Source organism: Streptomyces sp. NPDC052052, assembly GCF_040680455.1.
In the GTDB taxonomy this organism is placed as follows: Bacteria; Actinomycetota; Actinomycetes; order Streptomycetales; family Streptomycetaceae; genus Streptomyces.
In genome coordinates this window covers 70,805-128,020 of record NZ_JBFAWU010000012.1, presented here as the reverse complement: position 1 = coordinate 128,020, position 57,216 = coordinate 70,805, and the positions used below count along the sequence as shown (strand labels likewise).

The window sequence follows — 57,216 nt, the reverse complement described above, 5'->3', positions numbered from 1 at the left end:
CGTAGCGCACCCGTCGCACCCGACCGGTGGTGAGGCCGGGCCCGTCATCCAGGAACGGGCCCGGTCACCGGCGTGCCGGGGCGTCAGGGTGTCACGGCATCAGGGACGAAGTGGCATCAGGGCGAAGTGGCGTCAGGGCGTCACGGCGAAGTTCTGCAGGATCGCCTCCGCCAGGTCCTCGTCGCCCTCGGTCTTGATCAGGTCCGCGACCGCACCCGGCCGGACCCGCCCGCAGGCGAGACGGAAGTACGTCTCCCAGTCCATCGCCAGCGTCACCAAGGGCCCGAGCGACGGCGAACCGTCCACCGAACCGCGGCCGTCCGCGTCGACCCTGACCGTGCGCAGGAACTCCAACGGCCCGTGCACATCGAGCACGACCGCCGAATTGGCCGGCGCCCCCGCGTCCTTGGCGACCACCTTCGGCAGCCCGGCGAGCAGGATGTCCCGGGTCACGGTGGCGCCGGGGGAGTCCAGGTTCCCGGGCTTGCCCAGCGTGGTCCGCAGATCCTGCTCGTGCACCCAGACGTCGAAGGCCCGCATCCGCAAGGCCAGTTCGAGGGTCTGCTCGGCACCGAGCGGCGCACGGACCATGGTCTCCGGGTCACGCGTCTCGTTGCGCAGCTGACGCGAGCGGCGAATGATCGTGTACTCCAGCTCGGCGGTCATCTCCGGAGCGGTGTGATGACGCCGCACATCGACCTGCATCTCCATGTACCGGTCGAAGTCGTTCCGCACATGGTAGAGATCGCGTGGCAGTGTGTGGATCGGACGCGGATCGCCGAGCTGCTCGCACTCCATGCCGATGATGTGCGAGACGACGTCACGCACGGACCAGGCGGGACACGGCGTACGGCGGTTCCACTCCCCCTCGGCGAGCGGTGTCACCAGCTCGGAAATCGACTCGATGGAGTGGGTCCAGGCATCGGCGTAGGTCTGGAGGCTGGGATGGACGGTCACGGGACCCCTCGTGCGGTTCTGCGGTGCATGGGCGGAGTGCTGGGCGCGGGCGGCGGACTGGGCGGGAGGTGCCGGTCGCTAAGTTACGCTGCGATCAGGCACCCCGGCAGTGCTTTCGTGTGACGATCGTAGGCCCGTGGTGGCGGCTCGAATGCAAGGACGGTGGTACCGTGCACGCCTCCCTCATCCAGATCGCAGTAGACCCGCATGAATCCGTCAATTCCCGCAGGGAGCGTGCGGCTTCGCTCGTCGCCGCCCAGCGCGGTGCGGATCTGGTGGTTCTTCCCGAGCTCTGGCCGGTGGGCGCGTTCGCCTACACCGCCTTCGAGAGCGAGGCCGAACCGCTCGAAGGGCCCACCCACGCCATCATGGCGAAGGCCGCCGCCGACGCCGGGGTCTGGCTGCATGCCGGCTCCTTCATCGAACGTGCGGACGACGGCACCCTCTACAACACCACGCTGGTCTTCACGCCCGAGGGTGAGCGGGCCGCCGCCTACCGCAAGATCCACCGCTTCGGCTTCGACCAGGGCGAAGCGGTCATGATGGGCGCCGGTGAGGACCTGGTGACGGTCGCCCTGCCGCAGACCACCCTCGGGCTCGCCACCTGTTACGACCTGCGCTTCCCGGAGATGTTCCGCGGCCTGGTCGACGCGGGCGCCGAGACCCTGGTCGTCGCGGCCGGCTGGCCCGAACGCCGCCGCGCCCACTGGACGCTGCTGGCCCAGGCCCGCGCGGTCGAGAACCAGTCGTACGTCCTGGCCGTCGGCACCGCCGGCACCCACGCCGGAACCCAGCAGGCCGGGCACAGCATCGTCGTCGACCCATGGGGCGAGGTGCTCGCACAGGCGGGCGGGGACGAGGAGGTGCTCACCGTGGAGTTCGACCCGACGAGGGTCGCCACCACGCGCGAGCAGTTCCCGGCACTCAAGGACCGGCGGCTGGGGCTGGCCCCGCCCCGCTGACCCGCAGGTCGCGGCCCGGGTGGGGCAGCCCTCGCGTTTCACGTGAAACAGGGCGGATGGCAAGCTTGAACCATGACCGATGCCGCCCCGGCGCCCAGTGCTGCGCCCGCGCCCCGACGTACCCGTGTCCGTGCTCCTGAGCTGATCGGGAAGGGTGGCTGGCTCAACACCGGCGGCAAGGACCTGAAGCTTGCCGACTTCCGAGGACGCGTATTGATCCTCGATTTCTGGACCTTCTGCTGTGTGAACTGCCTGCATGTCCTCGACGAGCTGCGGGAGCTGGAGGAGAAGCACCGCGACACCGTCGTGATCGTCGGTGTGCACTCGCCGAAGTTCGTCCATGAGGCCGACCACCAGGCCGTCGTCGACGCCGTCGAGCGGTACGAGGTCCACCACCCGGTCCTGGACGACCCGGAACTGGCGACCTGGAAGCAGTACGCCGTACGGGCCTGGCCCACGCTCGTCGTGATCGACCCCGAGGGCTATGTCGTCGCCCAGCACGCGGGTGAGGGCCATGCGCACGCCATCGAGAAGCTGGTCGAGGAGCTGGAGGCCGAGCACGGCGCGAAGGGCACGCTGCGCCGCGGCGACGGCCCGTACGTCGCGCCGGAGCCGGTCGCCACGCATCTGCGCTTCCCCGGGAAGATCCTGCTCCTGCCCGACGGCGGCTTCCTCGTCTCGGACACCACCCGCCACCGCCTGGTCGAGACCGAGGCCGACGGAGAGACCGTTCGCCGGCACATCGGTACCGGCGAGCGAGGGTTCACCGATGGCGGCCCCGACGAAGCCCGGTTCTCCGAGCCGCAGGGATTCGCCGTGCTGCCCGACGGCCGGATCGCCGTCGCCGACACGGTCAACCACGCCATTCGTGCCCTCGACCCCGCCACCGGTGCGACGACGACCCTCGCCGGTACCGGCCGGCAGTGGTGGCAGGGCTCGCCGACGAGCGGCCCCGCCCGCGAGGTCGACCTCTCCTCGCCCTGGGACGTCGCCTGGTTCGCGGACCGGCTGTGGATCGCGATGGCGGGCGTGCACCAGCTGTGGACGTATGACCCCGCGACGCAGACCGTGCAGGTCGCGGCGGGCACGACCAACGAGGGCCTGGTCGACGGGCCGGCCGACGAGGCCTGGTTCGCCCAGCCGTCGGGGCTCGCCGTATCGGCCGACGGGGAGCGGCTGTGGGTCGCCGATTCTGAGACGTCCGCGCTGCGGTACGTCGAGCGCGACGGCACCGGTTTCGTCGTCCGCACGGCTGTCGGATCCGGCCTCTTCGACTTCGGGCATCGCGACGGCGGAGCGGACCAGGCGCTGTTCCAGCACCCGCTGGGTGTGACGGCGCTGCCCGACGGGTCCGTCGCGGTCTGCGACACGTACAACCACGCACTGCGGCGCTACGACCCGGCGAGCGGTGAGGTCACCACCCTGGCCACGGATCTGCGCGAGCCCAGCGACGCCGTGCTGGTCGACGGCGATCTGGTCGTCGTCGAGTCCGCCCGGCACCGGCTGACCCGGCTGCACCTCCCGGAGGAGGCGGTACGCGTCGCCGGCCAGGCGCATCACACCCAGCGCGCGGCCACCGAGATCGCCCCGGGAACGCTCCGGCTCGATGTGGTCTTCCAGGCCCCCGCCGGGCAGAAGCTGGACACCCGGTACGGTCCCTCGACCCGGCTGCTGGTCTCGGCGACCCCGCCCGAGCTGCTGGCGGAGGGATCCGGTCCGGGCACCGACCTGTTTCGCGACCTGGTTCTGGCCGACGGCGTCACCGAGGGCGTCCTGCACGTCTCCGCGATGGCGGCGTCCTGCGACGACGACCCGGCGAACGAGTACCCGGCCTGCCATGTCCACCAGCAGGACTGGGGCGTCCCCGTCCGCGTGACCGCGGGGGGAACGCCCCGGTTGCCGCTGGTGCTGGCGGGGATGGACGAGCAGGCCTGACGGCGCGCGGAGCCCCGGACACGGAAAGGCTTCTGTACCGGGTGCGGGGAGGGGCCGTGCCCCGCGGGGCACGGCGTACCGCCTGGCTCAGCAGGTCAGGAGGTGGCCGCCTGCTTCATGGAGTCCACCGCGGCGGCAACCGTGCTCTCGTACAGGCCCAGCTTCGGGTCGAGCACCTTCACCGCGGGGCCGAGTTCGAAGTTCTGCGTGTCCGCGTTGGCCATGTGGTCGCCGTCGGCGAGAACGTTCATCTCGTTGATCCAGGTCACGCCCTCGCCGCCCTTCGGGTTGAGGTCGATCACCGCGATGGCTGCCGTCTTCGGCTTGACCGGGTAGGCCGGTGCGCCGCCCAGGCCGCCGGGAACCGCAGGCCGGACGTCCCCGCTGTGGTCCGAGGCCTTCGCGGCGCCCAGGCTGACCTGCGGGAAGTAGCTCAGGCCGCAGGAGTTCGCGCCGACGTTGTTGACCTCGATCACGTGCTGGGTGGCCGAACCCTCGCGGGGGTACACGCGCACCGACAGGTCCCCGCTCTTGCACGGGTGCTTGTAGGCGTAGCTGTCACTGGTGTCCCCGCCCGTCCTGGTGCTGCCGTCGGACGTGCCGGTCTTCGAGGTGCCCGTCTTCGTGGCTCCGGTGTTCTGCGCGGAGCCGTCGGCCTTCGCGTCGGTGGCGGGCTGGGAGGCTTCCGCCGAGGCGGCAGCCGTTGCGGCGTCGCTCGCCGGGCCGGCGGACTTCGTGCCGGTGCTGTCGCCGTCGCAGGCGGTGAGGGCCAGGGCGAGCACGGCGGTGGTCGCGGCGGCGAGGACGACGGAGCGGTTGCGGAAGGTGCTCATGGATTTTCCCCCGAGTGTGGCGAGTGAGATGTGGGAGCGGACGCCCCGGTCAGGTGGCGAGCGCCTCTGACGTGCTGACATCCATGAGTCTGGGGTCCGCCGCTCATGTCCCGATGACGTCCCGCTGATGTCCTGCTGACGTTCCCGGCCGTGCTTCGCGGGCCCGGCTCTCCACAGGGCTCGCACGGGCGTCTCCACAGGTGTCTGTGTGGGTCCTTGTGGGTCCTTTCGCCGCCACGCCCGTCCACCCGACCAGTGGGAACGCGCGCGGGGACGCGGGCTCAGCTGTTGCCGTCGGTGAGTCGCCGGACCGCCTCTTCGTGCCGTGTGCGGTACTCCGTCCGTACGGTGACCCGCAACAGTGCTTCGAAGGCCCGGACCGCGCCCTCGTCGTACCCGGCCGCCTCCGCCTCCTCGGCCGCCAGGTCCAGCAGCCGGATGCCCTCGTCCTCCTCGCCGAGCGCCAGACGGGCCTCGCCGCTGACAGTCAGCAGCAGCACCCGGCGTGCGGCCGCCTCGTGCTCGGGCCCGAGGTCGAGCGCGGTCCGGGCGGAGCGGAGGGCCTCCCGCGGGCGGCCGGCGGTGAGCTGCACCCGGGCGAGGTGCTGGAGGGCCAGCACCTCCGTGTGTGCGTCGCCTTCCTCGCGCGCCAGGACGACGGCGCGTTCGCAGCCTTCCTGCGCGGTGTCGAGCCCGCCCTCCTGGGCCTGGACGACGGCCAGGCTGATCAGTGCGGTCGCCTCACCGAGCCGGTCACCGGCCTGCCGGGCCAGGCCGGGCGAGCGCTCCAGCAGGGGGACGGCCTCGGCGGCCCTGCCCTCCTCGGCCAGCACCCGTCCCAGCAGATTGATCACCCGGGACTCGGCGTACGGATCGTTCTCGGCGCGGGCGGAGTCCAGTGCCAGTTCCAGCAGCGGGGCCCAGCCGTCCCGGACCCGCCACACCACCTGCGGCCACTGGAGCAGGATGATCCGCCAGGCCCGGTCGTCGAGCCCGGCGGCCCGGGCCGCGGCGGCGGCCAGGGCCAAGTCGTCGCGCTCGGCGGCGAGCCAGCCCATCGCCGCCGTCCGGTCGGTGAAGTCCCGCGTGGCGGCGGGACGGCGGAAGCCGTCGGGCAGCACGAAGCAGGGCTCACCGCCGGGCTCGGCCGTGTCGGCGGCGGCGAGCGCGGTGGCGATGTAGTGGTCGAGAACGCCGACGAGTGCCTCGGTCCCGGACGCGGGGTCCAGCCCCCGGGCATAGAGGCGCACGAGATCGTGCAGCCCCCAGCATCCGGGCGCCGTCTGGGTGACGAGGTGGGCGGTGGCGAGTCGCTCCAGGGCGGCCGAGGCGACGACCGGGTCCGTGCCGGCCAGTGCGGCGGCCGTGTACGGGTCGAAGCGGCTGCCGGGGTGGTGTCCGAGCCGGGCGAGCTGGTGCACGGCGTCCGGCGGCAGCTGCTGCACGGTCAGCCGCAGTGCGGCCGAGACTCCGGTGTCGTCCACGTCGAGATACGTCAGCCGACTGCGTTCGTCGGCCAGTTCGTCGGCCAGCCCGGCCAATGTCCGCTGCGGACGTCCCGCCAGCCGGGCCGCCGTGACGCGCAGCGCGAGCGGCAGGCCGCCGCAGAGCGTGGCCAGCCGCCGGGCCGCCACGGGTTCGGCGAGGAGCCGCTCCTCACCGAGGACACCGGCCAGCAGGGCCGTGCCGTCCTGGGGGTCGAGTACGTCGAGCGGGACGGGACGGGCCGCGTCCGAGGCGATGAGGCCTTCCAGCCGGTGTCGGCTGGTGACCAGCGTGACGCAGTCGGTGCCCCCGGGCAGCAGCGGCCTGACCGCGGAGGAGTCGCGTGCGTTGTCGAGGACGACGAGCAGCCGGCGCCGGTCGGTGAGGGACCGGAAGAGCGCCGCTGCGCCGGCGACGGACTCCGGGACGCGGCGCGGTGCGACGCCGAGTGCCAGCAGGAACTCACGCAGCACCTCGATGGGTGTGGGCTCACCCGTGTCGCTGAATCCGCGCAGATCGGCGAAGAGCCGACCGTCCGGAAAAGCGGCGGAATTGCGGTGTGCCCACCGGAGGGCCAATGCGGTCTTTCCGACCCCGGCAGGTCCGGTGACCAGGCAGATGGGCGCCTCACCGGCCGCGGCCCGGCTGAGCGCGGCCAGTTCGGCGACCCGTCCGTGGAAGCCGCGGGGCGCGCGGGGCAGCAGATCGGCGGGGTGCGGATCACCGACGGCGAGCGGCGGGGCGACGCGGCGGGAGGGTGCCGGGCCGGGGGCGGTTTCCGTACGGTCTCCACCTTCGGCCACGCCGTCCGCTTGGTCGGCCGGTTCGGTCCGGACCTCCGGCCCGGGGCCGCCGCGCAGGATCAGCGCGTACGCATCGGCGAGTTCGTGTCCCGGGTCGATTCCCAGCTCGTCGGCGAGAAGCTGTCTCGTACGGTGGAACCAGTTCAGCGCCTCCGACTGACGGCCTGCCCGGTACAGCGCCGTCATCAGGGCCGCCACCAGTGACTCCCGCATCGGATGCGCGACCGCTTCCGCCCGGAGTGCCGCCGCTGACCGGCTGTGCTCCCCCAAGGCCCCATAGGCGAGGGCCAGTTGTTCGACCGCCGCCAGCCGCGACTCCTCCAGCGAGTGCGCGGCGTCCTGGAGGGGCCGGCCGGTGAACGCGCCGTTGAGCGCCGGTCCCTGCCACAGGGACAGCGCCTCCTCGAGCATCAATGCGGTGTCGGCGTGGCTGCGTTGCTCCCGCGCGAGTACCAGCAGTTCTTCGAACCGTTGTGAGTCCAGCAGGGTTTCCGGTGCCCGCAGCACGTAGGCGTTGCCGAGCGTGACCAGCTCCACCCCGTACGTCTCCGCGTCCGCACCCACCAGGAGGGCACGCAGCCGGGACACATGCCCCTGGATGACGCTGCGGGCGTGCAGCGGTGGCGTGTCGTCCCACAGGCAATGGGTCAACCGAGCGATGGAGACAGGGGTGTTGGCGGCCAGCAGCAGCGCGGCGAGCAGGCTGCGGCGTTTGGCGGGACCGAGTGGCAGCGGACCGGTGCGGGTATCGACGGAGACGGTGCCGAGCAGCCGGAACTCCACGTACGGCTCCCCTTCCGGGCGGGGTGCACCGGAGGTCCGGGGCACCGGCAAAGTCCCAGGATATCGGGGGTGTTGGGGTGGAGGCGAAGGGTCCCGGGCCGGCCGGGGCGGGCCCAGAAACGGGCCTGCGCCGGCCGGGGCCGGGACGCGCGGGCTCAGCCCATCAGGAACGCCGTCATCGCGTTGGCCAGCAGGTACGGGTCGTCGGCGCCGCACAGTTCACGGGCGCTGTGCATGGAGAGGATCGCGGCGCCGATGTCCACGGTCCGGATGCCGTGCCGGGCGGCGGTGATCGGGCCGATCGTGGTGCCGCAGGGCATCGAGTTGTTGGAGACGAACGTCTGCCACGGCACGTCCGCCTTCCGGCACGCCTCGGCGAACACGGCCCGGCCGCTGCCGTCGGTCGCGTACCGCATATTGACGTTGACCTTGAGGATCGGGCCGCCGTTGACCACGGGGTGATGGGTCGGGTCGTGGCGCTCGGCGTAGTTGGGGTGGACCGCGTGACCGGTGTCGGAGGAGAGGCAGACGGACCCGGCGAGGGCGCGGGCGCGGTCCTCGTACGTACCGCCGCGGGAGAACACCGAGCGTTCCAGGACCGTGCCGAGCAGCGGGCCGTCGGCTCCGGTGTCGGACTGCGAGCCGTTCTCCTCGTGGTCGAAGGCGGCCATCACCGGGATGTACGGCAGCTCGTCGTCCGGCTGCCCGGCGACGGCGGCGAGCGCGGCGGCCGCCGCGTGCACGGAGAGCAGGTTGTCCATCCGGGGCCCGGCCAGCAGCTCGCGGTCGCGGCCCAGGTAGGCGGGCGGCTCGACGGGGTGCGGCATCAGGTCCCAGCCGGTCACGTCCTCGGCGTCGACGCCCGCCTCCTCGGCGACGAAGCGGATCAGGTCGCCCTCCTCGACGTCCCCGAGCCCCCAGATCGGCTGCATGTGCTTCTGCCGGTCCAGCTTCAGGCCGTCGGGGTTGGCCGACCGGTCGAGGTGCACCGCCAGTTGCGGGACGCGCAGCAGCGGCCGGTCGATGTTGACCAGCCGGTGCGTGCCGTCACGCAGTGAGATCCGGCCGGCGAGACCGAGGTCCCGGTCGAGCCAGGTGTTGAGGAGCGTCCCGCCGTAGATCTCCACGGCGACCTGGCGCCAGCCGTACGCCCCGGTGTCGGGCAGCGGCTTGACCCGGAGGTTCGGCGAGTCGGTGTGCGCCCCGACGATCCGGAACGGAGTGTGTGCCGCAGCGCCCTGGGGGACGTACCAGGCCACGATCGCACCGCCGCGCAGGACGTACTTCCCACCGCTGCTGCCATCCCAGGCCGCGGTCTCCTCGACCTGCCGGAACCCCGCCTTCTCCAGTCGTTCGGCGGCGGTGGCCACGGCGTGGTACGGGGAGGGGGAGGCCATCAGGAAGGTCATCAGGTCGTCGGTGTGACCGCGGTCGAAGCGGGGGGAGGAACTCATGTTCTTCACTGTAACGAGACCGGGCCGGGCACCTTCACCGACGGCCCGTGCCTGGTGGGGCCGGAGGCCGGGGACGAACGGGGCCGGCCTACAGGTGGTCGATCGCGGTCAGGTCGATGTCGATGTCGTACGGGGCGGAGAGCTTCAGCCGGTCGTGGTGGACGCCGGTGGAGACGTAGGTCCTGTTGATCGGGTCGAGTGTGTATGTCCAGACCACGGGCCGGTCGTTCTCGCCGGCCATTTCCACGAGCCAGAAGTGCTCGATGCCTGCGCCCGCGTACTTGTGCGGCTTGGTGTCGCGGTCCCGAGCCTCGGAGTCGGGGGACACCACTTCGACGGCGAGCAGGACGTCGGCGGCGTCGTAGCGCGTCTGCCGCTGGTTCACCGCGCCTTCTTCCCGCACCACAACCAGGTCGGGCTCCGGGGCGTTCCGCTTGCCGAGCACCACGGCCATTTCACGGCGGACGCGCAGATCTTCCGGAACGTGGCTGCGCAGCCCCTGCTCCAGCAGATACATCGCCAGCGTGTGGAACTTGCGCTGCGGACTCGCGAAAACCAGGCTCCCGTCGATCAGCTCTGTGTGCGGCGGGAGGTCGTCAAGCGTGAAGAAGTCGTCCACGGTGTAGCCGTCCGGCGGCGGGACCGGCCACGTGGATGTCTCGCGCCGTGGCTGCGACGCCCCGGGCAGTGGCTCGGCGTCCATGGTTCCTCCCATGACCGGGATCCTGGGCCCCGCAGCCGGCGTACCCGGCTGATACGACAGCACCGCCACCCGAAAGCGTGTCCGGGTGGCGGTGCTGGTTGACGCTCGTGAGCGGGGCCCGACGCTAGAACGCGGCCTCGTCCAGCTCCATCAGCGCGTTGTCGACGGACTCCGCGAGCGCGCGCTCGGTGGAGACGCCGGGCAGGACGTTCGCGGCGAAGAACTTCGCGGCGGCGATCTTGCCCTGGTAGAAGGCGACGTCCTTCGCGGCGGCGGTCGGCAGCTTCTCGGCCGCCACCAGCGCGCCCTTGAGCAGCAGGTAACCGACGACGACATCGCCGGAGGCCAGCAGCAGGCGAGTGGTGTTGAGGCCGACCTTGTACATGTTCTTGATGTCCTCGCCGGTCGCGGTGAGGTCGTTGATCATCGTGCCGACGATCGCCTCCAGGTCCACGGCCGCCTTGGCGAGCGAGTCCAGCGCACCGGACAGCTCCTCGTTGCCCTGGGCGCCCGCGAGGAACTTCTTGATCTCCTCGGAGAGGGCGTTCAGCGAGGCGCCCTGGTCGCGGACGATCTTCCGGAAGAAGAAGTCCTGGCCCTGGATCGCCGTCGTGCCCTCGTACAGGGTGTCGATCTTGGCGTCACGGATGTACTGCTCGATCGGGTACTCCTGGAGGTACCCGGAGCCGCCGAACGTCTGGAGCGACTGCGCCAGCTGCTCGTAGGACTTCTCGGAGCCGTAGCCCTTCACGATCGGGAGCAGCAGGTCGTTGAGGCCGTGCAGCGCCTTGGCGTCCTCGCCCGCGGCCTCCTTCTCCTGGATCGCGTCCTGGACGGAGGCGGTGTACAGCACGAGGGAGCGCATGCCCTCGGCGTACGCCTTCTGCGTCATGAGCGAGCGGCGCACGTCGGGGTGGTGCGTGATGGTGACCTTGGGGGCGGTCTTGTCCATGAACTGCGACAGGTCGGTGCCCTGGACGCGCTCCTTGGCGTACTCCAGCGCGTTCAGGTAGCCGGTCGACAGGGTCGCGATGGCCTTCGTGCCGACCATCATGCGGGCGAACTCGATGATGCGGAACATCTGGCGGATGCCGTCGTGCTTGTCGCCGATCAGCCAGCCCTTGGCGGGGTGCTGGTCGCCGAACGTCATCTCGCAGGTGTTGGAGGCCTTGAGGCCCATCTTGTGCTCGACGTTCGTCGCGTAGACGCCGTTGCGCTCGCCCAGCTCGCCGGTGGTCCAGTCGAAGTGGAACTTCGGGACCATGAAGAGCGAGAGGCCCTTGGTGCCGGGTCCTGCGCCCTCGGGGCGGGCCAGCACGTAGTGGATGATGTTCTCGGACATGTCGTGCTCGCCCGAGGTGATGAAGCGCTTCACACCCTCGATGTGCCAGGAGCCGTCCTCCTGCTCGACGGCCTTCGTGCGGCCGGCGCCGACGTCCGAGCCCGCGTCCGGCTCGGTCAGCACCATCGTCGAGCCCCACTGCTTCTCGACGGCGATCTCGGCGATCTTCTTCTGCGCCTCGTTGCCCTCTTCGAAGAGGATGCCGGCGAACGCCGGGCCGGAGGAGTACATCCAGATGGCCGGGTTCGAGCCGAGCAGCAGCTCCGCGTAGGACCAGATCAGGGAGCGCGGGGAGGTGGTGCCGCCGATCTCCTCGGGCAGGCCCAGACGCCAGTACTCGGACTCCATGAAGGCCCGGTACGACTTCTTGAAGGACTCCGGGACCGGCGCGGTGTTGGTCTCCGGGTCGAAGACCGGCGGGTTGCGGTCGGCGTCGGAGTAGGAATCGGCCAGCTCGTTCTCCGCGAGGCGGGCGACCTCGTCGAGGATGCTCTTCGCCGTCTCGACGTCCATCTCGGCGAACGGGCCGGTGCCGTACGTCTTGTCGCGCCCGAGGACCTCGAAGAGGTTGAACTCGATGTCGCGGAGATTCGACTTGTAGTGCCCCATGGGAAGGCTCCGTAATCCATAGCAGTGGCATGCAGCGCCCCGGTGGGGAGCGAGCGCCGGGCGGGCGACGAGCTGGCGGTGCGCATATCAGCTGACCTCTCCGATGATGCTACCCGTCAGTAATAAGACGCAACCCCTCAACGGCCTGATGTGTCCGATTACTCTTTGCGGCATGTACGGCTACGACCAGAACCCGGGCGCACATCAGCAGATGGGTGGCGGCTACGGCGAGCAGCCGCTGTATCCCGAGCCCTCGCCGCCGTCTCTCGGGGACGCGGTACGGGCCTTCACCACCGGCTCGCTCTCCGCCGAGGACTTCCAGCAGATCTTCGCGACGTCGAAGGTCTACTGCCCGCGCGGCGACAATCCCGGATTCCTCGCGCTGCACAACACCCAGCAGCCGGTGATCCCGATGTTCACCACGCTCAAGGAGCTGCGGCTGTACGCGGGCAAGGAGTCCAAGTACTTCGTGATCACCGGGGCCGAGGTGATCGATCTCCTGCCGACCGGCTACGGCTTCGTCCTCGACATGGAGGGCGAGCACCGCATGGTCTTCGACGCCAAGGCCGTGGAGCAGATGGTCGACTTCGCGATGCGCCGTATGTACGGCTGACGCGTCTACGGCTGACGTCGCAGGTTTCCGGAAGGGGTCCGTACCGCTCGGTGCGGACCCCTTCTGTATGCGCCGGGCGGTGCGGGGGTCCTGCGGTCCGGCCGGCGCGGGAATACGGCACGCCTTGCAAGATGTTCACCGTTCAACTAAATTGAGCTCAGGACAACCCCGGAGGTGGCTCCCATGCCTGCAGTGACCGTCGAAAACCCGCTGACCCTGCCCAAGGTCGCCGCCCCGGGCGACGCCACGGCCCGTCCCGTGCTCACCGTCACCACGGCCCCGAGCGGATTCGAGGGCGAGGGCTTCCCGGTGCGCCGTGCGTTCGCCGGGATCAACTACCGGCACCTCGACCCGTTCATCATGATGGACCAGATGGGTGAGGTGGAGTATCAGCCTGGTGAGGCAAAAGGGACGCCCTGGCATCCGCACCGCGGCTTCGAGACCGTCACCTACATCATCGACGGGACCTTCGACCACCAGGACTCGCACGGCGGTGGCGGCACCATCACCAACGGCGACACCCAGTGGATGACCGCCGGCTCCGGCCTGCTGCACATCGAGGCGCCGCCGGAGGCGCTGGTCGTCTCCGGTGGTGTCTTCCACGGCCTCCAGCTGTGGGTGAACCTGCCGGCCAAGGACAAGATGATGGCCCCCAAGTACCAGGACATCCGCGGCGGCCAGGTCCAGCTCCTCGCCTCCCCGGACGGCGGCGCGCTGCTCCGGGTCATCGCCGGTGAGCTCGACGGGCACGAGGGGCCCGGCATCACCCACACCCCGATCACGATGATCCACGCCACCGTCCGGCCCGGTGCCGAGGTGACCCTGCCGTGGCGCGAGGACTTCAACGGACTCGCGTACGTGCTCGCCGGTCGCGGTACCGCGGGCGTCGAGCGCCGTCCCGTCCACATGGGGCAGACCGCGGTGTTCGGTGCCGGTTCCTCGCTGACCGTGCGCGCGGACGAGAAGCAGGACGGCCACACCCCGGACCTGGAGGTGGTGCTGCTCGGCGGCCGTCCGATCCGTGAGCCGATGGCGCACTACGGGCCGTTCGTGATGAACAGCCAGGCCGAACTGAAGCAGGCCTTCGAGGACTTCCAGGCCGGCCGCCTCGGCACGGTGCCCGCCGTCCACGGAATGTGAGACCCGCCGCCGGGCGGTGACACCCCGTCACTCGTCCGGCGGCGCAAGCGGGACATCACCACCGCGGCGTGGTCGGGTGGGAGGGTGCAGACCCCCGAGCCCCTCCTGCCCGACGGCGCGCGGCGCACCGCCGCCTGGTGCGGTGTCGTGCTCCTCGTCGCCGGTGTCGGCGCGATCGTCGTCTGGCTGTGCATCGTCTTCAAGACCGCGGTCACCCCGGTTCTGCTGGCGCTGCTCGGTACCGCGCTGCTCGGTCCGGTGCACCGTCGGATGACCGGCCGCGGGATGAACCGCTCGCTGGCCGCGGGGCTCACCTGCGCCCTGCTCTTCGCGGTGGCGGGCGGCGCCGGATACATCGTCGTCACTGCGCTCGCCGACTCCGGCGACCAGATCCTCAGGTCGCTGAAGGACACCGCGCAGTGGGTCGTCGACCACTTCGGGATCCGCCGGAACACCGATGTGAACAGCCTGGCCGCCAACGCCCAGCAACTCCTGGGGAAGTTCGGCGCGAGCGCCGCGGGCGGGCTGCTCTCGGGGATCAGCCTGATCGGCTCGCTGATCGCGACCGCCGTTCTCGCGTTCCTGCTGACCTTCTTCTTCCTGCGCGACTCGGACAAGGCCGCCGGTCTCGCCCACGCGATCGCCCCGCGCGGCACCGGGGACCTGGTCGAGGCCATGGGGCGGCGGGCCTTCGAAGCCGTCGAGGGCTTCATGCGCGGCACCACGTTCATCGCGCTGATCGATGCCGTCTGCATCACCGTCGGACTGCTGATCCTGCGCGTGCCCGGCGCGGTGGGGCTCGGCGCGCTGGTCTTCGTCGGCGCCTACATTCCCTACCTGGGGGCGTTCGTCTCCGGCACGGTCGCGGTCCTGGTCGCGCTCGCCGACCGGGGATTCGTGATCGCGCTGTGGGCGCTGGGGGTCGTCCTCGCCGTACAGGTGCTGGAGGGTCATGTCCTCCAGCCGGTGATCCAGAGCCGTACGGTCCAGATGCACCCCGCGACGATCATGATCGCGCTCACCGCGGGTGCCGGTGTGGCGGGTCTGCTGGGCATGCTGCTCGCGGTACCGGTGTGCGCGGCGGCGTTCGGCATCATCGGCGAACTGCGCGCGGAGCGGGACAGGCGCGCCGGCCCCTGAGGCGACGTCCCGGGGCGGACCGGTCCGCGGCCCCGGACGGGCGCGGCCCGGCTCACCGCGCGTCGCCCGTCCTCGGCTCACCGCCCGTCGTCCGGCCCCGGCTCCGACTCGTTCAGCTCGAACCAGATCGCCTTGCCCGGACCCTGTGGTTCCACGCCCCAGGCATCGGCGAGCATCTCCATCAGCACCAGCCCCCGTCCGCTGGAGGCCATCTCCCCGGGCCGCCGCCGGTGCGGCAGTTCGTCGCTGCCGTCGGCCACCTCCACCCGCAGCCGCCGGGCACCGTGATGCCCCGTCGCCAGGGCGACCATCAGCGCGTCCCCGTCCGTGTGGAGGAGAACGTTGGCCGCCATCTCGGAGGTCATCAGCACCGCGGCGTCGACCTGTTCCGGATCCGCCCAGTCGTGCAGCAGGTCCCGCAGCTGCTGCCGGGCCGTCGCGATCCGTTCCGGCTCGGCCTGCGCGATGGTCAGCGCGGTGCGCCGCGGCGCCCTGTTCCGCGAGGCCCCGCCGTCGCGCCGCAGCAGCAGGACCGCGATGTCGTCCTCCCGGCGGTCCGACAGCGGTCCGGTCGTGTGGTGCGACGGTGGTCCGTGCACGGCCTGGACGAGGGCGTCGGCGAGCTGCTCCAGATCGCGGGAGTCGCCCTCCAGGACCGGCCGCAGCCGGGTCCAGCCGGTGGACAGGTCGTGGCCGCCGGTCTCGATCAGCCCGTCCGTGCAGAGCATCATCGTCTCTCCGGCCTCCAGGGTGAGCCGGGTCGTCGGGTAGTCGGCATCCGCCTCGATGCCCAGCGGCAGCCCGCCCTCGGTCCGGTGGATCACCGCGGTCCCGTCGGCGGTCATCATCGCCGGATCGGGGTGTCCGGCCCGTGCGATGTCGAGGACGCCGGTCTCCGGGTCGACCTCCGCGTAGAGGCAGGTCGCGAAGCGCGGCCCGTTCTTCACCCCCTCCCCGTCCTGGTTCGCGTCGGTCAGCCCGTAGAGGAACCGGGAGGCGCGGGAGAGCACCGCATCGGGGCGGTGCCCCTCGGAGGCGTACGCGCGCAGGGCGATCCGCAACTGCCCCATCAGCCCGGCGGCCCGCACGTCGTGGCCCTGGACGTCGCCGATGACGAGGGCCACGCGGCCGTTGGGGAGCGGGATCGTGTCGTACCAGTCGCCGCCGATCTCCAGCCCGCCGCCGGTCGGGATGTAACGGGCGGCGAGGGTCATCCCCGGGATGCCGGGGCCGAGGGACGGCATCATCGAGCGCTGCAGCCCCAGCGAGAGCTCCCGCTCGGTCTCCGCGGCCCCGGCCCGGGTCAGCGCCTGGGCGAGCATCCGGGCCACCGTCGTCAGCACGGAACGCTCGTCCGGCGAGAACGCCACCGGGTGCCGGAACCCCGCCATCCAGGCGCCCATCGTCCGCCCGGCCGCGATCAGGGGGAGGAAGGCCCAGGAGCGGCGTCCGAAGGGGCGGGCGAGCGACCAGGTGCCCGGGAAGCGGTTCCGGTAGTCCTCGGGCGAGGGCAGGTAGATCGCCCGTCCGGTCCGTATGACCTCGGCGGCCGGGTAGTCGGTCTCCAGCGGCATTCCGGCGAACGGGCCGTCGTCGCTCGGGCTGTGCCCGTGGTGGCCGACGATGGTCAGCCGGTCGCCCGCGACGCCGAAGACCGCCAGGCCGTCCGGCGAGAACCCGGGCATGGAGAGCGAGGCGGCGACCCGCAGCACCTCCTCGGTCGACCGGGCCTCGGCCAGCGCCCGGCCCGCGTCCAGCAGGAAGGCCTCCCGGGAGCGACGCCAGTCCCCGGTGAGGGGGGTGTGTGCCTCGGTGATGCCGGGCTGCGGTTCGGCGACCTCCTGGAGGGTGCCGAGCACCACGTAGGCGGTGCTGCCCGGTTCCTCGGGCGGGAACGGCTTGGAACGGCTGCGTACGGTACGCAGCACCCGGCCGCTCTCGTCCACGACCCGCAGCCGGGCCTCGGCGAGGGTGCCCTCGGCGACGGCGAGATCGGTCACCCAGGTGATCTCGTTCCAGTCGACGGGATGGAAACGGGACCGCACCACGGACTCGCGCAGGACACCCGCGGTGGCGGGCAGCTCCAGCAGCCGGGCCGTCTCCGCGTCCAGCGTGACGGTCCCGGCTCCGGTGTCCCAGCGCCACAGGCCGGTCGCGGTCGCGGCCAGGATGTCCTTGGTGAGCATTGCCCCACTTTATGAAGATCTGCTCTTTTGGTGCCACTGTGAGTCGTTTGATGTCACCATGAGTCGCCCGATGCCGCTGTGTGGCGCCATCCCCGGGCCCGGTCAGGGGCGGCCGATGGCGGGCCGGCACCCGGTGAATGATCTTGAAATGTCAATGTCAATGAATGGGTGCGGGTCCGGGCGGTAGCCTGGTGGGGTTGATTCCGCCCCGAACCGCGAAGACTGGATGAACGAGAATGCATCGGTACAGGTCCCACACCTGCGGCGAGCTCCGCGCCTCTGACGTCGGCACCGACGTCCGGCTCAGTGGCTGGCTGCACAATCGCCGAGACCTGGGCGGCATCCTCTTCATCGATCTGCGCGACCACTACGGTCTGGTGCAGCTCGTCGCCCGTCCCGGCACCCCCGGCAACGAGGCCCTCGCGAAGCTCACCAAGGAGACCGTCGTACGGATCGACGGCAAGGTCTCCGCGCGCGGCGCAGACAACGTCAACCCGGACCTCGCCACCGGCGAGATCGAGATCGAGGTCGGCGAGGTCGAGGTGCTGGGCGAGGCCGCCCCGCTGCCCTTCACGATCAACGCCGAGGACGGGGTCAACGAGGAGCGGCGCCTGGAGTACCGCTTCCTCGACCTGCGCCGTGAGCGCATGCACCGCAACATCATGCTGCGCTCGGCCGTCATCGCCTCCATCCGCTCCAAGATGGTGGCCCTCGGCTTCAACGAGATGGCGACCCCGATCCTCACCGCGACGTCCCCCGAGGGCGCCCGTGACTTCGTCGTCCCGTCCCGCCTGAACCCGGGCAAGTTCTACGCCCTGCCGCAGGCCCCGCAGCAGTTCAAGCAGCTGCTGATGATCTCCGGCTTCGACCGCTACTTCCAGATCGCGCCGTGCTTCCGCGACGAGGACGCCCGCGCCGACCGTTCGCCCGGTGAGTTCTACCAGCTCGACGTCGAGATGTCGTTCGTCGAGCAGGAGGACGTCTTCCAGCCGATCGAGAAGCTGATGACCGAGCTCTTCGAGGAGTTCGGCAACGGCCGCCACGTCACCTCGCCGTTCCCGCGCATTCCGTTCCGCGAGTCGATGCTGAAGTACGGCAACGACAAGCCGGACCTCCGCGCCCAGCTGGAACTGGTCGACATCTCCGACGTCTTCGCCGACTCGGAGTTCAAGGCCTTCGCTGGCAAGCACGTGCGCGCCCTGCCGGTCCCGGACACCGCGGGCCAGTCCCGGAAGTTCTTCGACGGCCTGGGCGACTACGCCGTCCAGCACGGCGCCAAGGGCCTGGCCTGGGTCCGGGTCGGCGAGGACGGCGGCCTCACCGGCCCGATCGCCAAGTTCCTCACCGAGACCGACGTCAAGACCCTCACCGAGCGTCTCTCCCTCGTCCCGGGCCACGCGGTCTTCTTCGGCGCGGGCGAGTTCGACGAGGTCTCCAAGATCATGTCCGCTGTCCGCGTCGAGGCCGCCAAGCGTTCCGGCCACTTCGAGGAGGGCGTCTTCCGGTTCTGCTGGGTCGTCGACTTCCCGATGTACGAGAAGGACGAGGACACCGGAAAGATCGACTTCTCCCACAACCCCTTCTCGATGCCGCAGGGCGGCATGAAGGACCTGGAGGAGAAGGACCCGCTCGACATCCTCGCCTGGCAGTACGACATCGTCTGCAACGGCATCGAGCTGTCCTCCGGTGCCATCCGTAACCACGAGCCCGACGTGATGCTCAAGGCCTTCGAGATCGCCGGCTACGACCGCGAGACCGTCGAGCACGAGTTCGCGGGCATGCTCCGCGCCTTCCGCCTCGGCGCCCCGCCGCACGGCGGCATCGCCCCGGGCGTCGACCGCATCGTGATGCTGCTGGCCGACGAGCCCAACATCCGCGAGACGATCGCCTTCCCGCTCAACGGCAACGCCCAGGACCTGATGATGGGCGCCCCGACGGAGCTGGACGAGTCCCGGCTGCGTGAGCTGAACATCCAGCTGCGCAAGCCCGCGGCCGCGGCCAAGGACAAGACGGAGAAGTAGCCGCCCGCTCCTCTCCCGGTTCCACGTGAAACAGCCCCCGGCGCCCTTCGCCGGGGGCTGTTCGCCGTGTGCGGCGGGGCAGGCGCGAGTGGCCGGATTCCTCACAGCAACGCACAGCCCGCACCTACGCCGCTCCCAGTTCCCCTCCCTAGATTCAGCATTCATGACAGACACTCAAGAGCCCGCGCACAAGAAGGACATGACGCGTCGAAGGATGGTGATCGCCTCAGGTGCGACGGTCGTCGCCGCCGGGATCGGGGCAGGCGCCGTTGCCACCGCATCCGCCGACGAGGACCCGGCCAAGGCGGCCCGCGGGAAGAAGTCCGGAGGGAAGAAGGGCGAGGAGTGCTACCGGCTCACCTCGGAGACCACCGAGGGGCCGTACTACATCGACGCGGACAAGATCCGTAAGGACATCACCGAGGACAAGGAGGGCATCCCCCTGACCCTCCGGCTCAAGGTGATCGACTCCGACAGCTGCAAGCCGCTCGCCCACGCCGCCGTCGACATCTGGCACTGCGACGCCCTGGGGATCTACTCGGGTTACGAGGCGGCGAGCACCGGCGGCCCTGGCGGCCCCGGAGGCCCCGGCGACGGCACGCCCCCCAGTGGCATGCCCACCGACGCGCCCACCGGCGTCCCCACCGACGCACCCACGGGTGAGCCCCCGTCGGGCGGGCCCGGAGGCGGCGGCGGTGGCCACAGCGAGCCGACCGACGACGAGCGCTACCTGAGGGGTACCCAGCTCACCGACAAGCACGGGTACGTGGAGTTCAAGACAATCTTCCCGGGCTGGTACCAGGGGCGCTGTGTGCACATCCACACCAAGGTGCACGTCGGCGGGAAGCTGACCGACGCCGGGTACGAGGGCGGCCACACCTGCCACACCGGACAGTTCTTCTTCGCGGAGTCGGCGGTCCTCGACTCGGCGAAGATCGAGCCGTACTCGACCAGCACCACCACCCGTACCACCCTCACCGAGGACACCATTTACGACCAGAGCGGTGTCACGGGCGGGCTGCTGAAGCTCTCGTACCGCAAGCACCACATGGCGCGCGGTGTCGTCGCCTCGATCACGATGGGCGTCGACCCGGACGAGACCCACGACGGAACGGATCTCTGACCGGTCCTCACGGTCTACTGCGCCACTTCTCGGACGAAGGGTCCGGCCCCCTGCCCCCGCGGCAGGGGGCCGGACCCTTTGCGGTGCGCGTGCCGGGCGCGGGATACCGCCAGATGGCCCTCGTGCGGGTTCGCGCGCGTACGGCCCGGCGTTGACTGGGCTCACCGGGACGAGTCGTGACGGGGAGCTCGCCCGCACCGTGTCGGCCCACGACCGCCCAGGAGTTCCCGTGCCCGTGTCCCGTACGCCGGCCGCCCGGCGTTCCCCGTACGCAGTCCGGGCCGGAACCTGGGCCCTCACGCTCCTGCTGCTCACCGCCTGCGGCAGCGGCTCCGACGCCGCTGTCGGGCCACACGCGGCCAGGGCCACCGCCACGGGCAGTGCGGGCGTCGCGGGCCCGCAGGCCGAGGGCGGACGGGCCGCTCCCGGTCCGCGCGCGCCGCGCGCCGTCCCCCGCGCGATCCCCGCGCTGGGGCCGAGAACCACCGTCGAGATCCCGGCGGACTCCCGCCAGGCCCTCGTCGTCACCGGTGACTCCTACGACTCCAGCCTGTCGAGCGCGGTCCTGTACACCCGCGACGACCCCGCCCTGGGCTGGCGTGCGGTCACCGACCGCTGGCCGGCCCGCAACGGCCTGAACGGCTGGACGGACGAGCACTGGGAGAACGACCTGCGCACCCCGACCGGGGTCTACGGACTGACCTCCGCGGGCGGCCTGCTCGACGCACCAGGAACGATGCTCCCGTACAGCCAGAACCCGGCATTCACGGTGGGCGGCGAGGGGTTCGACGGGGAGCCGCTGGCGGGTTCCTTCGACTACGTCATCGCCATCGACTACAACCGGGTCCCCGGGGGCTCGCCCCTGGACCCGCAACGTCCGCTCGGCCGGGAGCGGGGCGGCGGCATCTGGATCCACGTGGACCACGACGGCCCGACCCAGGGCTGCATCGCGCTGCCCGAGAACCGGATGAGGGAACTGCTCCAGCTCCTGGACCCGGCGAAGAAACCGGTCGTCGTGATGGGGGACGCGGAGGGACTGGAGCGGTGAACGGAGTACGGGCCCGGCGCCAGGCCCGTACGCTGATCGACCGAGGCACCTGCGAGGTCGAGGTGCACTCGCAGCCCGACGGTGTGCGGTACGAGCAGGTGGTGACCGTGCCCTACGGCAAGACCGTCGAACTGCCCGATCCGGTGGGCATCGAGCTGGACACCGAGCCGCTGAAGAACTGGGTCCGCTGACCCGCAGGCGCCGGAACACGAGGAAGGGACGGGACCGCCGTGCGGTCCCGTCCCTTCGCTGTACTCAGGTGCCTGAGCCGGTCGCTCAGGCCGGCTTCTCCTCCAGGCGGGGGAACAGCACCGCACCCTTCGTCACCGTCGAGCCCACCGGGAGCAGGCCCCAGGTGCCCGCGTCCTGGATGCGCTGGTCGGCCAGTGCGCCCAGGGACGCCTCGGCGCCGAGCGAGTCCCACAGCTTCTGCGAGGTCTCCGGCATCACGGAGTTCAGCAGGACCGCGACACCACGCAGCGACTCGGCGGCCGTGTAGAGGATCGTCGCCAGGCGGGCCTGGCCCTCGGGGGAGGTGTCCTTGGCCACCTTCCAGGGCTCCTGCTCCGTGATGTAGCCGTTGACCTGCTTCACGAAGTCGAAGATCGCCAGGATGCCCGCCTGGAAGTCCAGCTCCTCGCCGATCTTGGCGTCGGCCGTGGCGACGGCGTGCGCCAGTCCTTCCTGGACCGCCTTCTCGGCGTCACCTGCGGCGGTGGCCTCCGGGAGCGTCCCGCCGAAGTACTTGCCGACCATGGCGGCGACGCGGGAGGCGAGGTTGCCGTAGTCGTTGGCGAGCTCTGAGGTGTAGCGGGCGGAGAAGTCCTCCCAGGAGAACGAGCCGTCGCTGCCGAACGCGATGGCGCGCAGGAAGTACCAGCGGTACGCGTCCACGCCGAAGTGCGAGGTCAGGTCCTGCGGCTTGATGCCGGTCAGGTTCGACTTGGACATCTTCTCGCCGCCGACCATCAGCCAGCCGTTGGCCGCGACCCGGCCCGGCAGCGGGAGGCCCTGCGCCATCAGCATCGCGGGCCAGATCACCGCGTGGAAGCGGAGGATGTCCTTGCCGACCAGGTGCACATTGGCCGGGAAGGTGGCGTCGAACTTCTCCTGGTTGGCGCCGTAGCCGACCGCGCTGGCGTAGTTGAGCAGGGCGTCGACCCACACGTAGATGACGTGCTTCTCGTCCCACGGCACCGGGACGCCCCAGTCGAAGGTCGAGCGGGAGATGGAGAGGTCCTGCAGGCCCTGCCGGACGAAGTTCACGACCTCGTTGCGGGCGGACTCGGGCTGGACGAAGCCCGGGTTGTTCGCGTAGAACTCCAGCAGCCTCGGACCGTACTCGCTCAGCTTGAAGAAGTAGTTCTCCTCCTTGAGGATCTCCACCGGCTTCTTGTGGACGGGGCACAGCTTGGTGCCGTCCTCCGCCTCGATGAGGTCGCCGGGGAGCTTGTACTCCTCACAGCCCACGCAGTACGGGCCTTCGTACCCGCCCTTGTAGATCTGGTCCTTGTCGTACAGGTCCTGCACGAACTCCTGCACCCGGTCGGTGTGACGCTTCTCCGTCGTACGGATGAAGTCGTCGTTCGCGATGTTCAGGTGCTCCCAGAGGGGCTTCCATGCTTCCTCGACGAGCTTGTCGCACCACTCCTGCGGTGTGACATTGTTCGCCTCGGCCGTGCGCATGATCTTCTGACCGTGCTCGTCCGTGCCGGTGAGGTACCACACCTTCTCGCCGCGCTGGCGGTGCCAGCGGGTGAGCACGTCGCCTGCGACGGTCGTGTAGGCGTGGCCCAGGTGAGGAGCGTCGTTGACGTAGTAGATGGGGGTCGAGACGTAGAAACTCTTCACGTCGTCGCCCCCTTGCTTCTCGGATCCAGTGGCCGCCATGGTCGAAATCCTAACGGTCCGCAGAAGATCGACTCACATCGATAACCCGGGCCCCGGGCACGGAGACCTTTGCGAAACACGCCCTCCCGTAGCAAGGACGCATCCTGGGAGGGAGCGGACACGCATGCACGAGGCAGGGGACATCACGATGCGGGTACTGGTCGCCGAGGACGAGGAGATCCTGGCGGAACTGGTCGCGACCGGGCTGCGGCGGGCCGGTTTCGCCGTCGACACGGTCTACAGCGGCGACGCCGCCCTCGCCTATCTGGGGCTGCACGACTACGACGTGGTCGTCCTCGACCGGGACCTGCCGCGGGTGCACGGCGACGACGTGGCCCGGAGACTGGTCGCCGCCGGCTCCCGGACCAGGATTCTGATGCTCACCGCCGCCGGTTCCATGGAGGACCGGGTCGCCGGCCTCGACCTCGGGGCCGACGACTATCTGGGCAAGCCCTTCGAGTTCCCCGAGCTGGTGTCGCGGGTACGGGCGCTCCGGCGGCGCAGCGCCCGCCCCGTACCGCCGCAGCTGGAGCGGCACGGGATCAGGCTCGACACCGTACGGCGCACCGCTTCCCGGGAGGGCCGGGAGCTGGACCTCTCGCCGAAGGAGTTCTCGGTGCTGCAGCTGCTGCTGGAGGCCGACGGGGGGACGGTCAGCGCGGAGGAGCTGCTGGAGCGGGCCTGGGACGCCAACGCCGATCCGTTCACCGGCGCCGTCCGGGTCTGTATGAGCAAGCTGCGCGGGAAGCTCGGGGAGCCGGCCCTGATCCGTACCGTGCAGGGCGTGGGGTACGCCCTGTGAAGTGCACGCCGCGCTTCCTCAGGGTCCCGCGCTTCCAGTTCCCGCGCTTCCTCCGGGTTCCGTACGTCCCTCGTGTTCCGCACGTCCCTCGGGTGCCGGGGGTGCAGCACTCCACGATCCGGACCCGGATCGCGTTGGTGTACGGCGGGGTGTTCCTGGTGCTCGGGACGGCGCTGCTCGCCACGGTCAACCTCGCCTCCCGCGCGGGTACGGACTCCCAGGCGCGCGCCATCGCCCGCACGGCGGCGGTCGTCCAGCCGGGATACGCGGTGAACGGCCCTCTCCTCACCCGGCGCAGGCTGGGGCCGCCCACCGTCTACGACCTCACCGACCACGTCAGCGACGCGGCCGGTCATCAGCTGCTGATGTGGTCCGTGGCCGCGTTGCTGGTCATGACGGCGTGCGCGGTCGGGGTGGGGTGGTGGACCGCGGGGCGGGTCCTGCGGCCCGTCCACGCGATGACCGCGAAGGCGCGGCGGCTCTCCGAGCACAACCTGCACGAACGGATCGCGTCCAGCGGGCACGACGACGAACTGAAGGAGCTCGGCGACACGCTCGACGCGCTGCTGGCCCGGCTGGAGAAGGCGTTCGACAGCCAGCGCCGGTTCATCGCCAACGCCTCCCATGAGCTGCGGACCCCCCTCGCCACCCAGCGGGCCGCGATCCAGATCGGGCTGGACGACCCGTCCCAGGAGGACCTGGCTCGGACCCGGCAGACGCTGCTGGACAGCAACCGGCGCAGCGAGCGGCTCATCGAGGGGCTGCTCGTCCTGGCCCGCAGCGAGCGCGGGCTCGCGGCGGGCGAGCGGGAAGCGGTGGATCTGGCGCAGGTGGTGGCCGAGGAGGCGGCCCGGCACCCGGGCGTGAAGGTCGGCGCCGGGCCGTGTGCGGTACGGGGGAACCGGCTGCTGCTCGCCCAGCTGGTGGCGAATCTGCTGGCCAACGCCGTCACGTACAACGTTCCCGACGGCACGGTCGACGTGTCCCTGGCGACGGTCGACGGCGAGGGGCTGTTGGTGGTGCGCAACACCGGGCCCGTGGTGGATGCCGGGGACATCCCCGGGCTGTTCGAGCCGTTCCGGCGGGGCGAGGGCCGGGACCGGATGGGGCGGGGATCGGGGCTCGGCCTGTCGATCGTGCGCTCCATCGCCATGGCGCACGACGGCACGGTCACGGCGGTGCCGGGCCCGGAGGGCGGCCTCGCCGTGACCGTGCGGCTGCCGGTGGATCAGTCCCGGGCGGCGAGCCAGCCGGGGAGGGCGGCGAGGACCTCGCGGTAGAACGTGGTGTCCTCGACCTCGCGGGGGGCCGGGCCCGCGTGGAAGAACCCGGCGTTCGGGACGTTCAGCTTCCGCAGGAAGTCGAAGCCCTTCGCGTCCAGGTCACCGAACGCGACGAACTGGAAGAACAGCGGCAGCCGTGCCGCCTCGGCCAGTGCCTGCTTGGCGGGCTGCTTGGCGTCCGGCGGGCCGTCCGTCTGGAAGATCACCAGGGCCGGGCCGGTCGCCCCCGACTTCTCGTAGTGCGCGACGACCTCTTCGACGGCGCACTGGTAGTTCGTGCGGCCGAGGCGGCCCAGGCCCGCGTTCAGCTCGTCGATCCGGCCCTCGTGGGCGGTGAGGTCGACCGTGCCGGTGCCGTCGATCTCGGTCGAGAAGAAGACGACGGGGACGGTGGCCTGCTCGTCCAGGTGCGCGGCGAGGGCCATGGTGCGGTCGCCCAGGTGCTGGGCACTGCCGTCCTTGTAGAACGGCCGCATCGAGCCGGAGCGGTCGAGGACCAGGTAGACGGTGGCGCGCAGCCCGGTCAGTCCGTGGGCCTCCAGCCCGGCCCCGGCGGCCTGGTACGCGTCGACGAGACCGGGTGCGCCGGCCGTGACGCGGGCGAGCGGGACGGCGGACCCGGCGGGGGTGGTGGTGTCCGTGGTGTCCACGGCGGGGGTGGGGGTGGTGTCCGTGGTGTCCACGGCGGGGGTGGTGGGCTCGGCCTCGGCCTTGACCGGCTCGGGCTCGACGGGGGTCTCGGCCTCGGGAGCTGCGTCCGTGGCGGCCTCGGGCTCGACCTCTGCCTCGGCCTCGGGCTCGGGCTCGGTGGTTGCGAGGGGCTCGGGTTCGGCTTCTGCCTCGGGGGCGGCTTCGGTCTCCGCCTCGGGGGCGGGGGTGGTCTCGGGAGCGACCTCGGCCTGAGCCTCGACCTCGGCCTCAGTGGCGGCCTCGGGCTCGACTTCTGCTCCGGCCTCGGGCTCGGCGGTCGTGGTCTCCGCCTCGGTGGCGGGGGTGGTCTCGGTGGCGACCTCGGCTTCTTCTTCGGCCTCGACCTTGGCTTCGGCTTCGTCTTCGACCTTGGTCTCTGCCTCGACCTCGACCTTGGCCTCTCCCTCGACTTCGGTGGTCGGCTCGACCTCGACGGTCGGCTCGACTTCGGCGGCCGCGAGCGTCTCGTGGATCGTGTCGGGCGCAGGCGTGATCTCGGCGGCGGGCTCCGGCTGGGCGGGGGCCTCGGTCTCGACGGCCTCTGCCTCGGCCTGGACCGGCTCGGCCTCGCCGGGGGCTTCGGCCTCGACGGCGGCGGTCTCGGACGCGGTCTCGGCAGCGGGTGTGGCCTCGGGCGCGATCTCCGTCTCGAGCGCGGCGGCGGTCTCCACTGCCGCAGCCTCCTGCTCAGCGGTCTCCACTGCCTCGGCCTCAGCCTCGATCTCGGCCTCGATCTCGGCCTTGCTCTCCGGCTCCGTCGAATCCGGGGCCGGGCCCTGGGCCGGGACCTTGGAGAGGGCCGCCTTGTCGAACGCCGCCGCGACGAGGTCCGACACCGGGCTTTCGTCGTCCGCGGTCGCGGACCGGGGAGAGGCGGGCGGCAGCACCGAAGACGTGGCGGGCGGGGTGGTTTCGTGCACCGAGGAGGCCTGCGCGGCCGGCTCGCCCACCGACACCGCGACCGACTCCTGCTCCTGCTCCGGCTCCACGGATGCGGTGCGTTCGGTCTGGGGCGGGACCGTGGCCGTCGGTGTCGACGCGTCCTGCTCCGCACGGTCGCGGCCGAACACCTTGCGCAGCAAGCTCCGAATGCCCATGGGCGAGGCCTTTCGCGTGAGTTGGGTGCGATGAATGTCCGACCTGCGGGGATTCATCCCTGGCCAGGGCGGATACGTAAGGTTAGCGGCCGGATCCGGCCATTCGGTGGTGCGGCCCGCCCACGGGGCGGCTGAGCCGCAACTGGTCCTGTGCGCATGCGGTGCGGGTCTGATGTGCGTCGTTCGCATGTGCCTACCGGTCATGAGTCGCGTTGTTAGCGTGGAGAGCCTGCCTTCTGACAGGTAGTCAGCCAGTCAGTCATGTCGTGGTCCGTGTCTCCGTATGCGTCAAGAAGGGCCCTTCCATGGGAAAGCGTTCTCGTAGCACGCGTCTTGCGGCGTGTGCGGTGGCGGCAGGGGCGGTTCTCTCCGGTCTCGCACCCGCGGCCGGCGCCTCCGTCAGCCAGGCGGCCGCTCCGTCCTCCGTATCCGCAGCGGTGCCGGCCGCGGACGATCCCGCAACGGGGCACGAGGGCATGCCGGACGACGGTTTCGACGACGAACCCGAAGGTGAGCAGGACGATCTCGCCGGTACCACGAGCGGCTCCGCCACGGCTTCCCCACGCGTCGCTGCCGAAGCGCCCGTCCCCGGCAGGGCCGCCGACTTCACGCTCGCGGCGGGCTCCGACCTCTCCGGACTCGTCACCGATCTGGATGCCGCGCTGCCCAAGCAGGGCCTGACCGAACTGATGGAGCTGGCCAATCGGCCCGCCGGTTGGGAGGACGCCTGCGGAACCACCGGTATCTACGGCTCCGATCTGGCGGTCAACCACCGCATCTGCTGGAAGAGCGACGACGCCACGTCCTCGGAATGGGTACCGCAGGCCATCACCGGGGTGTCGGACGCCCAGGAGGACGAGGACTGGGGCACGTCGAACGCCGAGCCGATCGCCGTCGCCGGATACGACGCGGAGAACCCGGGCCGCAGCGACTACGCCTCCGGCAGCGACAACTGCGTACAGGACTCCGCGTCGGACGCCTGCAACGAGAAGGGCATCCGGGTCACCTTCTTCAACCAGGCCACCCAGATGTACCGCCATGTGCTGCTGGTCTGGCCGTACGTCAATTCCAAGGACCACATCTCCTTCGACGCACTGCATGCGCGCGAGGGCACCTGCACCACCAGCGTGACGTCCTCCTGCGCCGCGCAGAACGGCATTCACGCCGGCGGCATGGTCTGGTACGGCAACTACCTGTACGTCGCCGACACCGCCAACGGCATGCGGGTCTTCGACCTGCGCAAGATCATGGACCTCAACCCGGACAACGACGCCGATGTCGACGACCCGACGCCGGACGGTCTGGTCAGCAACGTCGTGGACAAGAAGCGCATCGGCCGGCAGAACAACGTCTGGTACGCCTACGGCTACCGCTACGTCATGCCGCAGATCGCCACCCTGAAGTTCACCACGGCGAAGAACGGCGGCACCACCAGCGGGAACCAGTGCTATGCCACCGGGCGCCCGAAGGCCTCGTACCTCTCGCTGGACCGGACCGGCACCGATCATCTGGTGCTCGGTGAGTACTGCAACACCAACAACGGCGGCACCAGCCCCGGTCGCGTCGCCACCTATCCGATGACCGAGCTGACGGCCGCCGTCGAGGGCGCGACCGGCACGGTCGCCCAGGCCGACCTCGCCTACGGACTGCCGACCGGGGCCACCTTCAACGGCGAGAACCTGTGGCACAAGATCCAGGGCGTCGTGCGGTACGAGGGCGCGTGGTACTTCCACCGCAGCAACGGCTTCGACAACGGTCGACTGCTCCAGGCCACGCCGGGAACGGTCGACGGGACCAGCCAGCTCGTCGGCAACGCCAAGACCCTGGAGACCTCGTTCGGGCCCGAGGACCTCTACCTCGCACACGGGCGCGGTGACGGGTTCGCGCCGCAGCTCTGGTCGTTGAGCGAGCACGCGCCGAGCATGTGCGAGGCGTGCAAGCGGGAGGTCTACAGCTACAACGTGGCGGAGGTCATCAGCGACTTCGGCTGATGACCCCTCCGCGACCCGGCGCGTGGTCCGGGACCGCCCTTATAGAGTCGGTTGCATGGTTTCCGGTGAGGCGCCGCAGGCGGAGGGAAGCGTCCGGGTCGATGTCTGGATCTGGTCGGTCCGGCTGACGAAGACCCGTTCGCAGGCCGCTGCCGCCTGCCGCGCGGGACATGTGAAGGTCGCCGGCGAGCGGGCCAAGCCCGCCCAGACGGTGCGCGTCGGTGACGAGGTCCGGTTGCGGCATGCGGGCCGGGACCGGATCGTCGTCGTGTCGAAGATCGTGAAGAAGAGGGTCGGCCCGCCGGTGGCGGCGGAGTGCTTCATCGACAACAGCCCGCCCCCGCCGCCGCGCGAGCTGGCGATCCAGGTTCCGGTACGGGACCGGGGCGCGGGGCGTCCCACGAAGCGGGACCGGCGGGAGATGGAGCGACTCCGGGGCTCCGGGCCCGGATCGCACCCCGAGTGAGCCCGAGGGGCACCTGAGCGACGGGTGCGCGGCACGATCCGGGCCGGCCGCATCCAGGCACGCGCAGGCTGCGTTCAGATGCGCGCGGGCTTCATCCCGGCACGCGCGGGCTCAGATCGCGATGACCGTCTTGCCGCGTGCGCCGCCGGTCCGGTTGCGGTCGAGGGCCTGTGGGGCCTTCTCCAGCGGGAGTTCGATGTCGATGGGCACCCGCAGTACGCCCTCGGCGGCGCCCTCCGCCAGGACGTCGAGCAGGACCGGAGTGGGTTCGAGCCGGAAGTCGATACCGGTCACGCCCGCAGGCAGGGCGGCCCCGGCGGCGACGCCTCGGGTGGTGAGGGCGATACCGCCGCTGCGTACCAGCGCGGCGCGCGCGGCGAAGTCCTTCGGGGTGGTGGACACCAGGTCGACCAGTGCGTCCACGCCGTCCGGGCAGACTTCCCGCATCGTCGCTTCGAGGGGGCGGTCCGTGGTGTCGATCGTGGCGGTGGCGCCGAGGGCCGTCATCCGCCGGCGCTCGTCGCCGCGCACCGCCGCGTACACGCGTACGTCGCGGGCCGACGCGAGCTGGGTCAGACAACTGCCGACGCCGCCCGCCGCACCGATGACCAGCAGGCTCTCGTGGCCGCGGAGTACCGCGATCTCCAGGATCTCGGCGGCGGTCATTCCGGCGGACGGCAGCGCCGCCGCGGTACGGAGGGGGAGGCCCTGCGGGACGAGGGTGATGGCGGAGTCCTGCGGTACGGACACGTAGTCGCAGTAGGTACCGGCGCCGGCCAGGGGCCCGGGCACCCGTCCGAAGACCCGGTCGCCGACCCGGAAACGGTTCGCGCCACTGCCGATCATGTCCACCCGGCCCGCGTAGTCCACGCCGACGACCAGCGGGAACGCCTGAGGGGCGGTTTCGTTCTCCGGGGGGCCCTGGGCGGCCTGCCAGTCGCAGGGGTTGAGCGCGGCGTATTCGATCCTGATCCGTACCTCGCCGGCCTTCGGGGTGGGCTTGGGCACCTCGACCAGTGCCGGGTCTGCCCTGAATGCGCTGACGGCTATGGCTCGCATGTGGATGACCTCTCAGTCGTCCCCGATCCGACAGTCACGACAACCACTCTTCCCCGGCCCGCCCACCCCCGCACGTCGAATCCGGTCCGCTCCCTCCGCTACGGGGTCCGCCCGTCGCCGCTCCCGGTGCGCGCCATCCACCGCCGTCCGAGCACCGCGCACACCGCCACCACCAGGCCCACGGCGAACACCACCCACACGGTCGTGCGCAGCGAGTGCGTCAGCGCGTCGTACACCGCCGCCGCACCGCCCGTCTGGGCGTCCGGGACCTCGGACAGCACCCGGTTGCGGGCGACCGCGATCACCGCGCGCAGCACCAGCGCCCCCAGCGCGAAACCGGCCCCGGCCACCGCCGTGGCCGACAACGCGGCGCGCGCGGAGCGCCGGCGTCCGGGCCCTCCGCGCAGCCCCCTCCCTCCACGCAGCCAGGCCACGACCACGGTCAGGACGGTGAACACAACCGTGCCCACAGCGGGCCAGATGCTGCCGGCCCGTAGCAGGCGAAAGGTCTGGCGCAACTGGTCGGCGCGGTCGGCGGAGATGATGGTGATGTCGGTGTGCTGGACCGGGATCAGGTCGGCGAACGGCACCCCGTTCTTCGTGAGGTTCTGTTTGACCTGCTCGGTCACGGGCGCCAGATCGATCACCACGGGTTCGCCGGTTCTGCCGTTCAACGCGGCGGTGACGGAGTGGTGCGCGGTGCGGTTGGCGGCGCTCCAGGCAGCCTGGAAGGCGTCGGTGGTGGTGAAGGACATCACCGCCTCGTGCAGCAGGTTCCGCACGGTGCTCTGGAGCGGTCCGACGTCGATCTGCTTCATCGCCTCGTCGGTGATGAGGTCACTGACCGTGCTGCGTACCTCGGGGTCGGAGGCGAGCGGGGCCACCGCGGCGACGTAACGGTCGGTGTTGTCGATCTCCAGGTCCACCCAGGCGGCGAGCGCGCTCAGCGGGACGAGCAGGGCGAGCAGCACCATCATCACCACTGCCGGGACCGCCGAGACATACCTGCGCATCTCCCCAGGGAATCGTGTGCGGCAGCGACGCGCCCCGGACATTGCGCCATCCGAGTTGCCGGGCGACGCGGCCGGGTGTGCTCTGGAGGGAAACGGGGCGACGGAAGGAGCACTCCGCCATGGCCACTCACGCAGCGATGCCGTTCCGCCGACAGGCCGGGGCAGGGGCGCATCGGCGCGCTCGGCACAGTGCGGCCTCCTGGGCCATACCCGTCACGCTGGGTGCGGCATACGGTCTCTACGCGTCGTTCATCCTCCGCAACCACGGTGCGAGCGGCGGCCGGCAGTTCTGGTACGGCCTGATCACCGCCGTGGTGCTCGCCGTCCTGTGCTTCGCGCTGGGCCGGATCCAGCACCGCTTGCTGCCGCTGGTGCGGGGGGTGGCGTACGGCGCTCTGACGTCCGCGGCGATCGGCCTGCTGGTCGGGCTGACCGGTTCGAGCGTGCTGCGGTCCTCGGCGCTGGGGTTGTCGGTGGGCCTCGGGATGTTCATCGCGAGCTTCTACCTCTTCTACACGCACGAGCAGGTGCGCGGGCAGACGCAGGCGCGCGGGCAGATACAGACGCGCAGGCAGGCGCAGACGCAGATGCAGATGCGTGAGGAGGCGCAGATGCGCGAACAGGCTCAGACGCGGACGCGCGGGCAGGTGCAGACGCGCGGGCGGATGCGCGGGCAGACGTGAGCGCACCTTCCGATGCACCCGGGACATGAGGACGGGCCCGCGCTCGGCGCGGGCCCGTCCTCATGTCCTCATCCGTACGCGGTCGCCGTCAGTCGCGTACGACCGTCACCGGGCACGGTGCGTGCTGGGTGACATGGAGGCTGACCGAGCCGAGCAGGGTCGCCTTGAAGCCGCTGTAGCCGCGCGCGCCGACGACCAGCAGGTTCGCGCCCTTGGCGCGCTCCAGCAGGGACTGCGCCGGGTTGCCGATCACTACGATCTTCTGGACTGCGGCCGCGCCCTCGGCGCCCAGGGCCTCCTCCAGCGTCTCGTTGAGCGCCACGGTCGCGATGGCCTGCGGGTCGAAGTCCTCCGGCATGCCCGGCATCATGGACGCCCAGCTGGTCGCGGGGTACTCCCAGCTGTTGACGGCCTCCACGGTGTCACCGGTCAGTTCCGCCTGGCGCACGGCCCAGTGCAGTGCCTTGACCGACGACTCGGAGCCGTCGACGCCCACCACGATCCTGCCCATCTCTGCCTCCAGCTCGATTCCGCTCAGTGTGCAGAGGCGTCGTGCGGGACTCCCTGGGGAGCTCCGCACGACGCTTCTTTCAGTCCAACCCTATTCAAAACGGACAGAACTTCGAGCGGTAGGGCCTCCTGGCCCCCACCGGGTCGCCGGTCAGCCCTTCGTCCTGAGGTCGGCGAGCTGCTGTGCGAAGGGCACGATCTCGTCGTCGAGTCCGCGGGCCTTCGGTGCTCCGGAGGCCGCCCGGCCGCCCGCGACCATGGCCGCGAGTTCGCCGCCCGCGCGCCGGATGCGGGACGGCAGCCCGTCGGTGTAGTCGTCGCCGGACGAGCCCCAGTCCTCCGAGGCCGCGTACACGGAGGTCGGCACGACCGTGGCCCGCAGATAGGCGAAGAGCGGACGCATCGCGTGTTCCAGCACGAGCGAGTGGCGGGCGGTGCCGCCGGTCGCCGCGATGACGACGGGCTTGCCGGTCAGCGCCGTGTGGTCGATCAGGTCGAAGAACGACTTGAACAGCCCGCTGTACGAGGCGGTGAAGACGGGCGAGACGGCGATCAGTCCGTCCGCCTGCGTCACCTCCTTGATCGCTACGTCCAGGGCGCCGGGCGGGAACCCGGTGACCAGGTGGTTCGCGATGTCGACCGCCAGGTCGCGCAGATCGATCACCCGTACCTCGACCGTGCGGTCCTGCTCGGCGAGCAGGCGTTCACGGGCGGCGCCGGCCAGCCGCTCGGCAAGCAGCCGGGTCGAGGAGGGGCTGCTGAGCCCGGCCGACACGGCGACGATCCTCAGGGGCTCGGTGGCGAACACGCCGGGCGCCGTGGGCGCCGTGGACATGGTGGACACGGTGGTCAGGCCTCCTTCGCGGCCGTGCGGGCGGCGACGGCCGGGTGTACGGGGGCGGAGTCGGGGACTCCGGCGGGCCGCAAGTTGGCGAACTCCTTGCGCAGCACCGGGACGACCTCCTCGCCGAGGAGGTCGAGCTGCTCCAGGACCGTCTTGAGCGGGAGTCCCGCGTGGTCCATCAGGAACAGCTGGCGCTGGTAGTCACCGACGGCGTCCCGGAAGGACAGGGTCCGCTCGATGACCTCCTGCGGGGAGCCGACGGTCAGCGGGGTCTCCCGGGTGAAGTCCTCCATCGAGGGCCCGTGCCCGTAGACGGGGGCGTTGTCGAAGTACGGGCGGAACTCCCGTACCGCGTCCTGCGAGTTCTTCCGCATGAACACCTGGCCGCCGAGGCCGACGATGGCCTGCTCGGCGGTGCCGTGCCCGTAGTGCGCGTACCGGCGGCGGTAGAGGTCCACCATCTTCCTGGTGTGCTCGATCGGCCAGAAGATGTTGTTGTGGAAGAAGCCGTCGCCGTAGTACGCGGCCTGCTCCGCGATCTCCGGGGAGCGGATGGAGCCGTGCCAGACGAACGGCGGGACGCCGTCCAGCGGGCGCGGGGTCGCGGTGAAGGACTGCAGCGGCGTACGGAACCTGCCCTCCCAGTCGACGACTTCCTCGCGCCACAGCTTGTGCAGCAGGGCGTAGTTCTCGATGGCGAGCGGGATGCCCTGGCGGATGTCCTTGCCGAACCACGGGTAGACCGGGCCGGTGTTGCCGCGGCCCATCATCAGGTCGACGCGGCCGTCCGCGAGGTGCTGGAGCGTCGCGTAGTCCTCGGCGATCTTCACCGGGTCGTTGGTGGTGATCAGCGTGGTGGACGTGGACAGGATGATGCGGTCGGTGCGGGCGGCGAGGTAGCCGAGTGTGGTCGTCGGGGAGGACGGGACGAACGGCGGATTGTGGTGCTCGCCGGTCGCGAAGACGTCCAGGCCGACCTCCTCCGCCTTCTGCGCGATGGCGAGGGTGGCCTTGATCCGCTCGTGCTCGGTCGGTGTCCTGCCGGTCGTCGGGTCGGTGGTCACGTCGCCGACGGTGAAGATCCCGAACTCCATGGCGCCCGCCTCCAGAACTCTTCTTGTTGAACGTTGAACTATGTTTGCACACCCTACAACGGGACGCCCCCGGGGCCTATTCCGCGGGGAGGGGGAGTGGGTGGCCTGCGTACTCTGGAGTGGATGTGGAGGCCATCCCCGGCCTCCGGTGCGTGGAGGAGTGGGCGCTGTGGGCGAGAGTGAGCGCTGGAAGGAGCGCGGCGTGGCGCTGCGTGTCTTCGTGTACGTCTTCGCCACGCACATCTTCGCCGGGTTCGTCTGGATCCTCTTCTATGTGGGCGAGCACGCCCAGAAGTGATGGCACCTCTTGGTGTCACGTGATGCCATCTGGTGCCGCATGGTGCCACGTGGTGTCAGTTCGGCCTCCCTGGGCTGCTTGTGCCGCCTGGTTGCTCGGTTTGTTCTGCGTCTTCTGCCTGCTCGGGGTGGGCATTCTCGGGTCGATCCCACGTGTGGCGCCATAAAGGCTTGCGTGTGGTGCCATCGTGATGCCATGATGACGTCATGGATCTCACCCCGTATGTCGACACCCTCCGCCGCGAACTTGCGGTGGCCGCCGAAGCCGGCGGGGAGGACGCCCGCGAGCTGGCCGAGCGGCTCACCGCTCCTCTGGAGTCGGCGACCCGTCTGACCATGCTCCATGTGCTCTCCGCCGCGATGGACGAGATCACCCGCGAGCTCGCCCCCGGCTCGGTCGATGTACGGCTGCGCGGTCTCGACCCCGACTTCGTGGTGACACCGCCGCCCGCCGGCGGCGCCCCCGCGGAGGTGCCGGTTGCGCCCGCCGAACCGCTCAAGGCCCAGTCGCCCGCCGACGGCGACGAGGGCGGCACCGCCCGCATCAATCTGCGGCTGCCCGCCCACCTCAAGGTCCGCGCCGAAGAGGCCGCGAACCGCGAGGGCCTGTCGGTCAACGCCTGGCTGGTCCGGGCCGTGTCGGCCGCGGTCGACGGCGGCACCCGGCCGCGTACGACGGAGAAGACCCACACCATCGGACAGAGCTTCACGGGCTGGGTGCGCTGACCGCGCCCGCGCCCGCTCCACTTCACCCACACCACGTCCCACCAGCGGGGACGCCCGGAAGACCCAAGAGGACGGGACAGCCATGCCTTCTTTCGACACCCCCGAAGCGATTTCGGTCGACGCCCACGTGGGCGCCGGATCCATCCGGTTCACCGCAAGCGACCGCCTCGACACCCTTGTCGAGGTGCGGCCCGGCAACGCGAAGCGCAGCAAGGACGTGCGGGCGGCCGAGCAGACCGAGGTCACGTACGCGAGCGGCGTCCTGACCGTCAGGACGAAGGAGCGTCTCCTCATCGGACCCAGCGGCGCCGTCGATGTGACGGTCGACCTGCCCACGGGCTCGCGCATCGACGTGACCGGCTCCTGGGTCCAGGTGCTCGGCGAGGGCCGGCTCGGCGAGGCCCGGGTGAAGAGCTCGGTCGGTGACGTCCGCCTCGACACGACCGGGCCGCTCCGACTGGCCGCGTCCCACGGCTCGATCACCGTCGACCGGGTCGAGGGTGCGGCCGAGATCACCACCAGCTCCGGCGACCTGCGCGTCGGCACCGTCGACGGCCCCGCCGTCCTGAAGAACTCGCACGGCGCCACGAGCGTCAGCACCGTGACCGGGGACCTGCGAGTGAACGGCGCCATCGGCGTCATCGACATCGCGCGCGCCGAGGGCTCGGTCACCGCCACCACTGCCCACGGGGCCCTGCGTGTAGGCGAAGTGGCCCGTGGGGCCGTCCAGTTGGAGACCTCCTACGGCGCCATCGAAGTCGGCATCCGCGAGGGTACGGCCGCCTGGCTCGATGTCAGCTCGGGCTCCGGCCAGGTGCGCAACACGCTCAGTGCGTCCGAGACCCCCGGGGAGACCGAGGACACCGTCGAGGTACGCGCCCGCACCCGGCACGGCAACATCGACATCCGCCGCGCCCGGGCCTGAGCGCCGGCCCCGCAGACTCACCCATTCACCCAGTCGCTCCACCCTTCGAACGGGAGGGCCCCATGGGCTCATCTGTCATGCCCACATCCAGGCGCGGTGACGGTTCGCAGCCGTCCGCCGCCATCTCCACCACCGGCCTGCGCAAGTCGTACGGCGACAAGACCGTCCTCGACGGCATCGATCTGCACATCCCGGCCGGGTCCGTGTTCGCACTGCTCGGACCCAACGGCGCCGGCAAGACCACCACCGTGCAGATCCTGTCCACGCTCATCGCCGCCGACGGCGGACAGGCCCAGGTGGCCGGCCACGACGTCGCCACGGCGCCGGACCGGGTCCGTGCCGCGATCGGTGTCACCGGGCAGTTCGCCGCGCTCGACGACATGCTCACCGCCGAGGAGAACCTGCTCCTCATGGCCGACCTGTTGCGCCTCGGCAAAAGCCAAGGCCGTTCCCGCGCCAGGGCGTTACTGGAACGCTTCGAGATCGCGGACGTCGCGGACAAGCGGGCCGCGACCTTCTCCGGCGGCATGCGGCGCCGGCTCGACCTCGCCATGACGCTGGTCGGCGACCCGCAGGTGATCTTCCTGGACGAGCCGACGACCGGACTCGATCCCCGCAGCCGCCGCACCATGTGGGAGATGGTGCGCTCGCTGGTCGCGGGCGGCACCACGGTCTTCCTCACCACCCAGTACCTGGAGGAGGCCGACCAGTTGGCCGACCGGATCGCTGTGCTGGACGGCGGCCGGATCGTCGCCGAGGGCACCGCCGAGGAGCTCAAGGCACAGATTCCTGGCAGCCATGTCCGGCTGCGGTTCACCGACCCCGCCGAGTACGAGCGTGCGGTCGAGGTGTTCCCCGGCGCCGCCCGCGACGAGGAGAACCTCGCCCTGCGGGTGGCGGGCGACGGCGGGCTCGACGCGCTGCGCGGCCTGCTCGACCGCCTCGACGGAGCCGGGATCCGGGCCGCCGACTTCTCCGTGCACACCCCCGACCTGGACGACGTGTTCCTCGCCCTGACCGGCAACGGCACCGCGGCCACCCCGCTTCACGTCAAGGAGACCCTGCGATGAGCACCCTCGGCTATGTCGTGCACGACTCGATGACGATGCTGCGGCGCAACATCAAGCACGCGATCCGTTACCCGGCCGTGGGGTTCGGCAGCGCCATGACGCCGATCCTGATGCTGCTGCTGTTCGTGTACGCCTTCGGCGACTCGATCGGTGCCGGTATGGGTGGCGGCCGGGACGCGTATCTGACCTATCTGACGCCCGGCATCATCATCATGGGGGTGGCCGCCGGCTCGATGTCGACCTCGATCGCGATCTGCTCCGACATGACCGAGGGCATCATCAACCGCTTCCGCACCATGAACATCACACGCTCCTCGTTCATGACGGGACATGTCGTCGGCAGCGTCATCCAGACCATGGTGTGTGCCGTCCTGGTCGTGGGTGTGGCCCTCGCCGTCGGCTTCCGCTCGGACGCGAGCCCGTTGGAGTGGCTGGCCGCCGCCGGTTTCCTCACGGCCATCGCGTTCGCGGTGACCTGGCTGTCGGCTGCGCTCGGCCTGATGTCCAAGACCGTCGAGTCGGCCAGCAACAAGCCACTGCTGGTCCAGTTCCTGCCGTTCCTCGGCTCGGCGTTCGTACCGGCCGAATCGATGTCGCCGGGCCTGCGCTGGTTCGCCGAGAACCAGCCGTTCACCCCGATGACCGAGACCCTGCGCGGCCTGCTCTCCGGCACCGCGATCGGCAACAACGGCTGGATCTCGCTCGCCTGGTGCGTGGGCATCACCGTGGTCGGCTACGTCTGGTCGCGCTCGCTGTTCAACAGCACGACCAGGCGCTGAGAGCCCGGGGCTTCGGCCTCACGCTTCACGGCTGCTGCCGCCCAGGCGAGGGACTGGGCGGCAGCAGCCGTTCCCGAGCCGGCCCCCTACGGTCCCCGGGCGCGACGATGGCGCCGGTTCGCGGTACGCGGAGCGGGTGTTGAGCGTCAGGCACTCGTGGAGAGTGCGCCTGCTTTCACTTCGGCCAGGAACGTCGACCAGCTGGAGGGTGTGAAGACCAGGGCCGGGCCGTGCGAAGCCTTGCTGTCGCGGACAAGAGTGGAGTCGGCCAGATGACCGGTTTCGACGCAGTCGCTGTTGGCCCCGCTGTGACTCGACTTGTGCCATGCGACGTCGACGGTGGCGGTGTCCGCGATGGACGTTCTCACGTGCAGGCTTCCTTCTTGCTGGCGATGAGGGACAACGACTGGTCGAACGACAGGGCCGAGGCGGTCAGGCGCTCGAAAGCCTCCGTGTAGCGTTCCACATCGGAGACTTCCTCGACATAGAGACTGCTGTCGAGGTGTTCGAGCAGAACCACATCGAGGCCTGGTTGGCCGAATCCGAGTAGCGCAAAGCCGCCCGCCATGCCGGGGTGCAACTCGGCGTGCAGAGGTGTGGGCGGAACTGGCGCCCGGGCGGTGAGGGGCGTGGGGCAGGGGCCGTGGCCGGACTGCCGGGGGCGCGTTACCATCGGCCCATGACCTCCGTACCGTGCCGAAACTGGTGGCGCTCCTCCTAGGAGCGGCCACCTTTCTCTCTGCACGGAACCAGGGCCGTTCGCATCGGACGGCCCTTTTCTCTGCCCTCGTACAGGTGCGGATGCCGATCCCGGCGGGCCGTCCTCCACGCAACCAGCAACGCGAGGAGCAGGACCCATGACCACCGCATCCGCCATCGAATCAGCCACCGCCACCACCCCCACCGACACTGCCGCGTCCGCCCGGCGCCGCAGTGCCGAGCTGGAGCAGCAGATCCGGGAGCACCCCGGCCGTTTCCGGGTGATGACCGGGGACCGGCCCACCGGGCCGCTGCACCTCGGGCACTACTTCGGCACTCTCCACAACCGCGTCCGGCTCCAGGACCTCGGGGTGGACGTCTTCGTGATCATCGCCGACTACCAGGTGCTCACCGACCGGGACGTCGCCGATCGGCTCACCGAGCACATGGAGGCCATGCTGCTTGACTATCTGGCCATCGGTATCGATCCGACCCGTTCGACGATCTTCAACCACAGCGCGGTGCCCGCGCTCAACCAGTTGATGCTGCCCTTCCTGAGCCTCGTCTCCGTCGCCGAGCTGAACCGCAACCCCACCGTCAAGGACGAGATCGCGCACTCCCGGCAGTCCGCCGTCAGCGGGCTGATGTTCACGTATCCCGTGCACCAGGCCGCCGACATCCTGTTCTGCAAGGGCAACCTCGTCCCCGTCGGACAGGACCAGCTGCCGCACCTCGAAGTGACGCGGACCGTCGCCCGCCGCTTCAACGAGCGGTACGGGAAGGTCTTCCCCGAGCCGGACGCGCTGCTCTCCGCCGCACCGCTGCTGCTCGGCACCGACGGCACCAAGATGAGCAAGAGCCGCGGCAATTCGATCGCGCTCGGCGCCACCGCCGACGAGACGGCGCGGCTGATCAGGGGCGCGAAGACGGACGCCGACCGGCACATCAGCTACGAACCGGAGACCCGGCCCGGGGTCTCCTCGCTGGTGCTGCTGGCCGCGCTCTGCCTGGACCGTGATCCGCACACCGTGGCCGAGGAGATCGGCGACGGGGGTGCCGCGGCGCTCAAGCGGACGGTGACCGACGCCGTCAACAGCCGGATGGAGCCGATCCGGGCACGGCGGGCCGAGTACGCGCGGGACATGGCATACGTACGGTCGGTACTCCGTGCCGGCAACGAGCGCGCCAACGAGATCGCCGAGGCCACGCTGGACGAGGTGCGGAGCGTGATGGGCGGCGTGCTGTAGCGGCACCTGTCTCCTGCCCCGGCCCCCGCCTACGGCCGCACCGCCACCGCCCGCCGCCTGCGCAGGAGTTCGGCCAGGCCGCGGCGGGTCGCGGCGATCACCACGCGGTCCTGGGGGCGCAGCACGTAGCCCGGGTGCAGGTCCCAGACCAGGCCCGAGGGGCTGTCCGGGGCGGCCGGGGTGGCCGGGGTCAGGTCCGGGCGGCGGTCCTCGGGTGGGGTGGCGTCCAGGGCGAGGACGCGCCAGGAGCCTGCCCGGAACGCCTGCTCCACGGTGCGGCCCTCCAGCTGCGGGTGGCCCGCGACCTCGATGGCCGCGAACAGCATCACCTTCCGCTCGACCGGTATGGCGCCCAGGATCTGCCGCCCCATCATGGCGACGGCGAAGGACGGGGCGGCCAGGTGGGAGACGGAACGGGAGCGGGTCAGGGCCTGCGGGTGTGCGGTGCGCAGGGTGCGGTAGACGGCGGTCGCGAACTCGTCGTCGAACAGGCGCAGGGCGACGCGCAGGTCCGGCTTGACCGAGCGCGCGTACAGGGCGGCTTCCAGATTGGTGGTGTCGATGCTGGTCAGGGCGAGGAGTGCGCGGGCGCGCTGGATCTTCGCCGCCTCCAGCACCCCCTCCTGGGTGACGTCGCCGACGACCACCGGTACGTGCAGCCGCCGTGCCACGGGGATGCCGCGCGCGTCCGGGTCGTCCTCCACGCACACCACGGGGATGTCGAGCTCGCGGAGCCGGACGAGGACCCGGGTACCGATCTTGCCGAGGCCGAGCAGCACCACATGACCGGACAGGCCGCGGGGCGGGCGGCGCAGGGACGAGGCGGTACGGAGCGATCCGAAGGCCTCCAGCACGCCTGCCACGAGCAGCGGGAGCAGCATCAACCCGGCGACTCCGGAGAGGAGTTGGATGACCTGGCGGGCGGTCGGGTCGCCGATCGCGGGGTCACCCATGGCGAACAGGTCGAGCAGGGTCAGATAGGCGGCGTGCAGCGGGTCGTCACCGGTGGTGCGCCAGGACGCGACGGCGAGGCCCACGACGGCCAGGCCGACGCCGAGGGCCGACCACCGCAGTCGCCGGGAGAAGAACTGGCTGAGCGGTGCGCTGCGGCCGCCCATCCGGGGCGGCGGGCCGGCCGGGTCCGCCCGGCTGACCGTCTCCAGGACGACCGTGCCGCGGCCCGTGGCGGCGGCCACCTGCCCTTCGTCGGGCAGGAGTTGGGGGCCTTCGGCGCCGCTGCTGTCGGAGCCTTCGGTGCCTGCCGGGTCGTGGGTGGTGGAGGACAGCAGGGCCAGGGTGCACAGGCCGGGGGCGGCGGTTCGGCCGTCCTCGGGCGGGGTGCGCTCGACGGCGCGCAGCATCAGGCCCTCGGCCTGGATGACCTTGCTGGAGCCGATGACGGCGGTCGCCGCGAGGGCCGGGGCCGCGGTGTCGGCGTCGGAGAGGACGGTGGTGGAGGTGTCCAGTGCGGTCGGGTCGAGGTCGGGCACGGCGACGGCGGCGGCCTGGTCGAGCAGCGTCTCCAGGTGCTGGCCCAGCTTGCGGTTGTAGAGCCGGATGACGAGCCGGACCCGTGGGTTGAGGCGGCGCGCCGTCAGGGCGGCCCGGATGTTGCGCTCGTCGTCGTCGTAGACCAGCGCCAGGGCGGCGGCCGACTCGACCCCCGCCTCCTCGAACGCCTCGTCGGAGGGTTCCGCGGCCTCCAGGATGCGCACCGCCTCGACACCGGCGTTGGTGTCGGTGTCGGAGCCCGTGCCGTAGCCCAGATTGCGGTTCATCGCCGCCGACATGCGCCCGAACAGCGTGGCCGCACGGCCGCGTTGGGTCGTCGGCAGCTCAGGTCGGCGCGGGTCGCGTCCCGGCGGAAGCAGCAGGGTGACCCGCTCCCCGTAGACGTACCGCAGTTCCACCGCCAGTCGTTGGGCGAGTGCGTCGTCACCGCAGACGACCATGTGGCCGCTGAGGACGGGGCGTTGGGGCTGCTGCGGGAGTGGGGACACGAAACCCAGCATGCCTGGTCCACCTCCGATGTTCGAGCCGTTCACGCCGGTCAGTGATCTCCGTCCGTTTTCGTGCTGCGTGGTGCCGCGTGCCGGGGTGTCCGGTCCGGGCCGGTGAGCAGATGGCGCGGGTCCGCGATGCGGACGATCGCCGACTCGATGGCCGCGATCCGGTCCGCGAGCAGCCCCAGTGCGGCGACGGCCTTGGTGAGGGGGTCCTCGTCCGGACCTCCCAGGGCCCGGTGGCGGACGTAGGAGGCGGTGATCGCGGACCAGCGAGCGGACTGCTCGGCGGTGAGCCTGCCGCGCAGTGCGGCGAGCTTCAGCAGATTGGACTCCGCGTCCGAAGTCAGGGTCTGTGCCTCGCCCGCGTAGTGGTCGTCGATGACGGCGGACAGCTCCGCCTCGTTCATCACGGGCACGATCCGTTCGGCGATCTTGTTCATGTTGCGGTACGAGCCCTGCAGCCGGAACGGCGGTTCGGTGCGTGTGGTGTCCGTCTGCGCGGCCGAGGCGATGTACGCGGCGTTCACGGCCAGCACCGTTTCCCGGGCCGCGAGCAGGTGGCGCAGGACGGAGACGATGCGGTCCGCCTCGGCGGGTGCGTACGGGTGGTCGAACCGTTCGGGCGCGGTGAGGGGGGCTTGGCCGCTGCTCGTACCGATGGGAGAGCCTGCGGAAGGGGCCGTGCCGGAGGCCAGCAGCAGGAACCGGGCGAGGTCCTCGCGGGAGCGCCCGGCGAGCGGGGCGAGCACCGGGTTGGCGGTCAGTGCGTTCTCCACGAAGCTCAGCGCGAAGACGTCCTCGCGACCGCTCAGCACCTCACCGAGGTTCCATACGTCGGCCCGGTTGGCGAGCATGTCGGGGACACGGAACCGGGCCCCGGACTCGGTGTACGGATTGCCCGCCATGCACACCGCGAACCGCTTGCCCCGCAGGTCGTAGCTGCGGGGTTCGCCGTCCCGGACCCCCTCGATACGGCGGGTGGCGTCGCAGAGCGGGATGAACTTCTGGAGCAGTTCGGGGGAGGTGTGCTGGATGTCGTCGAGGTACAGGAGCGTGTTGTTGCCCGCCTCCAACGCGAAGTTGATCTTCTCGATCTCCTGTCGGGCGGTCGCGGTACGTGCCTGTGCCGGATCCAGTGAGGTCACGTCGTGGCCGAGGTTCGGTCCGCTGACCTTGACCAGGACCAGGCCGAGCCGGTCGGCGACGTACTCCATGAGCGTCGTCTTGCCGTAGCCGGGCGGCGACACGAGCAGCAGCAGGCCCTGCGAGTCGGTGCGCCGGCCGTCGTCGGCGGTGCCGAGCTGTTTGGCGAGGCTGTCGCCGATCAGCGGCAGGTACACCTCGTCCAGGAGCCGGTTGCGGACGAACGCCGACATGACGCGCGGCCGGTGGTCGTCCAGCCGCAGCCGGGTCCGCTCGGCGGTCACGAGCCCGCCGCGCAGCCGCTGGTAGGCGCGGAAGCCGGGCACCGAGGTGGTGCGGAAGTCGTCGGTGCGGGTGAGGAGTTCGTCGAGGCGGACGGGCAGCCGGCCCCGGTCGACGCGCGGATGGGTGCCGAGCAGGCCGTCCACGGTCGTGGTGAGCGGTGCGTCGCACTCGTACCGGTCGAGGACCGGCTCGGGGCACAGCTCCACAGCGACTGCCTCCGCCAGGTCGCCGGCGTCGACGGGGGTGCCGCTCGCGGCGGCGTACGAGCCCAGCCAGCCCTCGACCAGCTGGAGCCGGGCCGGCAGGTCGTCCCGGAGCGCGGCGAGGTCCTCGTCGTACGCCGAAGAGCCGGTCGCCCGGCGGAACTTGTCCAGGAAGGTACGGGCGGTGGCGCTCGTGACGAATCCGGCCGGGCCGCTGGTCAGCTCCTCGAAGAGGTACGCGGCGACGGCACGGGAGACATCGGCCCGGGGGACGTCGGCCGGGGATCCGGAGCCGGAGCCGTGGCACTCGCCCAGCGCACCGGCGCCCCGGACGGTGGCCGCCCACTCCTCCTGGAGAGAGTCGATGGCCGGGGCGAGGCGGAACGTCTCACGGGCGCGGGCCAGCGACACCGCCCGCAGGGTCCAGGAGGTGCGCAGGGCCTCGTCCGCCGTGTGGGCCCAGAAGATCTGTGCCGCCGCCCGGACCTCGGGCGGGAAGCGCAGCAGACCGGCCCCGGTGTGCAGCCGCAGCAGGGCGGTGAGGACGAGGGTGGCGTCCTCGTCGTGGACCCCGCGCTGGTGGCCCTCGTCGTACGCGGACGCCGCGGATTTCCGTACCAGGTCGGCGAGTTCGTCCGGGCTCAGGGCGCCGAGGGAGTCGGCGCCGTGTTCGTCCAGGAGCCGGGCCGCCAGATGCTCGGCGCGGTACACCTGTGCGGACTCCGAGGGCAGCGTCCGGTCCCAGTACGGGCGGGCCGCCTCGAAGGCCGGGTCGGTGACCGGTGCCCGGTAGTCCGTGCCGGTGAGGGCGAACGCGAGCCCGTCGCCGTGCGGGACGAGCGTCAGATCGAAGGGCTGGGTGTTCACGGCGAACCGGTGCCGGCCCAGCCGGATCGTCGCACCGCCGTCCGCGTACAGCTCACCGCGGTCGCGCAGGGCCCGCCCGGCCTCCTGGCGGGCGGCCAGCAACTGCCCGTCCAGCTCCTGGGCGTGCACCGGGTCACCGAGTTCGCGCAGTTCGTCCGCGGTGCGGCGGACCTTGGCGACCATCGGGTCGGAGGCGAAGTACGTGTGGACGGCCTCCAGGTCGGGCAGGGCGGCCAGCCGCCGGGAGACCGTCGCCAGGACCCGGGCCGCCGAGTCCGTCAGCCGCTGGGCGCGCCGGGCGCGGGCGTCCTGCAGGGTCTGCTTGCGGGCCGAGAACGCCTCGTACACCTCTGTCCGCCGCTCGGCCAGCTCGGCGAGGAAGTCGTCGTACTCGGCGAACCGCGACTCCAGGTTCTCCAGCCGCAGCAGCAGACCGGCCAGTTGCTCGTCGCAGGCGTCCGGGGTGTCCGCCGCGGCCAGCGCCCCCGTGACGGCCTGCCCGAGGAGGGCGAACTCGGCGGCGAACTCGGCGCGGCCCTCGTGGTCGAGGAGCTCGCGGCGGCGGGCGTCGAGTGCGGCGCGGGCCCGGTTGACCCCGCCGAGCACCTCGGCGATCCGCTCCAGGACCGAGGTACGGACGGTCGCGTCACCGATGTCGAGCCCGGCGACGACCTCGGTGACCGTGCCGAGGCCGTCCGTCATCTCCGTCAGCCGGTCGCCGAGCGCCGAGGCGTCCGCGACCGTGGTCAGCTCGGACACCTTGGCGGCCAGCCGGTCCAGCTCCTCGTGGTGGTCGGCGAAGGCGTCGTCCCGGCCGAGGAACGCGACCGCGCGCCGGCCGGCCGCGTCGAGGGCCTCGGCCGTGGTGGCGGCCAGCTCGGCGATCCGTTCGGCGTCCGCGTACCGCAGGTCGGCCAGGGCCGCCACCTGGCCCTGCGCCCGGCCGAGTTCGGTGAGCCGGGTGACCCATTCGGTGGCCGAGCGCGGGGCCTCGCCGCGGATGCGGCGGACGAGCGCGGTGATCCGCTCGGCCGCCTGGTCGAGCGCCTCGGTGGCCTGGTGGGTCAGCTCCCGCACCGTCTCGAACTCGGTGAGGACCTGCCGGGCGGTGTCCCGCAGCTCGGCCAAAGGCTCGGCCAGTGAGCCGAGTTCGGGAGCGGTCAGCCAGTGGTAGCGGTCGGTGGCGCGGGTGCAGTCCGCGACCAGCTGCGCGTACACGGCGGCGGTCGGGGTCGTCCGGGCCGCGCTGTGGGCGAGCGCGAGGCAGTCGGAGATCCCGCGCACCAGATCGGCGTTGCCGACCCGGGCGAGCGGGCCGTCCTGGGCGGGCCGGGAGGCGGCATGGGTCTCGGAGACGAACGGGGTCCGCCAGCGCTGCAACGGGTGGACCCGGGCCGGTTCGTCACCCGTGGCGGAACCCCGCAGCAGGACGAGGGTGCCGTCGTCGAGCAGGGCGTGGCCACGGCCCTGGAGCGGGGTGGCGACCTCCTGCCGGATCAGGTTGTAGGGCAGCAGCAGGCTGCGTCCGTCGTCGGGGGAGCGGAAGACGTAGAGGACGTCCTCGCCGTTCGGGGAGTGGACGGCGCCCTCGAAGACCGGCTCGGTGAGCGGCTCGGCGACATCGAAGGTCTTGGCGGTTCCGGTGGTGAGGTAGTAGCCGCCGGGAAAGATGATTCCCTGGTCCTCGGGGAGCCGGTGGCAGGCGGGTCCGATGAGGTCCAGACGCAGCACCGTGCCGAGCAGGGTGTTGAAGACCAGGTACCGCCAGGACTCCTCGTTGTACGGGCGGACCCGCAGCAGGACCAGCGGCCCGATCACGGCATGCTCGACCTCCGCGTCGGCGAGGGACTGGAGGGGCTCGGCGACCGGCTCCTGGTAGATCCCGTCGGGGGTGCCGGTGTCGTTGACCGTCTTGATGGTGAGGGTGCCGCCGAGCGTGTCGACGAAGAGGACGGCGCCGGTGCCGTCCGCGTCCCCGCCCACCGCGATGTGCGGGTGCCGGCCGGGGACGTGGCACTCGCGGCCCGCCACGGTCCAGCTGAAGTCGTGCGACGGCGGGAGGACGTGGTCGCGGTCGCCGCGCGCGTCGAGGAAGGCGCCGGGCGAACCGTCCGGGGCGAGCGCCCAGCGCAGGACCCGGAGGCCGTCGGCGTGCTCGCCGGTCCGGAACACCGCGAGCAGCCGGCCGTCCACCCGGCGCAGCCTCAGGAGGCGGGCGTCGCGGTAGTAGCGGTGCAGGGCGGTGAACTCGCGGACGAAGTCCGGGTCGTCGAGCAGGCCCTGGTGGTCCGGCGCGGTCAACTCGGGTCCGTACAGGGCCAGGACATCCGGCACCTCGGCCGCATCGGCCGCCCCCGGGCCGCGTTCGAAGCCGAAGAGGATCCGGTCGCCGACGGCCACCAGGTCGCGGGGGACGGAGGCCTGGCGGGTGCGGACCTGTTCGGTGCCGATGAGCTGGAGTCCGGTCGACCCGAACTCCTCGGTGCGCCGTGCGTTGAGCGCCGTGGCGCGGTCCGCGAGGTCGCTGGCCCGGTCGGTGAGCCGGCGCCGCAGCACGTCGTACGTCCCCGCGTCCACCGGGCCGCCGGTGGCCGGTGCGGTCGTGGTCTCGGTGTCCATCCGTACGGCTCTTTCTACGAGGGTGCGGGTGCGGTGCTGTCCGGCCGCCGGACGGGGCACGGGGATGAACCACGTGCCCCGTCCGGTGGTCGTCGGTCGGTCCTAGGCCGCCGACGAGCCGTTCCGTGAGGCGGGCATACCGGAGGCGTCCGGGCCGGTGCCCGCCTCCGCCCCCGCCGGCAGGGAGACCAGCGCGTCCGCCAGGCCCAGCTGCTGGGCTGCGCTGAGCAGTTGCTGCAGCTGACCCTGCGCGGCCCCGGTTCCCGGTTCCTTCATCATCCGCATCAGCAGGGCCGACACCGTCAGGTTCTTCACGTCGCCCGTCGACACCGATCCCAGCATCCGGGTCAGATCGTCCGTGAACGACGACGTGCCGTTCAGCCACGGTCCGGCGAGCGCCTTCACCGTGTCCGAGTTCTCCACGAACCCGTCGAAGCCCTTGCCCATCGAGATGGACTGCACGATCCGGTCGAAGAAGGCCGACTCCCCGCCGACGATGTCGATGTCGGCATTCTCCAGCCCGGTGGCCAGCACCGTCGCCTGCGCCTCGGCGACCTGCCGCTGCACATCGAGTCCGGCCAGCCGGATCTCCTTCTCCGCCGCCAGCCGCAGCCGGTACTCCTCGTGCCCGCGCGAGGCGTCGTCCAGCGCCGCCATCGCGGCGGCCTTCTCGGTGAGCCCGGCGGCCTCCGCCTTCAGCTTCTCGCCGATCATCGCCGCGTCCGCCGCCGCCTGGGCCTGGGTGCCCTCCGCCGCCGCGAGCGCCTTGAGCCTGGACCCCTCCGCCTCGGACTTGAGCCGGGCCGCCGTGGCCTCGGCCTCGGCGAGACCGGTCTTCTCGATGACGGCCGCCTCGGCGTCCCGGACCTGGACCTCGGCGAGACCGGGCGCCGCGGACTCCGCCTGGATGCCCTCGGCCAGCCGCAGCTTCGCCCGGGCGTCCAGGTCCGCGGTCTTCAGCCGGGCCTCGGCGAGGGTCAGCTGCTCCGTCGCCCGGTGGGTGGCCGCCGCCTCCGCGGCCTCCGCCGCCTTGATGTCCTTGACCAGCTTCTCCTGGGCCTCCGCCTCGGCGGCGATGATGACTGCCCGGCGGTTGCGCTCGGACTCCTCGACGGCCCGCAGCGTCTTGATGGACTCCTCCTGCTCGGCGACCGTGCGGTCCACGGCGATCCGCTCCCGGATCACGTCGGCGACCTCGCGGCGCTCCGTCTCGACGTCCTTCGTCGCGGCGATCCGGTCGAGTTCGGTCTGCCGCTCGCGCCCGATGACCTCGATCAGCCGGTCCTTCTCGATGCGCTCGTTCTCCACGGCGATGACCCGCTCACGGTTCTTCTGCGCGACGGCGATCTCCCGGGCCTGGTTCTCGCGCTGGATGCCGAGCTGCTCCTCGGTGCGGATGAACGCGGCCTGGGCGCTGAGCCGTTCCTCCTCCTGGACCCGGGCGGTCGCGGCCTCCTCGCGGGCCCGCAGCGTCTCGACCTCGCGGCGCTGCTTGATCTCGGCCTCGGACTGCCGGCGCTCCAGCTCCAGGATGGTCTCGCGGGCGTCGACGTTCTGCCGGGTGATCTCCTTCTGCTCGGTGCGCTGGAACTCGTTGGTGCGGACGTGCTCGATCGCCGTCAGCTCGGTGATCTTGCGGATGCCCTGGGCGTCCAGGATGTTGGCGCCGTCGAGCTGCGTCATCGGCGTCTGCTCGAGGAAGTCGATCGCCGCGTCGTCGAGGTGGTAGCCGTTCAGGTCCGTGCCGATGACCCGAATGATCCGGTCCCGGAACTCCTCGCGCTTGGTGTACAGGTCGACGAAGTCCAGCTGCTTGCCGACGGTCTTGAGCGCCTCGGCGAACTTCGCGGCGAAGAACTCCTGGATCGCCGCCTTGTCGCTGGCTCGCTCCGTGCCGATGGACTGGGCCACCTTGATGACGTCCTCGACGGTCTTGTTGACGCGTACGAAGAAGGTGATGTGGATGTCGGCGCGGATGTTGTCCTGGCAGATCAGGCCCTCGCGCCCGGTGCGGCGGATCTCGATGGTCTTCACCGAGATGTCCATGTACTCGGCCTTGTGCAGCACCGGCAGGACGACGGCGCCGGTGAAGGTGACATCGACCTTCTTGGTCTTGGAGATGATCAACGCGTTGCCCTGCTCCACCTTGCGGAAGAGCCGGCTGATGACGAGGAGCAGGGCGACGGCGATGAGCAGGACGACGGCGACGAGCACCGCGAAGCCCAGGGTGATGGCATCCATGACAGTCCTTGCGGCTGGTGAGGAAGGTGAAGAGGTCAAAGGTCCGCCCGGAGAGCCGGACCGAATCGGTGGCCTGCGGCTGCGACGGGCGGGATGGTCGGGCAGGCCGGAGCGGCGGGTACCCCTGCGCGGCGCTAGCGGGAACCCGGCAGCGGGCCCGTGCCCGGTTTCGGTCGTCCCGGATCGAGCGCGCTGTCGTACGGCGAGACCCAGAAGAACTCGCCCTGGTCCTCGTACGCGTACAGAAGCCCGGTACTGCCCGAGGTGAGCACCGCGCCGTCCGCCGGACCGAGCAGCCTGACCTGGACGATGGCGGTGGAACCGTCGGCCGCCGCGACCTCGGCCTGGCCGAAGTCGGCGCTGACGGAACCGGTGCGGATCGTGCAGATCTGGCCGAGGAAGTCCTGTCGTGACGGAGGTGGCTGGTCCGCGAAACGGCGGCGCATCCAGTGCGCCAGCAGTCGCATCACAGCCCAGGCGATCAGCAGCGCCCCGGCGAAGTCGGCCAGGGCGAGTCCGGCCCGCGTCATCCCGGTGACCTCGCCGCGGTGCAGCAGGGAGGTGCCGACCAGGCTGGTGAACCAGCCGACGGCGACCATCACGGACACCGAGACGGTGACCGGTACTCCACCGAACCCGGCCATCCCGGTGTCGAGGTCCCCGTCGAAGGAATGGTGGTCGGCCGCACCGGCCAGTACCAGGAGCCAGAAGAAGACGACGACCACGAGCGCCGCACCGAAGAGGACCGTGGGAAAGGCGGTTGCCGCCTCCAGGAACTCATCCACCGGATCCACCTCCTCATGTCCGTACCGGAGGTGTGGGTGGCGCGGTGGTGACCCGCACTGCCGCGGTACCGCAAGGTGCGGTGCCGCAGCGGCGCGGGTCTTCCCCCGTATCCCCCGTTCCCCCGTATCCCCCGTTCGTGCTGACGGGATCGTGTCACGGTGGGGCTCTGTATCGCACTGCCGGACTCCGGCAGTCTTCGCACGTTCGGATTGCCGGGCACCGGCATCGGCCGTCATGCGTTGGACGAGTGTCGAAACCGCGTCAGGATGTGAGGAGTGGGTGTGGCGGAGCTGGAGATTCCCGACAAGTATCTGGGCGACTGTGCCCGCATCCTGGCCGAAGTGGCCGCCACCGGGCGCCGGTTGACACGGGATGAACTGGACACCCGTCGGCAGCTGGGTCGGCAGGCCGCGGAGGACGGGTACCAGCTGCGCGCCCTCGTCGGCCTCCACCTCGCGGCGACCCGCACCTCCTGGCCGCAGAGCGCGTCCACCGACGCCGCCACCGCCGACTCCGTACTGGCCGCGATCGAGCAGGCCGTCGACGCCTTCGCCGAGGGGTTCGAGCGGGCCCAGCGGCTGACGGTGCGGCGCGAGGAGGCGGCGCGCCGCGAGTTCATCGACGACCTGCTGTACGGACGCAGCGATCTGGGCCGGCTCGCCGAGCGGGCCACCCGGTTCGGGCTGCGTCTGTCGCGTGCCCACGCGGTCGCGGTGGCAACGGGCCCGGAGGCGTACACGGAGACCGACTCCGTGCCCCGCACGGTGGAGTCGGCGCTGCTCGCGCGCTTCAGCGGACGGAAGATCCTGATCACGACGAAGGACGGGCGGCTGGTCTGCGTGGCCCCGGCCGGCCAGCCCGACGTCCTGCGGCATTTCGCCAAGCAGGCCCATGCCGCGACGGACGGCGGCCAGGTCGCGATCGGCCGCGCGCACCCCGGCCCCGGGGGCGTGGTCCATTCGTACGACGAGGCGCTGGAAGCACTCGACCTCGCCAAACGGATCGGCCTGGACGATCCGGTGCTGTACGCCACCGACCTACTGGTCTATCCGGTACTGACCCGGGACCGGCAGGCGATGGCCGATCTGGTGCGCAGCCAGCTGGGCCCGCTGCGGAAGGCACGGGGCGGTGCCGAACCCCTCCTGGAGACGCTCAGCGTCTACTTCGACGCGGGCTGTGTGGCGGCCGAGACGGCCCGCCGACTGGCGCTCAGCGTGCGGGCGCTGACGTACCGGCTGGAACGGATACATCAGTTGACCGGGGCCGATCCGTCCGACCCGATGCACCGCTACACCCTGCAGACGGCGGTCATCGGCGCCCGGCTGCTGGACTGGCCGGCCAAGGAACTGTGACCCGGCCGACGCCGAGGACCCCGCCCTGGGGGCGGGGTCCTGGGAAGAAGTGGCCGGGGGTGCGCATCGGGGGAGTAGCGCACTCCCGGCCTGCCGGACACGGGCCGTGGTCAGTCGACCCGCGTGCGTTCCGGCGGTACAGGGGGCCGGGGACCGGGCGGAGCCGGTCCCGGTATCAGAGGTCGAACTCGTGGGGCGGGAGGTCGAGCGCGAAGCACGCCTCCCGCACGACGGCCTGCTCCGACTTGTCGAAGTCGCCGTCGGCACCACCGATCACGATGCCGATCTGGATGACGGCACGCGCCTCGGCCGGCTTCTTCTTCGCCTTGCCGATCTCCTGGAGGATGCTGACCTTGCCGAAGGCGAAGTCGGCGGTGAGCTTGTTGACGTAGTCGTTGAAGCGGCGCTGGAGATCGTCCGCCGGGAAGTTCTGCAGGACGTCGTTGGAGGCGATCAGCGCGGCGACACGCTGGCGTTCGGACGGGTCGACGGAGCCGTCGGCGGCCGCCACCAGAGCGCACATGGCCATGCTCGCGTCACGGAACGCGCCGCTCTTCAGATCGTTCTTCTTCGCTTCCAGCTGCGACTGCATCGACGAAGCGGATTCCTTGATCCGATCCCACAGTGCCATGAACTCTCCATAATTCGCGTTGTGTTGCCGGAACGGGTTCCGACTCTACAGACGTGTAGAAGTTAGCATCAGGGCTGCCCGTGCTGTCCCGGATACATCACTCAGTAGGATGCTGCGTTCCGCGGCTGACGCGGTGTCGCAGAAGGGCGGACCCCAGATGGACCCGGCCAGGCCCGGTCACCCGGACAACGAACCGGCCCACCGGAAAGTGCCCGGCACCGCTCATCCCGCGGGGGAGCGGCTGCGCAGACGGGGGCAGGGCGAACTGGAGGCCCAGGTTCTCGCCGTCCTGCGGTCGGCGGGTCGCCCCGCGACGGCCGGCTGGGTGCAGGAACACCTCGACGGCGATCTCGCGTACACCACCGTCATCACGATCCTCTCCCGGCTCTACGCCAAGAACGCCGTGACCCGGTCCCGCGAGGGCCGCTCCTACACCTGGACGTCCGCTTCCGACGAGGCCGGTCTCGCGGCCCTGCGGATGCGTCGCGTACTGGACGGCGAACGCGACCGGGAGGCCGTCCTCGCCCACTTCGTCTCGGCCCTGTCCCCCGGTGACGAGGAACGGCTGCGCGCGCTGCTGGCCCGTGCCACCGCCCCGGACGATCCGGACAACCCCCCTGACACGGAAGGCCGATAGCGGTCCGATGGGTGTCTTCGTCTGCCTGCCGCTGGTGCTGCCGCTGACCGCGCTGCCGATCGCGCGCCTCGCCGAACAGCATCTGCACCCCCGCAGCGCCACCAGGCTGCTCGCGGTCGTCGGCGTGCTGCTCGCCCTGTGCAGCACGCTCTGTCTGGCCCTGCTGATGGTGGTCGGAACGGCCCAGCTCCCGGGCAACCCGCTGCCGGACAGCTGGTCGGACCCGGCGGTGCGGGACGCGGTGCCGTACGAGGTCCGGGCGGGCGTCGTCGCGATCGGGGTGCTGGCGGCGGTGCTCGGGGCGTGCGGATGGACGGTGTACCGCCATGTGCGGCTGCGGGTCCGGGCCGGCCGCGCCCTGCCCGCCGCGGCCCCGGCCGGCCCGGACGGTGTCGCCGTGCTCCCGGACGCGGTGCCGTACGCCTATGCGCTGCCCGGCCGGCCGGGCCGGGTCGTCGTCTCGACCGCGATGGCCCGGTGCCTGGATGCCCGTGAGCGCCGGGCCCTGATCGCCCACGAGCGGGCCCATCTGACCGCCCGCCACCACCTCTTCCTGCTGGCCGTCCAGCTCGCGGCGTGCGCCAACCCGCTCCTGCTGCCGCTGCGTACGGCCGTGGCCTTCAGCACCGAACGGTGGGCGGACGAGGAGGCCGCCCGCGTCGTCGGCGACCGCAGGGTGGTGGCGGTCGCGGTCGGCAAGGCGGCGCTCCATTCGCACGGGGTGCCGGATGCCGCGGCCGGAGTCGCGGCCTTCGCCTCCGAGGCGGGCCCCGTACCGCGCCGGGTGGCGGCACTGCTCTCCCCGGTCCCGACGGCCCGGCTCTGGCCCCCGTCGTCCGCCCATGTCTCCCTGGCGGCCCTTGTCGCGGCGGCCGGCACGGCCCTCTCGGCGCTCTCGTCGCTCAACGCGACGGTGTCGCTGGTACGGATCCTGCACGCGGCGACCCCGCTGTGAGCCGTGAGGAGAGGGCCGCCCCGGCCGCCTCGGCCTCCGGCCTCAGTCGCCGGAGGCGGCGAACTCCTCCTGCGTGGCCGGCGCCGGACGGGCCGCGGGAACGCGTCCGTCCTTCGCCCCGCCGTCGCCTCCGCGGCGCCGCCATGCCTGGATCCTGGCCACGACCGGCTGGGTCCAGCGTGCGGTGAGCGGTCCGACGATGACGAGGATGAGGACGTACGCGGTGGCGATGGGCCCGATGCGGGGCTCGGTCGCCACCGCCAGACCGGCGATGACGATGGAGAACTCACCGCGGGCGACGAGCGTGCCGCCGGCCCGCCAGCGGCCGTTCGAACCGATTCCGGCCCGCCGGGCCGCGTACCAGCCGGTGCCGATCTTGGTGAGGACGGTGACGACGGCCAGCAGCGCCGCCGGAAGCAGCACCGGCGGAATCTCCGCGGGATCGGTGGAGAGTCCGAAGAACACGAAGAAGACGGCGGCGAAGAGGTCCCGCAGCGGCGTCAGCAGCTTGCGCGCCCCCTCGGCGACCTCGCCCGAGAGCGCGATCCCGACCAGGAACGCCCCGACGGCCGCGGAGACCTGCAACTCCTGGGCCACCCCGGCCACCAGGACGGTCAGTCCGAGCACGACCAGGAGAAGCATCTCGGGATTGTCGGAGGACACCGCCCGGCTGATCGTCCGTCCGTGCCGCAGCGCCAGGTAGAGCACGAGGCCGACGGTGCCGAGCGCGATGAGCAGCGCGATGCTGCCCCCGGCCAGGCCCACGCCCGCGAGCATCGCGGTGAGCAGCGGCAGGTACACGGCCATCGACAGATCCTCGATGACCAGGACACCGAGGATGACGGGTGTCTCCCGGTTGCCCAGCCGGCCCAGGTCGGTGAGCACCTTCGCGATCACCCCGGACGACGAGATCCAGGTGACCCCGGCCAGCGCCACGGCTCCCACGGGCCCCCAGCCGAGCAGCAGCGCCGCCACCGCTCCGGGGGTCGCGTTGAGTACGAAGTCCACAGCGCCGGACGGGTACTGCGTCTTGAGGCTGGTCACCAGCTCCGATGCGCTGTACTCCAGACCGAGCAGGAGCAGCAGGAGGATGACGCCGATCTCGGCGCCGACGGCGGTGAATTCCTCACTGGCTCCCAGGGGCAGCAGTCCGCCGTCCCCGAAGCAGAGGCCGGCGAGCAGATACAGCGGGATCGGGGAGAGGCCTATGCGTCCGGCGAACCGGCCGATGATGCCGAGGCCCAGGATGACGGAGCCGAGCTCCACCAGCAGTGCGGTCGTGTCGTGCACGGTCAGCCCTCCGCAATGATCTCGGCGAGGGCGTCGACGCCCTCGCGCGTACCCACGGCGACGAGCGTGTCCCCGATGGCCAGCCGGAAGTCCGGTCCGGGCGACGGATGCGCGCTGTGTGTCCGCAGCACGGCCACGATCGAGGCCCCCGTCCGGGTCCGCGCCCGGGTGTCCCCGAGCAGTCGGCCGCCGTAGGGGGAGCGGGTGCCCAGCGGGATGTGCTCGGTGACGAGGTCGATGCCCTCGGTCCGTACCGCGTCGATGGGCGCGGAGTCGATGAGGTGCGCGAGTCCGGTGGCCTCTTGGGGTGTCAGAGGTACGGAGAGACGGCACGAATCAGGGTCGTCCTGGTCGTAGAAGCCGATGAACCGCCGTCCGTCGTGGTGGACGACGACGGAGATGTGCTGTCCGGACTCCGTCGTGTAGTCGTACTGCACGCCGACTCCGGGCAGTGTGGTGCGGTGCGTTCCCATGGCTTCCTCCCGAGAGGTACGGCGGCGCGTCGACGTACTTGGTCAGCTCTTTAGCTGCGCATTACCTTATCCGGAGGCTTCCGCCGCCTCCGTGGGGCAGCGGAAGCCCGAGGGGCAGGATGCCGGGGCCACCCCGGTTCGTCCAGCACGTGCCGTGGTGCAGGAGCGCGGGAACGGGAGCACCCTGGTAGAGAGGTGATTGCCATGAAGACACCCGCCGGATGGCATGTGGACATGGAATTCGAGGAGGACACCCATCGCACCCGCGCGGCCGCCCTGGTACGGCTTCCGGACGGGAACGAGGTGCGGTCCCACGGATACGCGAGCCGTCACCCCTCGGACAAGGACCAGCCGAGGGTCGGCGAGGAGATCGCAGGAGCCAGAGCACTCAACGAACTGGCGATGAAGATGCTGACGAAGGCGCACGACGAGATCGACGAAGCATCCGGACGGACCTCGCACCCGCTCACCTGACGCCTGGTGGCCCGGGAAGCCGCCGGCCCCGCACGAAAGCCCCGTGTCCCCGCCGGGGCCGGGGCCCTGTGGCGTGCTCCCCGGAAGTCCCCTCAGCCCAGCTCCAGGCTGGTGATGCCGAACAGGCCGGCGTGGTCGATGTCCGGGGCCGGGCCGGTGTACATCCGGGCGGTCTCGAACGACGGGGTGAGGCCCAGCTCCTCGGCGAGACGCACGGCGGCGGGGTTGACGTCGGGTACGTCGACCGCCACCGCGGTGCCGGGACCGGTGGCCGCGAGTGCGCCGACCAGGGCGCCCGCCACCTCGGCCGACTCGGCGTACACGGGGCCGATGCGGGACGACATACGGCAGGGCCGCAGCACGGCGAGGCCCCGCAGCTCCCCGTCGTGGACCGCGGCGAGCGCGGTGTGCGGGGGAGCGGAGATCCAGGAGGCGAGGAAGCCGTCGCGCTCGGCGGGGAAGAAGCGGCGGTCGTAGGCGGTCAGCAGGTCGAAGGGCAGCCGGCGGGCGTCGACGAGCACGATGCCGGGAGGTGCGGGCTGTGCGGCGGCCGGCCGGCCCTCGTACCGCATCGTCGTCCAGGCCGAACGGAAGCCGGACTTGCGGTAGTTGGGCTGCTGGGCCACCACGCCGTCCAGTCCCACGTTGCGCCCTGCCAGCCGTGCCATGCCGGCCTGCCAGAGCCGCATCCCGTAACCCCGCCCGCGCAGCTCGGGGCGGGTGAGGTAGAAGCCGAGGAACCCGAAGCCGGAGCCGTAGCGGACCGCGGAGACACAGGAGACCGGTTCGCCGTCGAGCCGGCCGATCAGGAAGCCGTGCGGGTCGGTGGCGAAGAAGGTGTGACGGTCGGTCAGGCCGGGGTTCCAGCCCTCTGCGTGGGCCCATTCGGCCTGCGTCACGAGCTCGTCGACGCTTGCGGTGGTGATCTCGAAGTTCGGCACGGGGCACCTGT

The 57,216-nt window shown here is 71.1% G+C and carries 48 protein-coding genes and 1 pseudogene (1 of these 49 running past the window's edge); 25 read left to right on the top strand and 24 right to left on the bottom strand.

The window, feature by feature from the left end; all coding sequences use genetic code 11:
- Positions 1-5, top strand: partial view of an MFS transporter gene (locus tag AB0L71_RS16750; RefSeq protein ID WP_365243155.1) — the 3' portion only. It extends 1,306 nt beyond the left edge of the window; 5 of the gene's 1,311 nt are visible here — the last part of the coding sequence; the start codon falls outside the window, past its left edge; its stop codon occupies positions 3-5.
- A 127-nt stretch (positions 6-132) separates the two neighbouring features.
- Here AB0L71_RS16750 and AB0L71_RS16745 read toward each other — a convergent pair whose 3' ends face one another.
- Positions 133-957, bottom strand: a complete 825-nt coding sequence (locus tag AB0L71_RS16745; protein ID WP_365243153.1) for a maleylpyruvate isomerase family mycothiol-dependent enzyme — start codon at positions 955-957, stop codon at positions 133-135.
- Positions 958-1,127: 170 nt separating this feature from the next.
- Between AB0L71_RS16745 and AB0L71_RS16740 the strand changes: the two genes are divergently transcribed.
- Positions 1,128-1,919, top strand: a complete 792-nt coding sequence (locus AB0L71_RS16740; RefSeq protein ID WP_365243152.1) for a carbon-nitrogen family hydrolase — start codon at positions 1,128-1,130, stop codon at positions 1,917-1,919.
- Positions 1,920-1,991: 72 nt separating this feature from the next.
- Positions 1,992-3,854 carry an NHL domain-containing thioredoxin family protein gene (locus tag AB0L71_RS16735; RefSeq protein WP_365243150.1) on the top strand — a complete coding sequence of 621 codons (1,863 nt, stop codon included), beginning with the start codon at positions 1,992-1,994 and terminating at the stop codon, positions 3,852-3,854.
- A gap of 95 nt (positions 3,855-3,949) precedes the next feature.
- Here the strand turns inward: AB0L71_RS16735 and AB0L71_RS16730 are convergent, their stop codons facing one another.
- The 5 genes from AB0L71_RS16730 to AB0L71_RS16710 all read right to left on the bottom strand — a co-directional run bounded on the left by AB0L71_RS16730 (position 3,950) and on the right by AB0L71_RS16710 (position 11,866).
- Positions 3,950-4,687: a DUF4232 domain-containing protein gene (locus AB0L71_RS16730; RefSeq protein WP_365243148.1), complete on the bottom strand. Its 738-nt coding sequence runs from the start codon at positions 4,685-4,687 to the stop codon at positions 3,950-3,952.
- Between the two features lie 281 nt (positions 4,688-4,968).
- On the bottom strand, positions 4,969-7,758 hold the full coding sequence (locus AB0L71_RS16725) for a BTAD domain-containing putative transcriptional regulator (protein WP_365243146.1): 2,790 nt from the start codon (positions 7,756-7,758) through the stop codon (positions 4,969-4,971).
- 155 nt (positions 7,759-7,913) lie between these two features.
- Positions 7,914-9,212 carry a M18 family aminopeptidase gene (locus AB0L71_RS16720; protein ID WP_365243145.1) on the bottom strand — a complete coding sequence of 433 codons (1,299 nt, stop codon included), beginning with the start codon at positions 9,210-9,212 and terminating at the stop codon, positions 7,914-7,916.
- Between the two features lie 88 nt (positions 9,213-9,300).
- On the bottom strand, positions 9,301-9,927 hold the full coding sequence (locus AB0L71_RS16715; RefSeq protein WP_365243143.1) for a Uma2 family endonuclease: 627 nt from the start codon (positions 9,925-9,927) through the stop codon (positions 9,301-9,303).
- A 112-nt stretch (positions 9,928-10,039) separates the two neighbouring features.
- A complete protein-coding gene (locus AB0L71_RS16710; RefSeq protein ID WP_365243141.1) occupies positions 10,040-11,866 on the bottom strand; it encodes an acyl-CoA dehydrogenase in 1,827 nt (608 codons plus the stop codon).
- 172 nt (positions 11,867-12,038) lie between these two features.
- Here AB0L71_RS16710 and AB0L71_RS16705 point away from each other — a divergent pair, with 172 nt between their 5' ends.
- The 3 genes from AB0L71_RS16705 (at position 12,039) to AB0L71_RS16695 (ending at position 14,759) form a co-directional block, all read left to right on the top strand.
- Positions 12,039-12,479: an SseB family protein gene (locus tag AB0L71_RS16705; protein WP_365243139.1), complete on the top strand. Its 441-nt coding sequence runs from the start codon at positions 12,039-12,041 to the stop codon at positions 12,477-12,479.
- Positions 12,480-12,662: 183 nt separating this feature from the next.
- Positions 12,663-13,619 (top strand): pirin family protein, encoded by a 957-nt coding sequence (locus tag AB0L71_RS16700; protein WP_365243137.1) that lies wholly within the window; start codon positions 12,663-12,665, stop codon positions 13,617-13,619.
- Positions 13,620-13,703: 84 nt separating this feature from the next.
- Positions 13,704-14,759, top strand: a complete 1,056-nt coding sequence (locus AB0L71_RS16695) for an AI-2E family transporter (protein WP_365243135.1) — start codon at positions 13,704-13,706, stop codon at positions 14,757-14,759.
- A gap of 77 nt (positions 14,760-14,836) precedes the next feature.
- Here the strand turns inward: AB0L71_RS16695 and AB0L71_RS16690 are convergent, their stop codons facing one another.
- A complete protein-coding gene (locus AB0L71_RS16690; protein ID WP_365243133.1) occupies positions 14,837-16,945 on the bottom strand; it encodes a SpoIIE family protein phosphatase in 2,109 nt (702 codons plus the stop codon).
- A gap of 236 nt (positions 16,946-17,181) precedes the next feature.
- Here AB0L71_RS16690 and aspS point away from each other — a divergent pair, with 236 nt between their 5' ends.
- From aspS to AB0L71_RS16670, 4 genes and pseudogenes are all read left to right on the top strand, one after another.
- Positions 17,182-18,966, top strand: a complete 1,785-nt coding sequence (aspS, locus tag AB0L71_RS16685) for an aspartate--tRNA ligase (protein WP_365243131.1) — start codon at positions 17,182-17,184, stop codon at positions 18,964-18,966.
- Positions 18,967-19,129: 163 nt separating this feature from the next.
- Entirely contained in the window at positions 19,130-20,089 is a 960-nt protein-coding gene (locus AB0L71_RS16680; protein ID WP_365243129.1) for an intradiol ring-cleavage dioxygenase, read from the top strand.
- Between the two features lie 235 nt (positions 20,090-20,324).
- Positions 20,325-21,137, top strand: a complete 813-nt coding sequence (locus AB0L71_RS16675) for a L,D-transpeptidase family protein (protein ID WP_365243127.1) — start codon at positions 20,325-20,327, stop codon at positions 21,135-21,137.
- Positions 21,138-21,169: 32 nt separating this feature from the next.
- Positions 21,170-21,328: pseudogene (locus AB0L71_RS16670) on the top strand (Uma2 family endonuclease); the annotation flags it as partial.
- Between the two features lie 85 nt (positions 21,329-21,413).
- Here the strand turns inward: AB0L71_RS16670 and metG are convergent.
- The gene (gene metG / locus AB0L71_RS16665; RefSeq protein WP_365243125.1) at positions 21,414-23,027 is read right to left on the bottom strand and encodes a methionine--tRNA ligase; all 1,614 of its coding nucleotides are present in this window, start codon (positions 23,025-23,027) and stop codon (positions 21,414-21,416) included.
- 148 nt (positions 23,028-23,175) lie between these two features.
- Between metG and AB0L71_RS16660 the strand changes: the two genes are divergently transcribed.
- Positions 23,176-23,829 (top strand): response regulator transcription factor, encoded by a 654-nt coding sequence (locus AB0L71_RS16660; RefSeq protein ID WP_365243326.1) that lies wholly within the window; start codon positions 23,176-23,178, stop codon positions 23,827-23,829.
- A gap of 101 nt (positions 23,830-23,930) precedes the next feature.
- Positions 23,931-25,109, top strand: a complete 1,179-nt coding sequence (locus tag AB0L71_RS16655) for an ATP-binding protein (RefSeq protein ID WP_365243123.1) — start codon at positions 23,931-23,933, stop codon at positions 25,107-25,109.
- On the opposite strand, the gene AB0L71_RS16650 is transcribed toward AB0L71_RS16655, so the two are convergent.
- The gene (locus AB0L71_RS16650; RefSeq protein ID WP_365243121.1) at positions 25,058-26,899 is read right to left on the bottom strand and encodes a VWA domain-containing protein; all 1,842 of its coding nucleotides are present in this window, start codon (positions 26,897-26,899) and stop codon (positions 25,058-25,060) included. The two genes, AB0L71_RS16655 and AB0L71_RS16650, sit on opposite strands and share 52 nt — an antisense overlap.
- A gap of 305 nt (positions 26,900-27,204) precedes the next feature.
- Here AB0L71_RS16650 and AB0L71_RS16645 point away from each other — a divergent pair, with 305 nt between their 5' ends.
- A complete protein-coding gene (locus tag AB0L71_RS16645) occupies positions 27,205-28,890 on the top strand; it encodes a hypothetical protein (protein ID WP_365243119.1) in 1,686 nt (561 codons plus the stop codon).
- 55 nt (positions 28,891-28,945) lie between these two features.
- A complete protein-coding gene (locus AB0L71_RS16640; RefSeq protein WP_365243117.1) occupies positions 28,946-29,356 on the top strand; it encodes an RNA-binding S4 domain-containing protein in 411 nt (136 codons plus the stop codon).
- Between the two features lie 111 nt (positions 29,357-29,467).
- Here the strand turns inward: AB0L71_RS16640 and AB0L71_RS16635 are convergent, their stop codons facing one another.
- Both AB0L71_RS16635 and AB0L71_RS16630 read right to left on the bottom strand, forming a co-directional pair.
- A complete protein-coding gene (locus AB0L71_RS16635) occupies positions 29,468-30,415 on the bottom strand; it encodes an NADP-dependent oxidoreductase (RefSeq protein ID WP_365243115.1) in 948 nt (315 codons plus the stop codon).
- Positions 30,416-30,513: 98 nt separating this feature from the next.
- Positions 30,514-31,428 carry a hypothetical protein gene (locus tag AB0L71_RS16630; protein WP_365243113.1) on the bottom strand — a complete coding sequence of 305 codons (915 nt, stop codon included), beginning with the start codon at positions 31,426-31,428 and terminating at the stop codon, positions 30,514-30,516.
- A 119-nt stretch (positions 31,429-31,547) separates the two neighbouring features.
- On the opposite strand from AB0L71_RS16630, the gene AB0L71_RS16625 reads away from it, so the two are divergent.
- Positions 31,548-32,111: a hypothetical protein gene (locus AB0L71_RS16625; protein ID WP_365243111.1), complete on the top strand. Its 564-nt coding sequence runs from the start codon at positions 31,548-31,550 to the stop codon at positions 32,109-32,111.
- A gap of 88 nt (positions 32,112-32,199) precedes the next feature.
- Here AB0L71_RS16625 and AB0L71_RS16620 read toward each other — a convergent pair whose 3' ends face one another.
- The 3 genes from AB0L71_RS16620 to AB0L71_RS16610 all read right to left on the bottom strand — a co-directional run bounded on the left by AB0L71_RS16620 (position 32,200) and on the right by AB0L71_RS16610 (position 34,559).
- The gene (locus tag AB0L71_RS16620) at positions 32,200-32,622 is read right to left on the bottom strand and encodes a universal stress protein (RefSeq protein ID WP_365243109.1); all 423 of its coding nucleotides are present in this window, start codon (positions 32,620-32,622) and stop codon (positions 32,200-32,202) included.
- Between the two features lie 150 nt (positions 32,623-32,772).
- A complete protein-coding gene (locus tag AB0L71_RS16615) occupies positions 32,773-33,429 on the bottom strand; it encodes an FMN reductase (RefSeq protein ID WP_365243324.1) in 657 nt (218 codons plus the stop codon).
- A 41-nt stretch (positions 33,430-33,470) separates the two neighbouring features.
- Positions 33,471-34,559 (bottom strand): LLM class flavin-dependent oxidoreductase, encoded by a 1,089-nt coding sequence (locus AB0L71_RS16610; RefSeq protein ID WP_365243107.1) that lies wholly within the window; start codon positions 34,557-34,559, stop codon positions 33,471-33,473.
- A 169-nt stretch (positions 34,560-34,728) separates the two neighbouring features.
- Between AB0L71_RS16610 and AB0L71_RS16605 the strand changes: the two genes are divergently transcribed.
- From AB0L71_RS16605 to AB0L71_RS16585, 5 genes are all read left to right on the top strand, one after another.
- Complete coding sequence (locus AB0L71_RS16605; protein WP_365243105.1) at positions 34,729-34,857, top strand: DUF6126 family protein; 129 nt, start codon at positions 34,729-34,731, stop codon at positions 34,855-34,857.
- A gap of 206 nt (positions 34,858-35,063) precedes the next feature.
- Positions 35,064-35,582, top strand: a complete 519-nt coding sequence (locus AB0L71_RS16600; protein ID WP_365243103.1) for a hypothetical protein — start codon at positions 35,064-35,066, stop codon at positions 35,580-35,582.
- A gap of 82 nt (positions 35,583-35,664) precedes the next feature.
- Entirely contained in the window at positions 35,665-36,507 is an 843-nt protein-coding gene (locus tag AB0L71_RS16595; RefSeq protein WP_365243101.1) for a DUF4097 family beta strand repeat-containing protein, read from the top strand.
- A 77-nt stretch (positions 36,508-36,584) separates the two neighbouring features.
- A complete protein-coding gene (locus AB0L71_RS16590; protein WP_365243099.1) occupies positions 36,585-37,577 on the top strand; it encodes an ATP-binding cassette domain-containing protein in 993 nt (330 codons plus the stop codon).
- A complete protein-coding gene (locus AB0L71_RS16585; RefSeq protein ID WP_365243097.1) occupies positions 37,574-38,356 on the top strand; it encodes an ABC transporter permease in 783 nt (260 codons plus the stop codon). Before AB0L71_RS16590 ends, AB0L71_RS16585 begins: the two co-directional genes overlap by 4 nt.
- A gap of 146 nt (positions 38,357-38,502) precedes the next feature.
- On the opposite strand, the gene AB0L71_RS16580 is transcribed toward AB0L71_RS16585, so the two are convergent.
- The gene (locus AB0L71_RS16580; RefSeq protein WP_365243095.1) at positions 38,503-38,724 is read right to left on the bottom strand and encodes a DUF397 domain-containing protein; all 222 of its coding nucleotides are present in this window, start codon (positions 38,722-38,724) and stop codon (positions 38,503-38,505) included.
- Positions 38,721-39,029 carry a Scr1 family TA system antitoxin-like transcriptional regulator gene (locus tag AB0L71_RS16575; protein ID WP_365243093.1) on the bottom strand — a complete coding sequence of 103 codons (309 nt, stop codon included), beginning with the start codon at positions 39,027-39,029 and terminating at the stop codon, positions 38,721-38,723. Before AB0L71_RS16575 ends, AB0L71_RS16580 begins: the two co-directional genes overlap by 4 nt.
- Positions 39,030-39,213: 184 nt before the next feature.
- Between AB0L71_RS16575 and trpS the strand changes: the two genes are divergently transcribed.
- Positions 39,214-40,302, top strand: a complete 1,089-nt coding sequence (gene trpS / locus AB0L71_RS16570) for a tryptophan--tRNA ligase (RefSeq protein ID WP_365243091.1) — start codon at positions 39,214-39,216, stop codon at positions 40,300-40,302.
- A 29-nt stretch (positions 40,303-40,331) separates the two neighbouring features.
- Here trpS and AB0L71_RS16565 read toward each other — a convergent pair whose 3' ends face one another.
- The 4 genes from AB0L71_RS16565 to AB0L71_RS16550 form a co-directional block, all read right to left on the bottom strand.
- Entirely contained in the window at positions 40,332-42,314 is a 1,983-nt protein-coding gene (locus AB0L71_RS16565) for an NAD-binding protein (protein ID WP_365243089.1), read from the bottom strand.
- A gap of 38 nt (positions 42,315-42,352) precedes the next feature.
- Complete coding sequence (locus tag AB0L71_RS16560; protein WP_365243087.1) at positions 42,353-47,425, bottom strand: DNA repair ATPase; 5,073 nt, start codon at positions 47,423-47,425, stop codon at positions 42,353-42,355.
- 102 nt (positions 47,426-47,527) lie between these two features.
- Positions 47,528-49,666, bottom strand: a complete 2,139-nt coding sequence (locus tag AB0L71_RS16555; protein ID WP_365243085.1) for a flotillin family protein — start codon at positions 49,664-49,666, stop codon at positions 47,528-47,530.
- Between the two features lie 134 nt (positions 49,667-49,800).
- Positions 49,801-50,451, bottom strand: coding sequence for a hypothetical protein (locus AB0L71_RS16550; RefSeq protein WP_365243083.1), 651 nt, complete (start codon positions 50,449-50,451; stop codon positions 49,801-49,803).
- A gap of 282 nt (positions 50,452-50,733) precedes the next feature.
- Here AB0L71_RS16550 and AB0L71_RS16545 point away from each other — a divergent pair, with 282 nt between their 5' ends.
- Positions 50,734-51,804, top strand: coding sequence for a helix-turn-helix domain-containing protein (locus AB0L71_RS16545; RefSeq protein ID WP_365243081.1), 1,071 nt, complete (start codon positions 50,734-50,736; stop codon positions 51,802-51,804).
- Between the two features lie 175 nt (positions 51,805-51,979).
- Here AB0L71_RS16545 and AB0L71_RS16540 read toward each other — a convergent pair whose 3' ends face one another.
- Positions 51,980-52,435 carry a TerB family tellurite resistance protein gene (locus AB0L71_RS16540; protein WP_365243079.1) on the bottom strand — a complete coding sequence of 152 codons (456 nt, stop codon included), beginning with the start codon at positions 52,433-52,435 and terminating at the stop codon, positions 51,980-51,982.
- A gap of 157 nt (positions 52,436-52,592) precedes the next feature.
- On the opposite strand from AB0L71_RS16540, the gene AB0L71_RS16535 reads away from it, so the two are divergent.
- Positions 52,593-53,072: a BlaI/MecI/CopY family transcriptional regulator gene (locus tag AB0L71_RS16535; RefSeq protein ID WP_365243322.1), complete on the top strand. Its 480-nt coding sequence runs from the start codon at positions 52,593-52,595 to the stop codon at positions 53,070-53,072.
- Between the two features lie 7 nt (positions 53,073-53,079).
- Positions 53,080-54,027 carry a M56 family metallopeptidase gene (locus AB0L71_RS16530; RefSeq protein ID WP_365243077.1) on the top strand — a complete coding sequence of 316 codons (948 nt, stop codon included), beginning with the start codon at positions 53,080-53,082 and terminating at the stop codon, positions 54,025-54,027.
- A gap of 42 nt (positions 54,028-54,069) precedes the next feature.
- Here the strand turns inward: AB0L71_RS16530 and AB0L71_RS16525 are convergent, their stop codons facing one another.
- Positions 54,070-55,317: a cation:proton antiporter gene (locus AB0L71_RS16525; protein WP_365243075.1), complete on the bottom strand. Its 1,248-nt coding sequence runs from the start codon at positions 55,315-55,317 to the stop codon at positions 54,070-54,072.
- A 2-nt stretch (positions 55,318-55,319) separates the two neighbouring features.
- Positions 55,320-55,790, bottom strand: coding sequence for a TrkA C-terminal domain-containing protein (locus AB0L71_RS16520; protein WP_365243073.1), 471 nt, complete (start codon positions 55,788-55,790; stop codon positions 55,320-55,322).
- A 204-nt stretch (positions 55,791-55,994) separates the two neighbouring features.
- Between AB0L71_RS16520 and AB0L71_RS16515 the strand changes: the two genes are divergently transcribed.
- A complete protein-coding gene (locus AB0L71_RS16515; protein ID WP_365243071.1) occupies positions 55,995-56,264 on the top strand; it encodes a DUF1876 domain-containing protein in 270 nt (89 codons plus the stop codon).
- Between the two features lie 92 nt (positions 56,265-56,356).
- On the opposite strand, the gene AB0L71_RS16510 is transcribed toward AB0L71_RS16515, so the two are convergent.
- Entirely contained in the window at positions 56,357-57,205 is an 849-nt protein-coding gene (locus AB0L71_RS16510) for a GNAT family N-acetyltransferase (RefSeq protein ID WP_365243069.1), read from the bottom strand.
- Positions 57,206-57,216 lie beyond the last annotated feature (11 nt).

Bases quoted from the DNA above. Each gene is read 5' to 3' on its own strand.
- AB0L71_RS16690 (WP_365243133.1), bottom strand. From the start codon at position 16,945: ATGCTCACCAAGGACATCCTGGCCGCGACCGCGACCGGCCTGTGGCGC.
- AB0L71_RS16595 (WP_365243101.1), top strand. From the start codon at position 35,665: ATGCCTTCTTTCGACACCCCCGAAGCGATTTCGGTCGACGCCCACGTG.
- AB0L71_RS16540 (WP_365243079.1), bottom strand. From the start codon at position 52,435: ATGGCACTGTGGGATCGGATCAAGGAATCCGCTTCGTCGATGCAGTCG.
- AB0L71_RS16720 (WP_365243145.1), bottom strand. From the start codon at position 9,212: ATGAGTTCCTCCCCCCGCTTCGACCGCGGTCACACCGACGACCTGATG.
- AB0L71_RS16575 (WP_365243093.1), bottom strand. From the start codon at position 39,029: ATGGTAACGCGCCCCCGGCAGTCCGGCCACGGCCCCTGCCCCACGCCC.
- AB0L71_RS16660 (WP_365243326.1), top strand. From the start codon at position 23,176: ATGCGGGTACTGGTCGCCGAGGACGAGGAGATCCTGGCGGAACTGGTC.
- AB0L71_RS16515 (WP_365243071.1), top strand. From the start codon at position 55,995: ATGAAGACACCCGCCGGATGGCATGTGGACATGGAATTCGAGGAGGAC.
- AB0L71_RS16640 (WP_365243117.1), top strand. From the start codon at position 28,946: ATGGTTTCCGGTGAGGCGCCGCAGGCGGAGGGAAGCGTCCGGGTCGAT.
- AB0L71_RS16730 (WP_365243148.1), bottom strand. From the start codon at position 4,687: ATGAGCACCTTCCGCAACCGCTCCGTCGTCCTCGCCGCCGCGACCACC.
- AB0L71_RS16645 (WP_365243119.1), top strand. From the start codon at position 27,205: ATGGGAAAGCGTTCTCGTAGCACGCGTCTTGCGGCGTGTGCGGTGGCG.
- AB0L71_RS16630 (WP_365243113.1), bottom strand. From the start codon at position 31,428: ATGCGCAGGTATGTCTCGGCGGTCCCGGCAGTGGTGATGATGGTGCTG.
- AB0L71_RS16585 (WP_365243097.1), top strand. From the start codon at position 37,574: ATGAGCACCCTCGGCTATGTCGTGCACGACTCGATGACGATGCTGCGG.
- trpS (WP_365243091.1), top strand. From the start codon at position 39,214: ATGACCACCGCATCCGCCATCGAATCAGCCACCGCCACCACCCCCACC.
- AB0L71_RS16600 (WP_365243103.1), top strand. From the start codon at position 35,064: ATGGATCTCACCCCGTATGTCGACACCCTCCGCCGCGAACTTGCGGTG.
- AB0L71_RS16530 (WP_365243077.1), top strand. From the start codon at position 53,080: ATGGGTGTCTTCGTCTGCCTGCCGCTGGTGCTGCCGCTGACCGCGCTG.
- AB0L71_RS16650 (WP_365243121.1), bottom strand. From the start codon at position 26,899: ATGGGCATTCGGAGCTTGCTGCGCAAGGTGTTCGGCCGCGACCGTGCG.
- AB0L71_RS16520 (WP_365243073.1), bottom strand. From the start codon at position 55,790: ATGGGAACGCACCGCACCACACTGCCCGGAGTCGGCGTGCAGTACGAC.
- AB0L71_RS16700 (WP_365243137.1), top strand. From the start codon at position 12,663: ATGCCTGCAGTGACCGTCGAAAACCCGCTGACCCTGCCCAAGGTCGCC.
- AB0L71_RS16625 (WP_365243111.1), top strand. From the start codon at position 31,548: ATGGCCACTCACGCAGCGATGCCGTTCCGCCGACAGGCCGGGGCAGGG.
- AB0L71_RS16590 (WP_365243099.1), top strand. From the start codon at position 36,585: ATGCCCACATCCAGGCGCGGTGACGGTTCGCAGCCGTCCGCCGCCATC.
- AB0L71_RS16680 (WP_365243129.1), top strand. From the start codon at position 19,130: ATGACAGACACTCAAGAGCCCGCGCACAAGAAGGACATGACGCGTCGA.
- AB0L71_RS16535 (WP_365243322.1), top strand. From the start codon at position 52,593: ATGGACCCGGCCAGGCCCGGTCACCCGGACAACGAACCGGCCCACCGG.
- AB0L71_RS16610 (WP_365243107.1), bottom strand. From the start codon at position 34,559: ATGGAGTTCGGGATCTTCACCGTCGGCGACGTGACCACCGACCCGACG.
- AB0L71_RS16705 (WP_365243139.1), top strand. From the start codon at position 12,039: ATGTACGGCTACGACCAGAACCCGGGCGCACATCAGCAGATGGGTGGC.
- AB0L71_RS16620 (WP_365243109.1), bottom strand. From the start codon at position 32,622: ATGGGCAGGATCGTGGTGGGCGTCGACGGCTCCGAGTCGTCGGTCAAG.
- metG (WP_365243125.1), bottom strand. From the start codon at position 23,027: ATGGCGGCCACTGGATCCGAGAAGCAAGGGGGCGACGACGTGAAGAGT.
- AB0L71_RS16560 (WP_365243087.1), bottom strand. From the start codon at position 47,425: ATGGACACCGAGACCACGACCGCACCGGCCACCGGCGGCCCGGTGGAC.
- AB0L71_RS16710 (WP_365243141.1), bottom strand. From the start codon at position 11,866: ATGGGGCACTACAAGTCGAATCTCCGCGACATCGAGTTCAACCTCTTC.
- aspS (WP_365243131.1), top strand. From the start codon at position 17,182: ATGCATCGGTACAGGTCCCACACCTGCGGCGAGCTCCGCGCCTCTGAC.
- AB0L71_RS16555 (WP_365243085.1), bottom strand. From the start codon at position 49,666: ATGGATGCCATCACCCTGGGCTTCGCGGTGCTCGTCGCCGTCGTCCTG.
- AB0L71_RS16735 (WP_365243150.1), top strand. From the start codon at position 1,992: ATGACCGATGCCGCCCCGGCGCCCAGTGCTGCGCCCGCGCCCCGACGT.
- AB0L71_RS16565 (WP_365243089.1), bottom strand. From the start codon at position 42,314: ATGCTGGGTTTCGTGTCCCCACTCCCGCAGCAGCCCCAACGCCCCGTC.
- AB0L71_RS16635 (WP_365243115.1), bottom strand. From the start codon at position 30,415: ATGCGAGCCATAGCCGTCAGCGCATTCAGGGCAGACCCGGCACTGGTC.
- AB0L71_RS16715 (WP_365243143.1), bottom strand. From the start codon at position 9,927: ATGGGAGGAACCATGGACGCCGAGCCACTGCCCGGGGCGTCGCAGCCA.